At 33.1% G+C, this 57671-nt stretch carries 69 protein-coding genes and 1 pseudogene (2 of these 70 running past the window's edge); 29 read left to right on the forward strand and 41 right to left on the reverse strand.

Annotation, left to right across the window (positions count from 1 at the left end):
* The 8 genes from GKR88_16860 to GKR88_16895 all read left to right on the forward strand — a co-directional run.
* Positions 1–115, forward strand: the final stretch of a protein-coding gene (locus GKR88_16860; protein ID QMU65777.1) for a response regulator. 293 nt of this gene lie to the left of the window's left edge; the window shows 115 of its 408 coding nt (coding positions 294–408); the start codon falls outside the window, past its left edge; it ends in the stop codon at positions 113–115.
* A 2-nt stretch (positions 116–117) separates the two neighbouring features.
* Positions 118–672, forward strand: a complete 555-nt coding sequence (locus GKR88_16865; GenBank protein QMU65778.1) for a hypothetical protein — start codon at positions 118–120, stop codon at positions 670–672.
* A gap of 84 nt (positions 673–756) precedes the next feature.
* Entirely contained in the window at positions 757–2010 is a 1254-nt protein-coding gene (locus GKR88_16870; protein ID QMU65779.1) for a PAS domain S-box protein, read from the forward strand.
* A 44-nt stretch (positions 2011–2054) separates the two neighbouring features.
* Positions 2055–2831: a GHKL domain-containing protein gene (locus GKR88_16875; GenBank protein QMU65780.1), complete on the forward strand. Its 777-nt coding sequence runs from the start codon at positions 2055–2057 to the stop codon at positions 2829–2831.
* A 4-nt stretch (positions 2832–2835) separates the two neighbouring features.
* Positions 2836–3159 (forward strand): Hpt domain-containing protein, encoded by a 324-nt coding sequence (locus tag GKR88_16880; protein QMU65781.1) that lies wholly within the window; start codon positions 2836–2838, stop codon positions 3157–3159.
* Positions 3160–3162: 3 nt separating this feature from the next.
* A complete protein-coding gene (locus GKR88_16885) occupies positions 3163–3870 on the forward strand; it encodes a response regulator (GenBank protein QMU65782.1) in 708 nt (235 codons plus the stop codon).
* A gap of 270 nt (positions 3871–4140) precedes the next feature.
* A complete protein-coding gene (locus GKR88_16890) occupies positions 4141–4494 on the forward strand; it encodes a transposase (GenBank protein ID QMU65783.1) in 354 nt (117 codons plus the stop codon).
* A 19-nt stretch (positions 4495–4513) separates the two neighbouring features.
* Positions 4514–5467: a DDE transposase gene (locus tag GKR88_16895; protein ID QMU65784.1), complete on the forward strand. Its 954-nt coding sequence runs from the start codon at positions 4514–4516 to the stop codon at positions 5465–5467.
* A 664-nt stretch (positions 5468–6131) separates the two neighbouring features.
* Here the strand turns inward: GKR88_16895 and GKR88_16900 are convergent.
* A complete protein-coding gene (locus GKR88_16900) occupies positions 6132–7382 on the reverse strand; it encodes a hypothetical protein (protein QMU65785.1) in 1251 nt (416 codons plus the stop codon).
* A gap of 169 nt (positions 7383–7551) precedes the next feature.
* On the opposite strand from GKR88_16900, the pseudogene GKR88_16905 reads away from it, so the two are divergent.
* Positions 7552–8717 (forward strand): annotated as a pseudogene (locus tag GKR88_16905) (IS3 family transposase).
* 32 nt (positions 8718–8749) lie between these two features.
* The gene (locus tag GKR88_16910) at positions 8750–9010 is read left to right on the forward strand and encodes a helix-turn-helix domain-containing protein (GenBank protein ID QMU65786.1); all 261 of its coding nucleotides are present in this window, start codon (positions 8750–8752) and stop codon (positions 9008–9010) included.
* Positions 9011–9057: 47 nt separating this feature from the next.
* On the opposite strand, the gene GKR88_16915 is transcribed toward GKR88_16910, so the two are convergent.
* From GKR88_16915 to GKR88_16935, 5 genes are all read right to left on the reverse strand, one after another.
* The gene (locus GKR88_16915) at positions 9058–9363 is read right to left on the reverse strand and encodes a hypothetical protein (GenBank protein QMU65787.1); all 306 of its coding nucleotides are present in this window, start codon (positions 9361–9363) and stop codon (positions 9058–9060) included.
* 9 nt (positions 9364–9372) lie between these two features.
* Complete coding sequence (locus tag GKR88_16920) at positions 9373–10371, reverse strand: hypothetical protein (GenBank protein QMU65788.1); 999 nt, start codon at positions 10369–10371, stop codon at positions 9373–9375.
* A 261-nt stretch (positions 10372–10632) separates the two neighbouring features.
* On the reverse strand, positions 10633–10887 hold the full coding sequence (locus tag GKR88_16925) for a hypothetical protein (protein ID QMU65789.1): 255 nt from the start codon (positions 10885–10887) through the stop codon (positions 10633–10635).
* Positions 10884–11594, reverse strand: coding sequence for a hypothetical protein (locus tag GKR88_16930; GenBank protein ID QMU65790.1), 711 nt, complete (start codon positions 11592–11594; stop codon positions 10884–10886). The genes GKR88_16925 and GKR88_16930 overlap by 4 nt, the downstream gene beginning before the upstream one ends.
* Positions 11595–11884: 290 nt before the next feature.
* Positions 11885–12079: a hypothetical protein gene (locus GKR88_16935; GenBank protein ID QMU65791.1), complete on the reverse strand. Its 195-nt coding sequence runs from the start codon at positions 12077–12079 to the stop codon at positions 11885–11887.
* A 386-nt stretch (positions 12080–12465) separates the two neighbouring features.
* Here GKR88_16935 and GKR88_16940 point away from each other — a divergent pair, with 386 nt between their 5' ends.
* The 5 genes from GKR88_16940 (at position 12466) to GKR88_16960 (ending at position 17600) form a co-directional block, all read left to right on the forward strand.
* Positions 12466–14064 (forward strand): hypothetical protein, encoded by a 1599-nt coding sequence (locus tag GKR88_16940; GenBank protein ID QMU65792.1) that lies wholly within the window; start codon positions 12466–12468, stop codon positions 14062–14064.
* A gap of 42 nt (positions 14065–14106) precedes the next feature.
* Positions 14107–15045: a tyrosine-type recombinase/integrase gene (locus tag GKR88_16945; protein QMU65793.1), complete on the forward strand. Its 939-nt coding sequence runs from the start codon at positions 14107–14109 to the stop codon at positions 15043–15045.
* Complete coding sequence (locus GKR88_16950) at positions 15042–15947, forward strand: tyrosine-type recombinase/integrase (GenBank protein ID QMU65794.1); 906 nt, start codon at positions 15042–15044, stop codon at positions 15945–15947. The genes GKR88_16945 and GKR88_16950 overlap by 4 nt, the downstream gene beginning before the upstream one ends.
* Positions 15948–16013: 66 nt before the next feature.
* On the forward strand, positions 16014–17126 hold the full coding sequence (locus GKR88_16955; protein ID QMU65795.1) for a hypothetical protein: 1113 nt from the start codon (positions 16014–16016) through the stop codon (positions 17124–17126).
* Positions 17127–17600: a hypothetical protein gene (locus GKR88_16960; protein QMU65796.1), complete on the forward strand. Its 474-nt coding sequence runs from the start codon at positions 17127–17129 to the stop codon at positions 17598–17600.
* A 434-nt stretch (positions 17601–18034) separates the two neighbouring features.
* Here GKR88_16960 and GKR88_16965 read toward each other — a convergent pair whose 3' ends face one another.
* Positions 18035–19030, reverse strand: coding sequence for a transposase (locus GKR88_16965; GenBank protein ID QMU65797.1), 996 nt, complete (start codon positions 19028–19030; stop codon positions 18035–18037).
* Positions 19031–19489: 459 nt separating this feature from the next.
* Here GKR88_16965 and GKR88_16970 point away from each other — a divergent pair, with 459 nt between their 5' ends.
* Positions 19490–19825 (forward strand): hypothetical protein, encoded by a 336-nt coding sequence (locus GKR88_16970; GenBank protein ID QMU65798.1) that lies wholly within the window; start codon positions 19490–19492, stop codon positions 19823–19825.
* Between the two features lie 1414 nt (positions 19826–21239).
* Positions 21240–22235, forward strand: coding sequence for a transposase (locus GKR88_16975; GenBank protein QMU65799.1), 996 nt, complete (start codon positions 21240–21242; stop codon positions 22233–22235).
* Between the two features lie 434 nt (positions 22236–22669).
* On the opposite strand, the gene GKR88_16980 is transcribed toward GKR88_16975, so the two are convergent.
* The 9 genes from GKR88_16980 to GKR88_17020 form a co-directional block, all read right to left on the reverse strand.
* Positions 22670–23143 (reverse strand): hypothetical protein, encoded by a 474-nt coding sequence (locus GKR88_16980; GenBank protein QMU65800.1) that lies wholly within the window; start codon positions 23141–23143, stop codon positions 22670–22672.
* Positions 23144–24106, reverse strand: coding sequence for a hypothetical protein (locus GKR88_16985; GenBank protein QMU65801.1), 963 nt, complete (start codon positions 24104–24106; stop codon positions 23144–23146).
* Between the two features lie 406 nt (positions 24107–24512).
* Positions 24513–24833 carry a hypothetical protein gene (locus tag GKR88_16990; protein ID QMU65802.1) on the reverse strand — a complete coding sequence of 107 codons (321 nt, stop codon included), beginning with the start codon at positions 24831–24833 and terminating at the stop codon, positions 24513–24515.
* A gap of 54 nt (positions 24834–24887) precedes the next feature.
* The gene (locus GKR88_16995) at positions 24888–25208 is read right to left on the reverse strand and encodes a hypothetical protein (GenBank protein QMU65803.1); all 321 of its coding nucleotides are present in this window, start codon (positions 25206–25208) and stop codon (positions 24888–24890) included.
* A gap of 155 nt (positions 25209–25363) precedes the next feature.
* Complete coding sequence (locus GKR88_17000; GenBank protein QMU65804.1) at positions 25364–25891, reverse strand: ORF6N domain-containing protein; 528 nt, start codon at positions 25889–25891, stop codon at positions 25364–25366.
* Between the two features lie 97 nt (positions 25892–25988).
* Positions 25989–26642, reverse strand: coding sequence for a tyrosine-type recombinase/integrase (locus tag GKR88_17005; GenBank protein ID QMU65805.1), 654 nt, complete (start codon positions 26640–26642; stop codon positions 25989–25991).
* On the reverse strand, positions 26617–26874 hold the full coding sequence (locus GKR88_17010; GenBank protein QMU65806.1) for a hypothetical protein: 258 nt from the start codon (positions 26872–26874) through the stop codon (positions 26617–26619). Before GKR88_17010 ends, GKR88_17005 begins: the two co-directional genes overlap by 26 nt.
* A gap of 3 nt (positions 26875–26877) precedes the next feature.
* Positions 26878–27846, reverse strand: coding sequence for a tyrosine-type recombinase/integrase (locus tag GKR88_17015; protein QMU65807.1), 969 nt, complete (start codon positions 27844–27846; stop codon positions 26878–26880).
* 396 nt (positions 27847–28242) lie between these two features.
* Positions 28243–29526 (reverse strand): hypothetical protein, encoded by a 1284-nt coding sequence (locus GKR88_17020; GenBank protein QMU65808.1) that lies wholly within the window; start codon positions 29524–29526, stop codon positions 28243–28245.
* A gap of 140 nt (positions 29527–29666) precedes the next feature.
* Here GKR88_17020 and GKR88_17025 point away from each other — a divergent pair, with 140 nt between their 5' ends.
* Both GKR88_17025 and GKR88_17030 read left to right on the forward strand, forming a co-directional pair.
* Complete coding sequence (locus GKR88_17025; GenBank protein QMU65809.1) at positions 29667–29987, forward strand: helix-turn-helix domain-containing protein; 321 nt, start codon at positions 29667–29669, stop codon at positions 29985–29987.
* 55 nt (positions 29988–30042) lie between these two features.
* The gene (locus tag GKR88_17030) at positions 30043–30321 is read left to right on the forward strand and encodes a hypothetical protein (GenBank protein QMU65810.1); all 279 of its coding nucleotides are present in this window, start codon (positions 30043–30045) and stop codon (positions 30319–30321) included.
* Between the two features lie 4 nt (positions 30322–30325).
* Here the strand turns inward: GKR88_17030 and GKR88_17035 are convergent, their stop codons facing one another.
* A complete protein-coding gene (locus tag GKR88_17035) occupies positions 30326–30883 on the reverse strand; it encodes a transposase (protein ID QMU66768.1) in 558 nt (185 codons plus the stop codon).
* 154 nt (positions 30884–31037) lie between these two features.
* Between GKR88_17035 and GKR88_17040 the strand changes: the two genes are divergently transcribed.
* Positions 31038–31784, forward strand: a complete 747-nt coding sequence (locus GKR88_17040) for a hypothetical protein (protein ID QMU65811.1) — start codon at positions 31038–31040, stop codon at positions 31782–31784.
* A gap of 227 nt (positions 31785–32011) precedes the next feature.
* Here GKR88_17040 and GKR88_17045 read toward each other — a convergent pair whose 3' ends face one another.
* Both GKR88_17045 and GKR88_17050 read right to left on the reverse strand, forming a co-directional pair.
* Positions 32012–32506, reverse strand: coding sequence for a hypothetical protein (locus tag GKR88_17045; protein QMU65812.1), 495 nt, complete (start codon positions 32504–32506; stop codon positions 32012–32014).
* A gap of 2 nt (positions 32507–32508) precedes the next feature.
* Positions 32509–33471, reverse strand: coding sequence for a hypothetical protein (locus GKR88_17050; GenBank protein QMU65813.1), 963 nt, complete (start codon positions 33469–33471; stop codon positions 32509–32511).
* A 557-nt stretch (positions 33472–34028) separates the two neighbouring features.
* Here GKR88_17050 and GKR88_17055 point away from each other — a divergent pair.
* Together GKR88_17055 and GKR88_17060 are read left to right on the forward strand one after the other, a co-directional pair.
* Positions 34029–34415: a hypothetical protein gene (locus GKR88_17055; protein ID QMU65814.1), complete on the forward strand. Its 387-nt coding sequence runs from the start codon at positions 34029–34031 to the stop codon at positions 34413–34415.
* 58 nt (positions 34416–34473) lie between these two features.
* The gene (locus tag GKR88_17060) at positions 34474–35367 is read left to right on the forward strand and encodes a DDE transposase (protein ID QMU65815.1); all 894 of its coding nucleotides are present in this window, start codon (positions 34474–34476) and stop codon (positions 35365–35367) included.
* On the opposite strand, the gene GKR88_17065 is transcribed toward GKR88_17060, so the two are convergent.
* The gene (locus GKR88_17065; GenBank protein ID QMU65816.1) at positions 35364–35771 is read right to left on the reverse strand and encodes a hypothetical protein; all 408 of its coding nucleotides are present in this window, start codon (positions 35769–35771) and stop codon (positions 35364–35366) included. The genes GKR88_17060 and GKR88_17065 overlap by 4 nt on opposite strands.
* A gap of 422 nt (positions 35772–36193) precedes the next feature.
* Here GKR88_17065 and GKR88_17070 point away from each other — a divergent pair, with 422 nt between their 5' ends.
* The 3 genes from GKR88_17070 (at position 36194) to GKR88_17080 (ending at position 38510) form a co-directional block, all read left to right on the forward strand.
* Positions 36194–37189: a transposase gene (locus GKR88_17070; GenBank protein ID QMU65817.1), complete on the forward strand. Its 996-nt coding sequence runs from the start codon at positions 36194–36196 to the stop codon at positions 37187–37189.
* A 114-nt stretch (positions 37190–37303) separates the two neighbouring features.
* Positions 37304–37516 carry a hypothetical protein gene (locus tag GKR88_17075; GenBank protein QMU65818.1) on the forward strand — a complete coding sequence of 71 codons (213 nt, stop codon included), beginning with the start codon at positions 37304–37306 and terminating at the stop codon, positions 37514–37516.
* A gap of 52 nt (positions 37517–37568) precedes the next feature.
* Positions 37569–38510 carry a hypothetical protein gene (locus GKR88_17080; protein ID QMU65819.1) on the forward strand — a complete coding sequence of 314 codons (942 nt, stop codon included), beginning with the start codon at positions 37569–37571 and terminating at the stop codon, positions 38508–38510.
* On the opposite strand, the gene GKR88_17085 is transcribed toward GKR88_17080, so the two are convergent.
* Positions 38507–38728 carry a hypothetical protein gene (locus GKR88_17085; GenBank protein QMU65820.1) on the reverse strand — a complete coding sequence of 74 codons (222 nt, stop codon included), beginning with the start codon at positions 38726–38728 and terminating at the stop codon, positions 38507–38509. The genes GKR88_17080 and GKR88_17085 overlap by 4 nt on opposite strands.
* A gap of 134 nt (positions 38729–38862) precedes the next feature.
* Here GKR88_17085 and GKR88_17090 point away from each other — a divergent pair, with 134 nt between their 5' ends.
* Positions 38863–39228 (forward strand): helix-turn-helix domain-containing protein, encoded by a 366-nt coding sequence (locus tag GKR88_17090; protein ID QMU65821.1) that lies wholly within the window; start codon positions 38863–38865, stop codon positions 39226–39228.
* 102 nt (positions 39229–39330) lie between these two features.
* Here GKR88_17090 and GKR88_17095 read toward each other — a convergent pair whose 3' ends face one another.
* Positions 39331–39786, reverse strand: a complete 456-nt coding sequence (locus GKR88_17095; protein ID QMU65822.1) for a hypothetical protein — start codon at positions 39784–39786, stop codon at positions 39331–39333.
* A complete protein-coding gene (locus GKR88_17100) occupies positions 39786–40688 on the reverse strand; it encodes a hypothetical protein (GenBank protein ID QMU65823.1) in 903 nt (300 codons plus the stop codon). Before GKR88_17100 ends, GKR88_17095 begins: the two co-directional genes overlap by 1 nt.
* Before the next feature lie 1024 nt (positions 40689–41712).
* On the opposite strand from GKR88_17100, the gene GKR88_17105 reads away from it, so the two are divergent.
* Positions 41713–41895 carry a hypothetical protein gene (locus GKR88_17105; GenBank protein ID QMU65824.1) on the forward strand — a complete coding sequence of 61 codons (183 nt, stop codon included), beginning with the start codon at positions 41713–41715 and terminating at the stop codon, positions 41893–41895.
* Positions 41896–42007: 112 nt separating this feature from the next.
* Here the strand turns inward: GKR88_17105 and GKR88_17110 are convergent, their stop codons facing one another.
* From GKR88_17110 to GKR88_17135, 6 genes are all read right to left on the reverse strand, one after another.
* Positions 42008–42880, reverse strand: coding sequence for a tyrosine-type recombinase/integrase (locus tag GKR88_17110; protein QMU65825.1), 873 nt, complete (start codon positions 42878–42880; stop codon positions 42008–42010).
* On the reverse strand, positions 42877–43470 hold the full coding sequence (locus GKR88_17115) for a tyrosine-type recombinase/integrase (protein QMU65826.1): 594 nt from the start codon (positions 43468–43470) through the stop codon (positions 42877–42879). The genes GKR88_17110 and GKR88_17115 overlap by 4 nt, the downstream gene beginning before the upstream one ends.
* Positions 43425–43808 carry a hypothetical protein gene (locus tag GKR88_17120; protein QMU65827.1) on the reverse strand — a complete coding sequence of 128 codons (384 nt, stop codon included), beginning with the start codon at positions 43806–43808 and terminating at the stop codon, positions 43425–43427. Before GKR88_17120 ends, GKR88_17115 begins: the two co-directional genes overlap by 46 nt.
* A gap of 110 nt (positions 43809–43918) precedes the next feature.
* Positions 43919–44572 carry a winged helix-turn-helix transcriptional regulator gene (locus GKR88_17125; GenBank protein ID QMU65828.1) on the reverse strand — a complete coding sequence of 218 codons (654 nt, stop codon included), beginning with the start codon at positions 44570–44572 and terminating at the stop codon, positions 43919–43921.
* Positions 44573–44611: 39 nt separating this feature from the next.
* Entirely contained in the window at positions 44612–45277 is a 666-nt protein-coding gene (locus GKR88_17130) for a hypothetical protein (protein QMU65829.1), read from the reverse strand.
* Positions 45274–46602, reverse strand: coding sequence for a toprim domain-containing protein (locus tag GKR88_17135; GenBank protein ID QMU65830.1), 1329 nt, complete (start codon positions 46600–46602; stop codon positions 45274–45276). Before GKR88_17135 ends, GKR88_17130 begins: the two co-directional genes overlap by 4 nt.
* A 162-nt stretch (positions 46603–46764) precedes the next feature.
* On the opposite strand from GKR88_17135, the gene GKR88_17140 reads away from it, so the two are divergent.
* Positions 46765–47091 (forward strand): helix-turn-helix domain-containing protein, encoded by a 327-nt coding sequence (locus GKR88_17140; GenBank protein QMU65831.1) that lies wholly within the window; start codon positions 46765–46767, stop codon positions 47089–47091.
* Between the two features lie 34 nt (positions 47092–47125).
* Here the strand turns inward: GKR88_17140 and GKR88_17145 are convergent, their stop codons facing one another.
* The 9 genes from GKR88_17145 to GKR88_17185 form a co-directional block, all read right to left on the reverse strand.
* On the reverse strand, positions 47126–47581 hold the full coding sequence (locus tag GKR88_17145) for a hypothetical protein (GenBank protein ID QMU65832.1): 456 nt from the start codon (positions 47579–47581) through the stop codon (positions 47126–47128).
* A complete protein-coding gene (locus tag GKR88_17150) occupies positions 47550–48386 on the reverse strand; it encodes a hypothetical protein (protein ID QMU65833.1) in 837 nt (278 codons plus the stop codon). Before GKR88_17150 ends, GKR88_17145 begins: the two co-directional genes overlap by 32 nt.
* 1254 nt (positions 48387–49640) lie before the next feature.
* Entirely contained in the window at positions 49641–50513 is an 873-nt protein-coding gene (locus GKR88_17155) for a tyrosine-type recombinase/integrase (protein ID QMU65834.1), read from the reverse strand.
* Positions 50510–51103 (reverse strand): tyrosine-type recombinase/integrase, encoded by a 594-nt coding sequence (locus GKR88_17160; protein QMU65835.1) that lies wholly within the window; start codon positions 51101–51103, stop codon positions 50510–50512. Before GKR88_17160 ends, GKR88_17155 begins: the two co-directional genes overlap by 4 nt.
* Complete coding sequence (locus GKR88_17165; protein QMU65836.1) at positions 51058–51441, reverse strand: hypothetical protein; 384 nt, start codon at positions 51439–51441, stop codon at positions 51058–51060. The genes GKR88_17160 and GKR88_17165 overlap by 46 nt, the downstream gene beginning before the upstream one ends.
* Positions 51442–51551: 110 nt before the next feature.
* Positions 51552–52205 carry a winged helix-turn-helix transcriptional regulator gene (locus tag GKR88_17170; GenBank protein QMU65837.1) on the reverse strand — a complete coding sequence of 218 codons (654 nt, stop codon included), beginning with the start codon at positions 52203–52205 and terminating at the stop codon, positions 51552–51554.
* Between the two features lie 39 nt (positions 52206–52244).
* A complete protein-coding gene (locus GKR88_17175; GenBank protein QMU65838.1) occupies positions 52245–52910 on the reverse strand; it encodes a hypothetical protein in 666 nt (221 codons plus the stop codon).
* Positions 52907–54184: a toprim domain-containing protein gene (locus tag GKR88_17180; protein QMU65839.1), complete on the reverse strand. Its 1278-nt coding sequence runs from the start codon at positions 54182–54184 to the stop codon at positions 52907–52909. Before GKR88_17180 ends, GKR88_17175 begins: the two co-directional genes overlap by 4 nt.
* Positions 54181–54435 carry a type I addiction module toxin, SymE family gene (locus tag GKR88_17185; GenBank protein ID QMU65840.1) on the reverse strand — a complete coding sequence of 85 codons (255 nt, stop codon included), beginning with the start codon at positions 54433–54435 and terminating at the stop codon, positions 54181–54183. The genes GKR88_17180 and GKR88_17185 overlap by 4 nt, the downstream gene beginning before the upstream one ends.
* Before the next feature lie 152 nt (positions 54436–54587).
* Between GKR88_17185 and GKR88_17190 the strand changes: the two genes are divergently transcribed.
* Positions 54588–54953, forward strand: a complete 366-nt coding sequence (locus GKR88_17190) for a helix-turn-helix domain-containing protein (GenBank protein QMU65841.1) — start codon at positions 54588–54590, stop codon at positions 54951–54953.
* A gap of 56 nt (positions 54954–55009) precedes the next feature.
* On the opposite strand, the gene GKR88_17195 is transcribed toward GKR88_17190, so the two are convergent.
* The 3 genes from GKR88_17195 to GKR88_17205 all read right to left on the reverse strand — a co-directional run.
* Positions 55010–55288: a hypothetical protein gene (locus GKR88_17195; GenBank protein ID QMU65842.1), complete on the reverse strand. Its 279-nt coding sequence runs from the start codon at positions 55286–55288 to the stop codon at positions 55010–55012.
* A gap of 117 nt (positions 55289–55405) precedes the next feature.
* Positions 55406–56380 (reverse strand): hypothetical protein, encoded by a 975-nt coding sequence (locus GKR88_17200; protein QMU65843.1) that lies wholly within the window; start codon positions 56378–56380, stop codon positions 55406–55408.
* A gap of 504 nt (positions 56381–56884) precedes the next feature.
* Positions 56885–57671, reverse strand: the 3' portion of a protein-coding gene (locus tag GKR88_17205) for a DDE transposase (protein QMU65844.1). The gene runs 167 nt beyond the window's last position; the window shows 787 of its 954 coding nt (coding positions 168–954); the start codon falls outside the window, past its right edge; the stop codon is at positions 56885–56887.

Below are 57671 nucleotides of genomic sequence, written 5' to 3' on the forward strand. Positions count from 1 at the left end.
TTATGAAATCGGAGCATCCGGATATATGATCAAACCACTACATTTTGAAGATTACAAACAAAAAGTAATCTCATTACTTAACTATTGGGAAAATAATGAACTAATAGAAGAATAATTATGAAAGGTATTATCTTTACAGAGTTTTTAGATTTGGTAGAAACTAAATTCGGTCTGGAAATGGTCGATGAAATTATTGAAGCTTCCGACTTGGAATCCATGGGAGTTTATGCAGCGACCGGGACTTATAGTTTTTCCGAAATGTTATCGTTAATAACAAATCTTAGTGAGCGTACAAAAATTACTATTAATGATTTACTTACAGTATATGCACATCATTTTTTTGGAGTGATTGAAAGAAGCTATCGGCATATACTGCATTTATATAAAGACCCTATAGATATGCTTGCTTCTATTGAAAATCACATACATGTGGAGGTAAGAAAAATTTATCCTGATGCCGAATTACCCAGGTTTGTTGTTGTTGAGAAAACGAAAAATAGACTGGAATTAGAATATTTTTCTTCGAGGTCTATGTATGCTTTTGCATATGGTTTAATGGAAAAAACATTTCAACACTATAATCGTTCCGCAACCATTTCTTATGAGCTATTAAAAGAAGACGGGCGCCATGTAAAATTTGTAGTCTTGCAAAATGAATCTCCCCAAAGTTGATATATTTGAAAAAATAACCGTTAGTCAGATAAAAGTTGATTAGAAAAGAAGACAGGAGTTATGTAAAATTTGTAATTTTACGAGATGAACTCCCCTAAATCCGAAATACTTCAAAAAGCGCTGGCCAGAGAAAAACTGGCCAGAAAAGAAGCTGAAAAAATTCTGGAAGAAAAATCCTTAGAATTATTTAATAAAAGTAAGGAGCTTTTAGCTATTAACGAAAATTTAGCAAAAGTAATTGACCAAAAAACAATTGAATTTAAAGGTATTTTTGATAATATTATCGACTCTTATATTTTGATGGATTTGTACGGCAATGTTTTAAAAATGAACAAACCTGCCGTAAATTTTTTTGGTTTCGATATTAAAAATGAGCAGTTTAACGTATCTGAAATTCTCTATGAAGATGACTTTGAATATGCTCAAAAGTCTTTTAAAAAATTACTTATCGAAGGTTCTTTCAAGAATTATCAATCAAGAATATATACCAAATCAAAGGAAGTTAAATGGGTGCAAATCAATTCCAGTATTGTTACCGATACAACAGGGATCCCCGCTTTTGCACATGGTATTATCAGAGATATTACCAAAGCTAAACAACAACAACAAGATTTTGAAGAGCAAAAACAACAACTGGATGCTATTGTTGATAATTCTTTTTTAGGAATTGTTTTGAGCAATAAAGAGGGTAAGGTTTTAAAAACAAATACAGCTCTTGAAAATTTACTGAATTACCCTCAAGAAGAACTCTTAAATCTTAAAGTTGATGATATTACTTTGAAAGAAGATAATGATGTATTTCATAAATATATAAATGATTTGAATAACGGAAAAACAGATCATTTTACTCTTAAAAGAAGATATCAGTCAAAAAAAGGGGAAATTATTTGGGGGAAAACAAATGTGGCTGCCGTTAGAAAGACGAATAAATCGCTTCATTATCAGGTATTTTTAATAGAAGATATCACCGAAGAATTAAAAAAAGGAGCACTATTGGAAGCATTAAACAATTTGATGTCTTCTATTTTAGGGAAAACAAATATTTATGAAATATCCCTGGAAATAGCAGAAAAAATTATTGGACTACTTGATTTTGAAAATTGCGTAATCTATTTATTAGATAAAGAAAAACAAGTGCTACAGCAAATTGCCTCTTACGGAAAATCGTCAAATAAAATAGTTCCTCTAGGTGAAGGGGTTATTAGCACAGTGGCAGAAACCGGAATTCCGGAAATTATCTCTGATGTGAGTAAAGATCCCAGATATCTTATGGATACTGAACTTAATATTCGGAAATTGCTGTACCCATTATTTCAGGTGAAGAAATTATCGGAGTAATAGATTCGGAACACTCCCGTAAAAATTTTTATACCAAAGACCATTTGGAAACACTACAAACCATTGCAGGGTTAGCTGCTACTCAATTAAAAAATGCCATGAGTTTACAATTGAGAAAAGAAATGGAAAAACAAAAAGAAATCATTTTAAAAGATTTGACAAAAAGCAATCAGGAATTAAATGATTTTGCCCATGTAGTTTCACATGATTTAAAATCTCCCTTGCGGAGCATGAATGCTTTAGTGTCGTGGCTAAAAGAAGATTGTGCCGATTTTTCTAATGATGATATCAATGCTAACTTAGACTCATTATTAAAAAAAATAGATCGCATGGATTTATTGATCAATGGAATTTTGAGTTATGCCAGCATAGATAGAGTGAAAAAGAAAAGTCAACCTATAGACCTGAATGAATTAGTGAGAGACATATTAGATACTATTCACACCCCTCAGAATATAGAAATCCAAATCAAAACAAAATTGCCTATAGTAAAAGGAGATTCATTTAAAATGATTCAACTGTTTCAGAATTTGCTAAGTAATGCTATCAAATACTCTGATAAAGAAAAAGGGGTTGTAATTATCAATTGCATTTCAGAAAAAAATTACTGGCAATTTAGTATTCGGGATAATGGTATGGGTATTTCAGAAAAATACTTTGACAAAATATTTCAAGTATTTCAAGTATTAGAAAAATCAGAAGATTCTACAGGAGTGGGATTATCAATTGTACAAAAAATAATTGCTTTTTACAATGGAAAAATATGGTTAGAATCTAAATTAGAAAAAGGAACCACCTTCTTTTTTACATTACCAAAATAAACATATGGATACACCCAATTTAAATTACATAAAAGAGCTTTCGGATGGCGATAAAAAATTCGAAGAAAAGTTACTGTCCGTATTAAAAAAAGAGTTTCCTTTGGAATTAAATAGTTTCTTAAACAATTATCAAAAAAAAGATTATAAAAAAAGTGCTGAAGATGTACATAAACTAAAACATAAAATTAGTATCTTGGGACTTGTAAATGGGTACCGTGTTGCTACTGATTTTGAAAACGAGTTAAAATTAGAATCAGATAGTTTATATGAGTCTTTCATGCAGATCATAAATCAGATAAAATTGTTTTTAAAAATTAATCCTCTATAAATCATGAAATGTTTAATTATTGATGACGATGCTACCGCAAGGTTAATTATGCGGCAACTATGTGAAGGATTTGGCAATTTGACTATTGTTGATGAATTTTCAAATGCAATAGATGCAATAAAATTTTTGAACTCCAATTCAATTGATCTTATATTTTTGGATATTCATATGCCGACGTTTTCCGGATTTGATTTTATTCAAACATTGAAAACCCCTCCGAAAATAGTACTTACAACATCTGATAAAAACTTTGCTTTAGATGCTTTTGAGTACGATTGTGTGGTAGATTATTTAGTGAAGCCTATTAAAGAGAGGCTGGATAAAGCCATTCAGAAAGTCCAAAAATTTCAAATGCCCAATGATGATGATACAACAATCGTTTCCAAAGAAAAAGAAAGTATTGAAGAGTTGTATGTAAATGTAGACAGAAGGTTGGTGAAAATCAGTTTTTCAGATATCAATATCATTGAAGCAAAAGGAGATTATATCAAAATAAAAACAGATAATAAAAACCATATCGTACATTCTACATTAAAGAAAATAGAAGATAAGTTACCTACAGATTTATTTTTAAAAATACATAGGTCTTATATTATTAATTTATCAAAAATTATTGATATTGAAGATAATAGTGTTTTAATTAAACAAGATGTAATTCCGGTAAGCAGATCCAATCGAAGCGAGCTGATGAAAAGATTAAATCTTCTTTAAAATAATCACAATCGTATACCATTAATCGAAGTTCTCATATTTATTTATCCGCTTACATCTTGAATTAACCGAAAATAAAGAGAGCAAAAGCTACTAATTTAATTTCGGATCAGTCACAAAAGTTGTGTGTGAGTTCAGATGAAGATTAATTGTTAATTGAAGATTGAATGAAGTGTGTCTTTGCGAGTGAAACGAAGCAATTAGGGATCAGGGTCAAAAGTTTTGTGTGGATTGAATTAAAGTTTTGATCTTTGTAAAAAAAAACAGAGATTGGAATTATCCTTAGACCTTTTAAAATTCATCTTACCTGAGATGCTCGTAGAACATTTTGATTTGGTAAGACACACTCATCGAAATGAGGAACTTCATTTGTATTTTGAAGAGCGTAATGTTGTTCCTAAAGAAGTCATAAATCCTAATGTAATTGCTCATGGTTTCCACAAAGAGATTACTATTGAAGACTTTCCTTTGCGTGGAAACACTGTGTATCTTCACGTAAGGCGACGTAGATGGTTAGATAAAGAGACTAGGCAAATCATTCAAAGAGATTGGAATCTAGTAGCTCAGGGAACTCGCATGACAGGTGAGTTTGCTGCTTTTTTAAAAGAGATTAGTCGATACTGAGAAGAGTGATTGCAAAACCATTGCAAGAATCTATGGCGTGAATGGGAAGAAGTTCCAAAGGCAGTATCGAGATTATTTGAGTGAGTTTAAACAGTGGAAGGAAAAGTCTCATGCCAAAGAGTGGTTGATCTTCCCTGAGAATATAGGAACTCGATTATCTATCGACGAAGTAGCCTTATCAAAAGGAGAACTCTACACCATCGTTACCAATAAAAAAGCTAAAGGAAAGAAAGGAAGTATTGTGGCGATCATAGCTACTACCAAAGCAGAACCTATTATCAAACACCTATTTAAAATCTCATCTGCGAAAAGAAACAAGGTCAGAGAAATTACCCTAGATATGGCGAACTCCATGAAGCTGATTGCCAAACGGTGTTTCCCCAAAGCCATACAAGTAACCGATAGATTCCATGTACAGAAACTAGCTCTAGAAGCACTTCAAGAAATTAGGATCAAACATCGATGGGAAGCCATAGATACAGAAAATGAACGGATCAAACTTGCCAAAACCAATAACAAAGAATATTACCCTGAAATATTAGAAAATGGAGATACCATAAAGCAACTCTTGGCTAGAAGCAGATACTTACTCTACAAAGCACCAAGTAATTGGACAGAAGATCAAAGAGTAAGAGCTAACATCCTCTTTAAAAGATATCCTGATATCAAAACAGCTTTTAAGCTCGTACAAGGACTTAGAAATATCTTCAACACAGCAAACTCAATACAAGTCGCTTATACAAAACTAGCGCATTGGTATAAAGATGTAGAACAAACAGCATACAAGGCTTTTAATACCATAGCAAACTCTATCAGGCTTAACTATAGATCAATATTGAATTACTTCATTAATAGAAGTACTAATGCAGCGGCAGAATCTTTCAATGCCAAAATCAAAGCCTTTAGATTACAATTTAGAGGGGTCAAAAACACAGAATTCTTCCTCTATAGATTAACTACAATTTTTGCATAAACACAACAATTAGTCTTGATCCTTAATTTCTTTGTGCAATAAAATAACGAATATTAAAATTTGGGGAAATTTTATAGTTATTATTTTAGGAAAGAAGAGTGCTCTTTTGGGCACTCTTTTAATTTCTATCATTGTTCCGTCATTTGCACGCCCTTAAGCCCACAGGTAATACTATAGGCACGTTTAGATAAACCGCTTTCTTGCCACAAGCCTAAATGGGCCTCTTTTTATTCCTCACTATATCGGTTCATATCAATATCTATTTTATACAAACCAAAAATAGTACCTCTAACATGCCTATAAAATACCTACTTGCCCACGGGCATACAAAAAGAATATGAAAGTGATCTAAAGGTTGTGTGAGGAAAATTTGAAATTTTCATAGCAAGATTGGACTATTTTCATATTCTTTTGGGTATAAGATCTCAAATAACATTACTCTATCAAGTGTTATCCGCATTAAAAAGAATGGTTTTTATAATCTGCCACTTCCCGGAACGGTCACTACCTACACGTTCTGTAATTCCTTTTTCTTTAGGGGTAGCTATATTTTTATCTACAGTAGTAGTACTAATGCTTTCGGTCGTTTCTTTTTTGCTAATCGTTGGGTTTTCTACAATTAACTCAAGGATTTTTGCCTGACTATCGCCAGCCTTTCATTTTTTTAACTATTCTCTACGATCTCAATCTCCTCCTCAATCAACCCGTATAACTCATAGACCATTTGGTCTATTTCCTTATCAGTTGTATCAATTTGAGTTTTTAGAGCAAATGCTTTTTGTTGCTCTGCAATAAAGTAGTCTTCCCACTCGGCTTCTTCACTGAGACTGAGTGGTATCTTTTTCTTTTTGAGTTCTTTTATAAAGCCTGTAAAAGATAGCTCATACCAACTCGCTAGTTTTTTGGGTAGCTTTTCTAATGACTCCGGAAATTTGCGTTGTAGGGTGCGTTGGAATTTGGCAGATACCTCTTGCAACTTTTTATTTAAAACTAACATTTGATCTGCTTTTTCTATAAATAATTCTTCTGATATAGCTTTTATTAAAGGAAATTTCTCAAAAAAGGTATATTTCATCCTAACTCCTTTTTTGCCTAAACCACCACCTGCATAGAAATTCTTAATACACCAGAAAAAGAAATTTGTATTTACAATTGTCAATATGTATTTCAGATTTTTTCCTGTAATTATCCTTCCTGTATCAACACAAAACATCGTTCCTCTTTCGTGATATGCAAAAGAAGATTCTTGTACCATTTCTTGATAAATGATTTTTTCTCCATTAAATTTATCAATATATGCACAGTTCCTTAAATTATATGGTGTATCGCCTTTATCGTAACGTTTTTCTAATTTTTCATAATACTGGTCTAAATGACTTTTAATTATAGAATAGTTATCAATATTTATTTTTGAATTGTCTTTGTAGCCATTGTGGGTACTAATCAAATACAAATCATTAAAATCTATTGAATAACGTTTAATATCTCTACCTCTTAAAATCGGATGGATAATTTCTGCACTCTTAGGGTCTTTAGCTATCAGTTCATCCCTTTTTTCTTTGGTTATGATAAAAGCTTCATTATAGCCAGTTTTAATTCCATAGTTTATTTCAATATCCCAATCTTTGAGAGGTGTACCTTTTTTTTCAATTTTTTGTTTTATACTTTTTTCCAAAGGGCTGTCTATACTCCATATATCATCATTTTTATACGATACTTCGACTTGCATTTTTTCATATACTGAAAAGTCTATAAAATTAGTTTCTTTGCTTAGATCAACGGCAGTAAAAGGGTTGTTTGCTGTATTTTTTTCAAATAATAAAATATTAGAATCTACAGTAGCGCTTTCAAAAATGCCGGAGCCTAAATCAATTAATAAATAAGGTTTGGTAAATTCATTAAAATATCTTCTCAATTACTTTCCATAATTAGCACGCATCTATTTATTAGAAGTAATGAAGCCTAAAACTCCTTTTTTCTGAGAATATCATTACCTTTTTCGTAAAATAAGCAGTACAAATCTCCGGTACTTTCAAAGGTGTAATCTTCCCTAAAAACCGAACTGTTTAAAATTAGAAAGATTAATTTTAACTTTCAATAGACAAACAAAGCGAAAGAGTAAATTTTCACCTTCACATCTTGCAAAGATTTTGAAAGAGTTTGATCAAGGGAAAACAGTTGTAGAGATTAGCAGGGAACATGGGTTTATTTCAGCAACTTTTTACAAGTGGCGTTCTAAATATGCCGGGATGAGTTCCGGAGAGTTACGTTGCGTCAAAGAGCTTGAGGGTGAGAACCGGATGCTCAACCAGATGTATGCTTCTCTAGCCTTAGATCATCAAATGGCAAAAGAGGTTATTGCAAAAAAGCTTTAAAGCCTTGCCGTAAGAGAACGATAAGTAAAACACTTGCACATTATGGTATTAGCAGGGCGTGCCGAGTCTTAAATATGAGCAAGAGTGTTTATTATTATAAACCGTTACCCAAAGCCGATACTGAGATAGAGCTCGCTTTACAAGAAAAAGCAGTTCAACATTGAGAAGAAGGTTTTTGGAAGGCTTATAGTCGTTTACGTAATCAAGGCAAACCATGGAATCATAAACGATTGTATAGGGTTTACAAAGCATTAGGACTTCCTCTACGTGGTAAAGTAAAAAAACGATTACCATCTAGAGTGAAAGAACCATTAGAGGTTCCGGAAAATCTTAATGATACATGGAGTATGGATTTTGTTACCGATACCCTTGAGAACAAAAGACGTTTTAGAGCCTTTACTATTATCGATGACTGTAATAGAGAGGCATTACATATAGAAGTAGATTTTTCTTTACCAAGTAATCGTGTGTTTTGGGTACTTAACGATCTTGTTAATAGAAGAGGAAAGCCCAATAAGATACGTATGGATAATGGCCCGGAGTTCATTGCTAATATCACCGCTGTATGGAGCCAAATGCATGACATAGAGTTTACCTATATTCACCCTGTCAAACCAACTCAAAATGCATTTGTAGAGAGATTTAATGGAACTTATAGGCGAGGAGTTATTGATAAATATATTTTTGAGAACATTAACCAAGTAAGAGAACAAACCCAAGATTGGATGTATGATTATAATCATCATCGACCCCATGACGGGCTTGGTAGATTATCGCCAATAAAATACGCAGAAATTAATTCTCTTGGGGCTAGCTCCAAGAGAATTAAAACAATAAATTTATCAAATATTAGAAATTTAAACAGTTCTAATTAGGGGAAGCTTACACGTTAGCCAAAAATCTTGGTGTGCATCATTCCATTATTGGAAGATATGAGCGTGACGAAGTAAAACCGACTATTGACGTGGTTAAAAAATTAGCTGATAGTCTTGATACAACTGTTGGTTATTTACTTGGGGAAAGTGATGATAAAAACGTACTTAAAAGTTCTACAATGCTTAAAAGGTTAAATGATATTAGCGACCTTTCCGATAAAGACCGTGATTATATTCTTTACACACTTGATGCACTTATTAGAGACGCTAAAACTAAAAACGCTTATGCATAAAAAAACCACCCCGAAAGGTGGTTTAATTTCAATTAGATAACTATTAACTAATCTGCATCGTTATTTTCAAATAAATATGAATAGTATTTAGGGTCTTTAATATGATATAATATGTGCCTAAATTCTTCTCCAATATCTAAAAGAATGTCATCTATCTGACTCTCTGATATTTTGTTAGACATTAGTTTTGGTATCAGTTCTTTTGTTATTAAAGATGTTGATTCTGTTATATCCAAAAAAGCATGTGCTAAGGTAGATGACTCTCTATCATTTTTATTATCTAAAGAATTAACTTTTTCAGATTTACTTAAATTCTTAGATAGTTTATTTAATTTTTCAGTATAATCTTCCATATTCTAAAATTATTTTAAAACATCCTTTATCGCTTGTAATTGAGTTTTAAACGTTGTTATTTCTCTCTCAACAGAGCTAGTATGCCCTCCTGCTTTCTTAATTTCTTTCAATTTTTTAAGATGCTCTGTTAACCTACGTTGTATTTTCTTTTGAGATTTAACAACAGATTTTTTTCCATGCTGTTGTAATTGCTTTTGGAAAGCTTTATACATTGCTTTACTATAAAGCTTTTTACCTTTAAAAATACTTTTAAAAATATTCACTAAAGATTTCCATTTGAATATACCACCACCGCCAACATATTCTAACAATCCTAAGCCCCCTACTGGGGTTACTTTATTTTGGTCAGGACCATTTGGATTAATCGCAACATAAAATCCTTCAGGCAATTTTGCATCCGAAAAAATGTCTCCTCCATAAATTGTTTGTCCTACAATATACTGAGAACCTGCACTTTCTTGACCAATAATATTTTCCTCACTTCGTGTATTTAAATAAATATTATTGTCCCCATCATCTTTGTAGTCTATTATCTTTCCCGTATTATCTACAACAGTTGAAGCATTATATTCAGGAAGATAGTTTGATCTTGAATTATCAAAATTCTTTTCTTCATCCATATTATCAATACCAATAGGCATCATTCCATCAGGGTCGGTAAAATACATAGGATTATTAAAAGCATAATTATAGGGAGAGTGTCTACGCATTTCTTCAGCCAACGGATCTATGTTCATCCACTTTCCTAAACTAGCATCGTAATTCCTGGCAGTAATATCATACCAATTTAATCCTAACTCATCTTGTAATTCGTTACCACCAAACTTTCTCTTTTGAGCAACGCTATTTCCGTTGGAACTTACGACATTATTGTAACCTTTGTGTTCAAGTCCAAAGAGTAAATAACTACGTGCTTTTAAACTACTTTTCTTTGAGGTCAGTGCTTTTTTATTCCAAACTAATTTTAGTTCAGTACTTTGATGATATTTCAGTTTTAGACAGCTCAAATTTTTTAAAAACTTTTTGTAAAAAGAATTGTTTCAAAACTACAAAAAAAATATCGTAAGAGAAAAAAAAGGAAAAAGACAAAAAAACCGCTTTAAAAAGACCAAAAATAAACTAAAAAAACATCTGAAAAAAGCCCCACCGCAAAGCGGTAAAAAACCTGTATTGAGCTTGTCGAAATAAGCCCAATCGCCTTTGGCGGATAAGGCACAAAAAAACACGCCGTTAGGCGTGTTAAAAGCAATCCAAAGTAAAAGAGTGTTTTAATGATTAAATTCTTCGTTTAAACGGTAGATTTTCATTCCCCAGTGGTCTGTTCCTGTACAAAGAACGGCTTTGTGTTGTATGAGGCGGTGCAGTACCTTATTGATTAGTTTTTTGCTATGTACGGTATCATAAGCAACCTGCTCGGAAGTAAAACAATCTTGGTCGTAAAAATCCAACAAATCGCCGTAGAGTTCCCAAATGATTTGTTTGTTCTCAAAATCGTTAAAAGTATCTTGGTCTAGTGTTTTCATTTTACATCGGTTTTTACTATTTGATAGCGATAACAAGCCCCTATTTTGCGACAACGTTTTATCTTGTTTTCTTCTTTAAATTGGTTTAAAAACTGATTTACGGTACTACGGTCTATAGCTGTTTTCGCAAAAAGTTCTTTGGTTTCAAAAGGTTCGGTAGGAAAATATTTAAGTATCAAACTCCATATTTGCTCTTTTTGATTGATGCGTTGTTGTTTGGGCTGTTTATGTTGTAATTTAAAAAGTTTAAAAGTGGTTAAAAAATCTTCATCATCAGTTTGTAAAACATCGCTCATCAGTTCAGGTCTGTTGGTGCTTCGTATCATAGCAAAGGTTTTTACCCAATCTAAAAACAACAAAGCGTGTTTTTTGTGATAGGTGCTAAAAATAGCGTTTACGTAGTCCGTATTGTGAAAAACTACTTTTGTCTGTTGCAGTTCATCAAACAAAAGCGGAACGGTTTGTAAAAAATCATTTTCTACTACTTTGCGTAATTTAAAAATTGATTTTTCAGTAATTTTTGTAAAATCAAAATTGGCTTCACGTGTGCGTGTGTGCGTGCGAGGGTTTTGGTTTGGTTGTCGTCCTACTGTCAATCCCTTTGTTTTAGGGAATTTAAGGGTTGGAATAGGGGTTTTGACTAACTGTCCTACTGAATTTAAAAAAGGAACTGCGTTTTGTGAGGTTTTTGCATTAAAATTTTCCATAAAAAAGGGGTTAAAAAGATTAAAATAAAACGCTAAATAAGGCAAAATAAAAAGGCAAAAAAGCAAGAGATATACACAAAGGGCAAAAGAAGAAAAGCCCCATTCCGCCCTCATTTCAGGGGTTTTTGTGGGGCTTTTTTGTGTTTTTCGTTTGGGTTTTTAGGTTTTTTTGGTGGTGGTTTTTCTTGGGCTTTTTTTCGTTTCGTTTTTGGTCTTTTAAAACGTTTTTTATCTTAAATTTCATTTTTTTATTGCCGTAAGGCAAAAGGGCTTTTTTTTGACTGAAACAGTCATTTATTTGTTATTTTTTTGAGCCGATTATTCGGCTTCATCACGCCAAAGACAAACTGTTTTTTTGGGCTTTTTTTACCGCTTTGCGGTGGGGCTTTTTTTATTACTGCCGTAGGTAGTAAAGGATTTTTTATTTTTCTTTTTTTGCTCTGCTCCGCAGTGCAATTTTTGGGGCTTTTTTTTTGGGTTTTCAACCCATTTTTTTAGTTTTTAAACAAACTATTTTTGATATTTTGGCAAACTCAATACAAGTTTTAGGCGGTTCTTATTTGTTCACTTTTTTGTCAATTTAGTATTTGATTTTTAAAAGCAATTTTAAGCCTGTTTTTTGCTCTTTTTTAGCCGTTTTTCGGCTCTCAGATTTAGGGTTTTGTTTCTGTTCTTTTTTGTACTTTTTCTTCTCTTTTTTGCTTTGGTTTTGAGCTGTTTTTGGTTTCGTTTTTCTGTGTTTTTCGCCCCCACAAAAACCCCTGAAATGAGGGCGGAATGGGGCTTTTCTTCTTTTGCCCTTTGTGTATATCTATTCCTTTGTTTTTCGTAATTTCTTTAGAAATTTGAATTTAAATTTAAACCTATTACAATGGAAAACTTAACCCTACACAACACAAATTTTATCACTTTTAATGATGCTTTTTTAAGCATTGATATTTTGGGTGGCGTAGATTTGCAACAAGTAGAAAGAATGGTTTGCACTTTGCGAATTACCCACAAAAATTATCCGTCATTTAGAAGCACACTTGACCTGTACAACGACCACCAAACCGATAAATTAATCCGTACACTTTGCGACAAATGGGAACTTAAAATGTTGGAGGTTTCTAAAACTTTACACAGCCTTATTCTACAATTAGAGAATTACCTATTGCACTCTTTACGATATACAGGAAAAAAATCAAAAGAAAATTTTGAAGTATCCGCAGACGATAAAAAAGAAGCATTGAAAATACTAAAAAGTAAAAACTTGCTTTCACAACTTATAAAAGGTTTAAATACAACTGGTATCATTGGCGAGGATGAAAACGCCGTTATTTTGTTTCTTGCTTTGGCTTCCTATAAATATAGCAATCCATTTTCTGTTTTGTGTTTGGCAAAAAGTGGTATTGGTAAAAGCTATATTTTACAAAAATTAAGTGAATGTATGCCCAATAATTCTTTTAGTTTTCATACACAAATATCTGCAAACGCCTTGTATTATTTCAACTCTTACGAACTTCAAAACAAAGCCCTTTTAATTGAGGATTTAGAATGGACTACACAAATGTTATCGCCTTTGGCAACTCTGCAAACACAAGGAAAATTAGTAAAAACTAGAGCCACCAAAGACAAAGACGGAATGCTACACAGCACTACTTTTGAAGTTACTGGAAATCTTTGTTTACTGGCTTGTGCTTATTCTGATAAAAATTATGAAAGTTTGAGTTTGCCTTTTTTGATGCTCCATTTAAACCATAGCCAAAGCCAAGATATTGCTATTATGGAATATCAAAAAAAGTGCAAAGCAGGACTTATAAAAACGGATGAAATCAAAACCACACAAACAAAACTAAAAAACGTAATTGCAACACTTCAAAATGTATCAATTACAAACCCTTTTGCTACATTGATTGAACTTCCAAAAGACGTAAATCACCCAAGAAAATCATTATTGTTATTGCTCAATTTTATTGAAGTTATTACCTATTTTTTTCAGTTCCAAAGAGAGCAAACAGTTGATAAAACAACAGGAGAAATTTTTGTAAAGACCCACCCAAACGATATAGCATTAGCTTTTAAATATCTTAAAAATTCTTTGTTCCGTAGAGCGGATGAATTAAGCACAACAGCAAGAGGATTTTATCATTGGCTAACTGATTTTTTGGCAGAAGCCAAAACAACTCAATTTACAGCTTTGGATATTAGAAAAGCAAAACCAATTCATCCAAGAACTTTAAACCGATACCTGCAAGAACTCAAATTGTATGCTTATGTTCAAGTGGTTGGTGGAAACAAACACCGTGAGGGTTTTGTTTACAAAATTACACAATTTGGCAATCAAACAGATGTACAAAACCGCATTGAAAAAGACTTAAAATATACACTTGAAAAAATAAAAAAAGAGCATCAAAAAGAACACGAAAAGCAAAACAGTAAGCCAGTTAGTCAAAAGGAAGTGTCTAACTCTAAAACTCAACAATCATAAGCCTTTAGAAGTAAGACGACACTAAATTTTATTTTTTGAACAATGCAAGATTTTATTAACTATTTACAAACCAAAAACCACGCAGAAATCACGCAAAAAAAATACACCAAAAGCGTAGCTGATTTTTTAAAATGGTTTACAAAGGAAGACATTAATACTACTAAAAAAGATGTTTTGGAGTACTTGTCCTATCTTAAAAAAAATCTTCACCAAACCAACAGCAGACGTAAAGGAGATTTAACAGCTTTAAGGCATTATTTTACTTTTTTACAGCAAAATGATTTAATAGCGACCAACCCCACTAACTTTTTAAAAATAAGAGGAGCAAGAAAAAAAACACTTTACAATATCTATTCTTTTGCAGAACTGGAACAGCTAAACGATAATTTTTACCACAACTTTATTAGGAATTTCAACTACAATAAATACGTAGGAGAAAACGACCGAGAACGCTCTCTTTTATGCAGAGAAAGAAACTATTGTATGTTGGGGATGCTTGTGTATCAAGGTTTGCTAACCAAAGAATTAAAAAAAATAAAACTTACCGATTTAGACCTAAACAAAGCCACTTTAAAAATACAAAAAGCAAAAAAAAGTAATGGCAGAACCATTGTTTTAAATGCTACACAAATAGGTGTTTTAATCAATTATACACAGCAAATAAGACCTAAAATAGCAAACTTATATAATCAAGAAACTGAACAGCTTTTTTTGTCTTACCCTATTTCCAATGAAAAAAACAATATTCAAGATTTTCGAGGAGTGGTGCAATACCTTGCTAAACAGGTTAAGAAAATAGACAGTAATTTTTTAAATTTTAAGCAGTTACGAGCTTCGGTTATTACAAATTGGATAAAAAATGAGGGATTGCGAAAAGCACAATATTTAGCAGGACATCGCTACATATCTAGCACCGAAAGTTATAAGGTAAACGATTTGGAAAGCCTAACTGATGACATTGCAAAACATCATCCATTTTGAGCGAAAACCTAACAATTATTAACCAAGAATATAAAGAGTGGTTGGCTACTTTGGGCTTTTCACATTCCATTGTTTACAACTATAATTTTAGTGTAAGGGATTTTTTTAATTGGCTTGACACGCAGGGCGTGAGCCAAATAAACAAGCTGACTGCAAAGCACATTACTACTTATTTTAATTACTTACAAATACGCCCAAACAAGCGAAGAAAAGGCGGGTTGAGTACTGCACATCTCAACAAAACTTTTGATGCCATAGACAAGCTGATGGAGTTTATGCATCAAATAGGAATGCACACCGCACCCAACCCAACAAATTACAGAATTGAACAGGACAAGCAGGAAAGAGTAAACAATATACACCCTTTTACCAAAGAAGAAATAAAGGAATTGCAAAACAATATCTCAAAAACATACCCCAAATATCATTTTGAAAAAAGAGAGAAAAAGCAGGAACAATTAAAACTTATTTTTGCTTTGTTTTATGGTTGTGGCATACGCAGAACCGAGGGGATGAACCTTGAAGTAACGGACATTAATTTTGATACTAAAACGCTTTTTATAAGACAAGGAAAAAATTATAAAGACCGCATCATCCCATTAAGTACAGGGGTTTATAAAGTACTGGAAAACTACGTTTACAATTTTAGAAACCTGCAAAAAATAACACACCGAAAACTCTTTATTCATAGTTCTTGTGGGCTTACAAACAGTCTTAAAGATTTACAGAAAATCACGCCAAATAAAGTCATACAAAGCAAAAGATTAACCTTTCATATTTTACGCCATAGTATCGCTACACAACTACTTCAAAATGGTGTTAGTATTGAAAATATTGCACAGTTCTTGGGGCATTCTTCACTAGAAAGTACGCAGATTTATACACATATCGTAAACCGATAATCTTATCAATTAGCGAACTAAAAACCTAAAGGGTAGCAGAACCAAACTAATTTTACAGTATTTTTTATTATTATTAGCCATACTTTACTTATTTTTGAACTTCACTTTTTTATAAAAAATTTGGGCTGTTTAAAATTAAAATATCATCAAAGTACTGAACTAAAATTAGTTTGGAATAAAAAAACATTGACCTCAAAGAAAAGTGATTTAAAAAGACGTAGTTATTTCCTCTTTGGACTTGAACATAAAGGATACAATAATATTGTAACATCAACGAATCCAGCACAGAATTATACATACAACGGAAAAGAAAAACAAGAAGAGTTAGGTTTAAACTGGCTTGATTATGGTGCAAGAAATTATGACCCTGCGATAGGAAGATGGATGAACCTTGACCCTCTTGCTGAATTATATGACGATAACTCTCCATATAATTATGTGAAAAATAATCCAATCTATTTTGTTGACCCTGATGGAATGAAAATAGACCTTTCGGATATTTTTAAAGATAAAGAAAACTTTCAAAAAGGTGTAGAATTGTTACTTGATTTATCACAACAAACAGGCTTAAGCTTATCAGTAAATAAGAGTGATGGACTTTTAAATTATGGTAAAGACGAAAATGGTAAAGCAGAAGTAGAAGAAAGTGGTGGTCAACAACTTGGAAGTTCGGCAGCAAGAAGCAGTTTAGTTGGAGCTATTGACCACGAAGATACTGTTAATGTTTCTTTAGTTAGTCATAATTTAGGTAGTGCTACAGCTGGGAATGATATAAGATTAGACCCAACACAAATAGAAACTCAAATTGGAAATGTATCAGAAGGATTAAACTCTAAAACTTTAGGCTACGGTATGACTTTCTTGCACGAATTACATCATACAGATGTCGGAGGAGATTTACGAGATACTGATAAAGAGTTTTCTAAAGGTCCTGTAGTTGAGAAGATGAATGTAATAAGACAACAATTAGATGCAAACCCTTTAAATCAAATACTTGGAGAAGGTACACAATATGGTATTAGAAAATATTATATGAGTAGTGAAATCTCAAGGAAGACACACAAGAAAAGATATGATAAAATTTTATCTAAAGTTAGTTTTTCAATACTGAATGAAAAAGGTAGAAAGAAAGGAGCAAGTACAAAAACTCAAGTTGTTAAAAGAAAAAAAAGTAACTAAATGAAATATCTAATTTTAATAACAACATTTTTATTGCAATCTTGTGCAAGTGCTCAAGCCACAGATGTATATAGAAAAATAGTTGATGATATAAAAAACTCAAAAAAGTACGAGGATTTTACAAATCAGAGTAAACAGAAATGTAAAGGACTATTTGTGTCGAAGTATAAATATTCTGTCTGTAGTTTTGGTTCTTTTTTTAAAAATGAGGAGATAAAAGCATTTATTGATAATGAGTGTAGCGAAGAAGAAACCTTTAAAACAGAAAAAAGCAATGTTCTGAACAAACTTTCTGATAAGGGGGAAACGTGCTTTATAGCTGATTTTTCTTTTAAAGTCAAAGATAAGATAGCTGTAAAAATAATATCTAAAAGTGATGAGAATAAGATAGGTTACGAAAGTTTACACTTCTTATATGATGTAAGTAACAACCAAGCACAAAGGTTAGAAATCATAGAAGTCACAAATGATTAACAAGAAAAGACCACTTCATAACGAGGTGGTTTTTTTATGCTTTAAAGTGAAGCCATATTTTTAGAGAAGAAATCTTTAAACTTGGATTTAGTTAGCATACTATCAATAATACGCGGCACACACTATTAAAACCACGACAAAAAGGTTCCAACATTGGAACTTTCCAATAATGACAAGGGTTTTAAGGAAATGACATAAGTTGAAAATTTATAAAGACATAGGAATATTTAATAGTGGATATTTCTATGTTCTTTCATGACTATAAAGTGAATTTTATATAATCGTAACCATAGTTATCTAGGAAATGAGTTTATTTGAAGTATTTTAAGAATTACACCCTATAGGAATTACACAAGCATTAAATTCTTGATTGGTTCGTACCCCTGTATTCTATGATAAAAACAAGTAAAAGTTGAGATATTATTTTTACTAATTTATGCAGCAAATTTAAAAGTATCTACATAGGGTGTTTGTCGTTTGACAACGGCAAACACTCTTGCTATTAATTTGTTTCTAATAATGTTAACGGTACTCATTTTACTTTTGCCTTGTTTTATTCTTTTATGATAGTATAATTTCATTTCTGGGTTATGTTGTATAGCAGAAATAGCGCACATATTAATAATTGCTTTCAATTTTTTATTAGCCAAATGAGAGACTTTTGTACGTCCTTTAATACTAGTTCCAGATTGGTAAGGAAAAGGAGCAACACCACCATAAGAGGCAAACTTTCTCCAGTTTTCAAATTTTGAAAAATTGTCAGTAAACACAATCATCATTATAGCAGTTTGCATTCCTATACCTTTAACACTAGTAACAAGTTTATAGGTTTCTTTTAACATTATATTTTGGTCAATAATAGCTTGCATTTGAGTATTAATCTTGTGTATTTGTTTGGTTAGTTCTGCAATCATTTTTTGTTGAACGTCAAAGATTATTTTATACTCTTTTGCTTTATAAATTCTTTTTTGTTCTTTCAAAGTAACTTTAAAACCAGCTCTTTGTTTGTTAAGTTTTGTCCTTAAAGATAAGATACTTTTTAGTTGTAATATACTTCTTTTAGGTAGCTTACTGGGTTTAAGTTCTTCTTTTAATCGATACCCATATAGAGCAATGCGTTTGGCATCAATTTGGTCATCCTTTCCACGAGCAATACCAATAGATCTTTTAATTTCTAAACCAGAAGCTATGAAAAAAGATAATTTTTGTTCAGTTAAAGACACAGATAATAAATGAGAGTACATTCCTGTATGTTCAAATACAAACATGGTTTCTTCTTTAGAGAAAGACGAATTTTTAAAACTCCACTTTAGCATTAATTTAAATCCAGATTTACTGTTCTCAAACTGTTGAACAATTTGTTTAGAATAGATACAAACATCAATTAATAATTTACTGACATCGATTCCGATAATTTCATTTGTTTTCATAATTTTGTAATTAGATATTAATAATAGTTACTTAAACTAAGACCTTTAATAAGGGCAGAAACTGAAATTCTATATGGTTCTAAGTAACTTTTAAAAAGAACGGAGACTAATACGGGGGATGGCTCTAAAAAGCTAGCTGGCCGCTAAAGTTCACTCCGTTCTTTTGTGTTTTTGGTTATCAACAAAATAAGAGTTATTAACAAAGAAAAAAAGAAGCAAAAAAAGAAATTTCATCATAACTATTATGTTTTTATTTTAAGTAATTATTTCTATTTGCTAATCTAAAGGCTCGTCCTAGTATGTCACGCAACCGCTACCGCTAGCATTTGCTAGTGGCGTTTGTGAGTAAAACAACGAAAAAAAGGAGTTTAAGAAATTAAGATATTTTTTTCGTTGTTTTTAGCAAATTACAGTTTACAAAAACGCTTGCAATACCTGTTCTAAAGCGGTTATTTTATTTTGGTTTTAAAACCTGCTCCGTTCACACCCCAAAATTTACCGAAAACAAAAAAGTTATTAACATTCCTTTTTTTCTTCTCTACCCCTTTATACGCCTATCTTTCTTCCGTTTTTTCTTTGTTTTTGTTTTCCGCCCCATTCCGCCCTCATTTCAGGGGTTTTTGTGGGGGCGAAAAACACAGGAAAACGAAACCAAAAACAGCTCAAAACCAAAGCAAAAAAGAGAAGAAAAAGTACAAAAAAGAACAGAAACAAAACCCTAAATCTGAGAGCCGAAAAACGGCTAAAAAAGAGCAAAAAACAGGCTTAAAATTGCTTTTAAAAATCAAATACTAAATTGACAAAAAAGTGAACAAATAAGAACCGCCTAAAACTTGTATTGAGTTTGCCAAAATATCAAAAATAGTTTGTTTAAAAACTAAAAAAATGGGTTGAAAACCCAAAAAAAAAGCCCCACCGCCTTTGGCGGAAAAAAAGCCCAAAAAAATACTCCGATTTTCGGAGCATAAAAATCAATTTTGCTAATAAATTGACAAAAATCAGCTTATAAAATGGGTTGCAGAACCACAACCAACCAACACCGACAAAATGGCGTAATTGTTAATAACTCAAAGTCAAAAAACAGTCAATATTTAGAGAGAAATGAGAAGTAAAACGCCTAAAACCAAAAAATAATTCAGCCTTAAAATAAGAACAAAAATTTAGGTCATAAAATCTTAAATTAGGCGCAAGATTTGTCAAAATAATTGCGGAAAATCGCAAAAAAAACCTGTGTCGGCTCACTAAAAAAGTTCAAAAATTGCCCTGCAAAGCAGTGTAAAAGAAGAAGAAAAAACAAAAAAAATGTTTGTGGTTGATTACCACAAAAAGCCCCACCGCAAAGCGGTAAAAAAAGCCCAAAAAAACAGTTTGTCTTTGGCGTGATGAAGCCGAATAATCGGCTCAAAAAAATAACAAATAAATGACTGTTTCAGTCAAAAAAAAGCCCTTTTGCCTTACGGCAATAAAAAAATGAAATTTAAGATAAAAAACGTTTTAAAAGACCAAAAACGAAACGAAAAAAAGCCCAAGAAAAACCACCACCAAAAAAACCTAAAAACCCAAACGAAAAACACAAAAAAGCCCCACAAAAACCCCTGAAATGAGGACGGAATGGGGCGGAAAACAAAAACAAAGAAAAAACGGAAGAAAGATAGGCGTATAAAGGGGTAGAGAAGAAAAAAAGGAATGTTAATAACTTTTTTGTTTTCGGTAAATTTTGGGGTGTGAACGGAGCAGGTTTTAAAACCAAAATAAAATAACCGCTTTAGAACAGGTATTGCAAGCGTTTTTGTAAACTGTAATTTGCTAAAAACAACGAAAAAAATATCTTAATTTCTTAAACTCCTTTTTTTCGTTGTTTTACTCACAAACGCCACTAGCAAATGCTAGCGGTAGCGGTTGCGTGACATACTAGGACGAGCCTTTAGATTAGCAAATAGAAATAATTACTTAAAATAAAAACATAATAGTTATGATGAAATTTCTTTTTTTGCTTCTTTTTTTCTTTGTTAATAACTCTTATTTTGTTGATAACCAAAAACACAAAAGAACGGAGTGAACTTTAGCGGCCAGCTAGCTTTTTAGAGCCATCCCCCGTATTAGTCTCCGTTCTTTTTAAAAGTTACTTAGAACCATATAGAATTTCAGTTTCTGCCCTTATTAAAGGTCTTAGTTTAAGTAACTATTATTAATATCTAATTACAAAATTATGAAAACAAATGAAATTATCGGAATCGATGTCAGTAAATTATTAATTGATGTTTGTATCTATTCTAAACAAATTGTTCAACAGTTTGAGAACAGTAAATCTGGATTTAAATTAATGCTAAAGTGGAGTTTTAAAAATTCGTCTTTCTCTAAAGAAGAAACCATGTTTGTATTTGAACATACAGGAATGTACTCTCATTTATTATCTGTGTCTTTAACTGAACAAAAATTATCTTTTTTCATAGCTTCTGGTTTAGAAATTAAAAGATCTATTGGTATTGCTCGTGGAAAGGATGACCAAATTGATGCCAAACGCATTGCTCTATATGGGTATCGATTAAAAGAAGAACTTAAACCCAGTAAGCTACCTAAAAGAAGTATATTACAACTAAAAAGTCTCTTATCTTTAAGGACAAAACTTAACAAACAAAGAGCTGGTTTTAAAGTTACTTTGAAAGAACAAAAAAGAATTTATAAAGCAAAAGAGTATAAAATAATCTTTGACGTTCAACAAAAAATGATTGCAGAACTAACCAAACAAATACACAAGATTAATACTCAAATGCAAGCTATTATTGACCAAAATATAATGTTAAAAGAAACCTATAAACTTGTTACTAGTGTTAAAGGTATAGGAATGCAAACTGCTATAATGATGATTGTGTTTACTGACAATTTTTCAAAATTTGAAAACTGGAGAAAGTTTGCCTCTTATTGTGGTGTTGCTCCTTTTCCTTACCAATCTGGAACTAGTATTAAAGGACGTACAAAAGTCTCTCATTTGGCTAATAAAAAATTGAAAGCAATTATTAATATGTGCGCTATTTCTGCTATACAACATAACCCAGAAATGAAATTATACTATCATAAAAGAATAAAACAAGGCAAAAGTAAAATGAGTACCGTTAACATTATTAGAAACAAATTAATAGCAAGAGTGTTTGCCGTTGTCAAACGACAAACACCCTATGTAGATACTTTTAAATTTGCTGCATAAATTAGTAAAAATAATATCTCAACTTTTACTTGTTTTTATCATAGAATACAGGGGTACGAACCAATCAAGAATTTAATGCTTGTGTAATTCCTATAGGGTGTAATTCTTAAAATACTTCAAATAAACTCATTTCCTAGATAACTATGGTTACGATTATATAAAATTCACTTTATAGTCATGAAAGAACATAGAAATATCCACTATTAAATATTCCTATGTCTTTATAAATTTTCAACTTATGTCATTTCCTTAAAACCCTTGTCATTATTGGAAAGTTCCAATGTTGGAACCTTTTTGTCGTGGTTTTAATAGTGTGTGCCGCGTATTATTGATAGTATGCTAACTAAATCCAAGTTTAAAGATTTCTTCTCTAAAAATATGGCTTCACTTTAAAGCATAAAAAAACCACCTCGTTATGAAGTGGTCTTTTCTTGTTAATCATTTGTGACTTCTATGATTTCTAACCTTTGTGCTTGGTTGTTACTTACATCATATAAGAAGTGTAAACTTTCGTAACCTATCTTATTCTCATCACTTTTAGATATTATTTTTACAGCTATCTTATCTTTGACTTTAAAAGAAAAATCAGCTATAAAGCACGTTTCCCCCTTATCAGAAAGTTTGTTCAGAACATTGCTTTTTTCTGTTTTAAAGGTTTCTTCTTCGCTACACTCATTATCAATAAATGCTTTTATCTCCTCATTTTTAAAAAAAGAACCAAAACTACAGACAGAATATTTATACTTCGACACAAATAGTCCTTTACATTTCTGTTTACTCTGATTTGTAAAATCCTCGTACTTTTTTGAGTTTTTTATATCATCAACTATTTTTCTATATACATCTGTGGCTTGAGCACTTGCACAAGATTGCAATAAAAATGTTGTTATTAAAATTAGATATTTCATTTAGTTACTTTTTTTTCTTTTAACAACTTGAGTTTTTGTACTTGCTCCTTTCTTTCTACCTTTTTCATTCAGTATTGAAAAACTAACTTTAGATAAAATTTTATCATATCTTTTCTTGTGTGTCTTCCTTGAGATTTCACTACTCATATAATATTTTCTAATACCATATTGTGTACCTTCTCCAAGTATTTGATTTAAAGGGTTTGCATCTAATTGTTGTCTTATTACATTCATCTTCTCAACTACAGGACCTTTAGAAAACTCTTTATCAGTATCTCGTAAATCTCCTCCGACATCTGTATGATGTAATTCGTGCAAGAAAGTCATACCGTAGCCTAAAGTTTTAGAGTTTAATCCTTCTGATACATTTCCAATTTGAGTTTCTATTTGTGTTGGGTCTAATCTTATATCATTCCCAGCTGTAGCACTACCTAAATTATGACTAACTAAAGAAACATTAACAGTATCTTCGTGGTCAATAGCTCCAACTAAACTGCTTCTTGCTGCCGAACTTCCAAGTTGTTGACCACCACTTTCTTCTACTTCTGCTTTACCATTTTCGTCTTTACCATAATTTAAAAGTCCATCACTCTTATTTACTGATAAGCTTAAGCCTGTTTGTTGTGATAAATCAAGTAACAATTCTACACCTTTTTGAAAGTTTTCTTTATCTTTAAAAATATCCGAAAGGTCTATTTTCATTCCATCAGGGTCAACAAAATAGATTGGATTATTTTTCACATAATTATATGGAGAGTTATCGTCATATAATTCAGCAAGAGGGTCAAGGTTCATCCATCTTCCTATCGCAGGGTCATAATTTCTTGCACCATAATCAAGCCAGTTTAAACCTAACTCTTCTTGTTTTTCTTTTCCGTTGTATGTATAATTCTGTGCTGGATTCGTTGATGTTACAATATTATTGTATCCTTTATGTTCAAGTCCAAAGGGATATAACTTTATGCGTTTTTTTTAATAAAAGCCCATTTTTTATCGCTTATACCTGACAAAAACAGATTTTTTTAAGAACGTCCTCACTTCATGACCATTGTAAATATATGATTTTATGATTAAATCCGCACTCCAAAAACCCAGTATTTTCGTTCCTCAAAACCCCTGTGTTTTTTCCGTTTCCTTTCCCTCGATATTTGTACATAATTGGCATTATAATACAAATTCAGGAGTTTACTATTTGATCGGTTCTTCGCTTGTAAGTTATAATGTAAATTATGTAAAATACTCCAGGCTCATAGCTACCTGAGCGCACAGTGGAACTAAGATTGATGATAATAGCTTTGATTTTTAAGTAAAAAAGTCGTATTTTAGCTACGACGTCTTAGAGGACTAAAATCGTTTGCTAAGTAAGAAGTTATCTTTTAATTAGGTAGCTTCTTTTTTTATGCTCTTTGTGAAGACTAGCGCCCTTCGGTTGCTTCATTTTAATACTTGTCGATTTTTCCCCTGGCTTTTTTCCACCTCTAAAAAATCGCCAATTATTAAAACGGTTTACCTCCGTTTTAAAAAGATGAGGATTTATAGAAAGGGTTATAGCAGGGAGATAAATCGTCAGCTTTTTAAAACCGACAAGCGATAGTGCGTTCAGCATCGGAACTACATCGTTTATGGTAAGTTCTTCTCTCTGTGATATCTCAAGTGTTTTCCGTACTGATTTTAAAAACTGTAAACTCATTTTAGGATTGATTCCGGGTTGTAAATCTATTTTAGGATTTAGCTAAAAAAACGGTCAACTCATTTCAGGATAATAGCCCACTATGTATTTCCCTTTTTTTGATTTAACCGTACTGTTTATAGAGGCCAACGCCGATTGAGTGTTCTGCGTTGTACGCAAAACCAGCGCAGCGAAAGCGCAGCGCCAAAGCCGACGTGGACACATTGTCTGCGAACGATTAAGTGAGCAGCGTGGACGCGCCACAAGCATTTTTTTTCTCCTTATTATAAAAATAATAAATCGATTAAAAAAAAATGCGCAGTAGGCTTTGGCACCAGCGGCTGCGCCAGATAAGCAGCGGTGGATTTTTGTAGGCGACCCATAGGAGCCTAACAAAAATACAGAGGAGCTGCGAGTGAGCGGAGCAGAAGCAGGGAGGCAGCAGCTTTTTTTTGGACAAAAACGGCTGTAAGCCGATGTATTTTTTTTTGGCCAAAAAAAAGTGCTGCACAGAGGGGCGTAGCGAACACCTTATAACCCCCTGTTTAATACTATTTTTTAAAGCCTATTTGCTTTCGTGGAATTGAATTCTCTTTCTTTTCTGTTAATTCATCTAAATAATCAAATACCAATTCTATATTCTTACTATGATTCGTTAACTTCTTTTTGATTTGTTCAATATCAAGTTTTACACTTAAATTATCTGTTAATATGGTTCGTAACTTAGTAAAAACTCTAATGATTTTAATATTTACTATAATTGCTCTTTCGCTATTTAAAATGCATGATAACATTGTAACTCCTTGCTCAGTAAAACAAAATGGAGCATATCGTAATCCTTTCTTATCTTGATTAGAAGTAACAAATTGCGATCTCCAAATTTCTAATTCTTGCTTTGTCATTTCAAACATAAAATCTTCTGGAAAACGTTTCTCATTTCTTCTTACAGCTTGTTTTAAAACTCTAGTTTCTACTCCGTAAAGTTCTGCTAAGTCTCTATCTAACATTACTTTTTGATTTCTAATAAAGTAAATCTTATTAGAAATTATTTCATCTGGAATAGTAATTTCGTTGCTCATTTTTTATACTTTAATTTGTGTAAAAATAGTTTTTTTAAATTGGAGATCACAAATTGTGACCTCCAATTTAAGGTGTTAATTTGGCTCCTTAATTTTTTTAATTAATTGGATGAAAGTTATTTACAATCTCATGTAAAGATTCTAAATCGTTTTGTACATAACGTTCTGTAGAAGATATATAACGATGCCCTGCCATGACTTGCACTTGTCTTAAATTGTAGTGTTTCAACCAATTTGTAATTACTGAAGCTCGGATTTGATTGGAACTATTTACTTTATGATTTGTCTTTTTTAACTTCTTTAAAATATGATGGATTGTGATTCCTAATCGTTTGTTATTTGGTATAAATATTCTGTCAGTCTCTAGTTGTTTTCTAATCAATATTTCTTCTCTAACTTCTTTTATATATTCTAAAAATTCTATGACTTGCCAGGGTTTTAATTCTAATGTTCTTGAGTTACTTCTTGCTCCACTTTTTATATAAACTTTGCCTTTATAAAGTTGTAAATCTTCGAGTTCTAATTGTATGAGTTCTGTTGTATTTAATCCTTGATAGACTAGTAAACCAACGATTACTTTATTCCTCTTTGCACACAGTCTGTGGTACTTATCTGCGACATTGTCGCTTTGATAACTATAATATAAATCTTCCAATTCATCAGATTCTAAGATGTTGTAATTGACTGTTCTTTTGATGCCTTTAATGGTGGTAGTTTCTATCGGGTTATCTGGCCGCAAGGCGACAGCTATTAAATAGTTTAGATAGCTTCTTTATGATTCCAAGTTTATGATTTACCGTCTTTTTATTAGTATTCTTTCTTTGTAAGTGTTTAATATATTTCATACAAGTTTTGTAATCTATTTGATCTGGAGTTGTATGATTTCTGTTACACCATTTTATAAACTTACCTACCCCGTTTGTATAACTATCTATTGTTGTTGTTCTATAATTCTCTTTCTCTAAATATGTTTTATAGTTCATTATTTAAATTGTTTGGGTGTCATTTCGGCTTCGCTCAATACAGGCTTGCCTCTCGACTAAATGAGTATAAATTTGAGTGGATTCTAAAGAGCTATGGCCTAAAAAAGTTTTAATGCTTTCTAGCTTTACTTGTTGTTGTAATAAATGTGTTGCAATGCTATGTCTTAATGTATGTAGTGTAATTTTTTTTTCTACAATCTCCTTGTTATTACTTGCTTGTATAATTTTCTGCAATCGGTTTGATAAACTCATTCCACCCATTCTCTTGCCTTGTTTACTAATAAATAGTGCTTCTTCACTTCGACTTCGCTCAGTGCGAGTAAATTGTGGTCGTGATTCAAAGACATAGTCTTCTAGGATTTGTAAATTGTATCTATTGACGGGTATTACCCGTTCCTTGTAATTCTTTCCTTTTCTAACGTGTATGCGCTCTTTATCAAAGAATATATCTTTTATATCTAGGCTGACGGCCTCCGTCCTGCGTAATCCACAACTGTAAAAGATTACTAAGATGGCTTTATCTCTTAATCTATAATGCTCATAATTATGACTATACTCTGTTGCTTTAAAGAGTTCTTTAATTTCTAATTGTGTAAGTATATTGATTCGTTCTTCTGTTGGATTCTCTTCTGTTTTTAAATGTATATTGAAGTCTTTGTAGTTGTGTTGTTTTAAATATTCTCTAAATTTCTTAAGAGCTTGTTGGTGTTTGTTTAAGTAACTTTTACTTAAACTTCCATTTCTTGTTTGATTGGGCCTTTCTTGTAAATAACTATAATATTCTTTGACTGTCTTTGTACTAATATCATTGATACTTTTAATACTACTTTGCTCTAAATAATAAAAAAACTCCTGAAGATGTAAGGGTAAACTATACACTGTACTTTCTGCATAACCTAAGATGTCTAACCATTCTTTAAAGTTCTTCACAAAGATTTTATAAGGTTCGTTTTGTAGTATTAATTTTTTCATTCTTATCGTTTTTTATTTTTTACTCGGTATGTGTTTTTTGAAGCTTTGTTGCGAACCTTATTTAATAAACTGATTGTTAATTAAATAACTTCGCAAAAATGCTACTTGCGAAGTGGTTGCGAACTTGCGAGGGTGCGTGTCGTACAGACAAGTATTATTCTTTACCTTTTATTCTATCTATACAGTCTTGTAACGCTTTATTTATCTGCGCTTTAAGGTTTGTATATTCGTCTATATCAACAATTTCATAATGATACATTTTCCCTTTTTCTGCTTTTACGTATCTTATATAACCTTCTAATAAGAGTTGTTTAGTATAGTTTCTTAATGTACTTTCTTTGAGTCTTAATTTTCTTCTAATTTCAGAACTTGTAAACGTGGTTGTATTCTCTTCCTTTAAGTATGTTTTAGATTCTCTAAGTGATTTCTACAAGCTCCTGTTAATGTATCTGACTTTCTTAATAATACTTCTATAATTAATTCATTTGCTTCTTTAATGTCTTCTATTTCTGTTTCTATGTATTCTTCTCCAGTTTCTTTATTTACTTTGTGTTCGCGTTGGTATTGTTTGTAAAATGTGATGGCACTTATAAATCGTAAATAATGAGCATTGGTTCTTCTTGGTTTAAAAACGGATTGCGGAAGCTCTAAATATTCTGCATACGGATTAATCACTTTGATGGGTTTTAAAACTCTCTGTATATTCTGCAATAAGCTTTTGGCTGTATGCTGTAGGCTTTCATCTACTTTTCCTGCAATGACTAATCGCTGATAATCCATAATACGTTTGTCTTGTTTTTGGCTTTCATCTATGTATAATAAAAAAGAACGATTGGCATTGTCTTCGTAAATAGTCTCTTGGGTGGTAGCGCCTGCAAAACAAACAGGGCCTTGTACTTCTAAGGGAATGGTTTTACTCTCTCCGTTTTTATCTTTATGAACCACGCGTTTTTTAATCCATTTCTTACTAGCAAATTCTCTAATGGTATACAATACTTTTTGTACGCCGTCTAAATCTTCTATCATAATAATTCGATGAGAGAGCTCTGTTTTAGCAAAATAGTACAAAGCATTTGCAGATAAAGTAGTTACTTCTATAATATCTTCTTCTGGCATTAAAGCTGCTATAGAAGATTGCAGGTGTGTTTTACCTGTTCCAGAACTTCCCAAAGAAATACAGTGCAAAGGATTGTTGGTTTTTCTTGACGTAAAAATTAAATACATCAGCAATCTATTAACGTCTTCGCCAATAACTCCAGATTCACTGATGTATTTGTTGGTTCTCTCTAGCAAGTTTCCCTGTCTTAAAAATTCTTCTGATTCTGCAATTTCTTTAGCTGTTAACTCTTTTGTGTAGGGTTTATAGGCTTCTGCTTGTTTGTCTAATAATAAAAATCTATAATTCTGTAATTCGTGTGTGAGTTCTTGTAATACTTTTCTTACGACACTCGTCCCAATCTCTAAACGTTCTGCACATCTTCTTACAAACTTCTCTACTTGATTATCATTATACAAGTCTATACTTTGCCTTAAAACGTTATGCTGTTTGGGTTTCTGTATGCTTATTGTTACTCGTAGACTTTCTAATTTGTTGGTTCTAATTCCACCTAAAATATGGAGTTCTAAATGTTTTGTAGTGTACTTGTAGTTGTTGGTGTTACTTGTGTCTAAAATATTCATATATGGATACTTTTAAAGTGCATTGAAAAATCTAAGGTATCCACAAATGAGTAATAAAACAATATCCATATTTGGATACTTGCTCTTAATCCCTTATTTTTACAGAAAAATTGCACGAATCTTTTTTTAAAACACCTTTTATGAACTTAATTTTATCTGATTTTATCCAAAACCTAAAGCATTATAGAACTAAAAAAGAGCTTACTCAAAAACAATTGGCTAACCATTTAAGGATAGGTCATGGAAATATTGCACGGTATGAACGTGGTGAAGTGGTACCAAAACTAGATGTAGTATTGGCGATTGCTAAAAAACTAGAAGTCTCTTTAGATGCCTTATGTGGACTTGATAAAGAAAAGGATACTGAACTAACTCTTTTAATACAAAAGTCTCAGAAACTTGCTTTAAAAGACAAAGAACTACTAAAACAACTTATTGTAAAATTTGTGAACTTCAACTAATCTTTTTAAAAGCTATTTTGTAAATTAGTGCTATTATAAATACTAATTTTTAGCTATGAAGTTTCACATTAAAGATGAGCACGATTTTTTTAAGCATTTTGGCAAACAAACAAATGAAAGCTTAACATTACCTAATGACCAAAATTGCCCTTATAAATTTGAAGAAAATATACGTCTCTTAGCAGCGCATTATGACAATACCACAGAGGCTGACCAAGGTTTCTTTTTTGATTTTGAACAAACTCCTGAATATAAAATGGTTTTAGACTATTTGGTTACTTTCTACAATTGGAATCTTGAACAACCTTTTTTTATTAGAAAACCCAAAGAGTGAAAGCCTATTCAAAAAATCCTGTACTATCTATTTCTAAAATAGTAGTATCATCTGCATAATTCCTAGCACTTGAGTATTTCCAATCAATAGAATTTGTTACAAAACCACTCTCTACAGGATTGTTATGTATATAATCTATTTTCTGTTTGATAACTTTTTCACTCCATAACTCTACAGGTTTATTATGATGTTGCCAAAACTGATATTTAGAGATATTTCCCTGTTTCTTTCCTGCTCTTTTAAACATCCATAATAACCATTCTTTTCTACTTTCTTGTGGATTGTTTTCTATAGCTTCTATAGTTTTCTTTGAAGTATGTCGTTTAAAATCTCTTAATAATTCTGAAGGTTCGCTATTTGATGAACGAAAAATAAAATGTACATGACTTGGCATAAAACAATAACAATACAACTCCATTCCTTTTTCCTTTCTACAATAATTTATACTGTCTGCTAATACATCAAAATAGACTTGTCGTGTAAAAACATCTATCCAATTGATTGTTGCAAAACTCACAAAATATAAACCACTCTTATTATAAAATTTATAATTTCTACTCATAGCATTGCTAAAATACAAAAAGCTACGCTTTGCAGCATAGCTTTTTGTTGTTATCATCTTTGACGCCACTAGTTACAAACTAGCGGGGAAAGAGGTTTCTACGATTGAAAATCTAGTAACTGATTCTGCTAACTACGGAAAAACAAAAGTTACTTTGTATTATCATGCGCTTAGAAATGGTTTGGTGTTTTGTGGAAAATCTACCTTTAATAAATATGCATCTGCTTTAGGGTATATAAAACCAAAGCGTTTTAAGTCTGAAAGAAAAAAAGGATTGAAAGCCAATAGAATTTTTGAATGGTTACATGTGGATATTACTAACGTGAATACAGTAGAAGACGGAATACAAAAAGTAGCTTTTGTAAAAGACAATTTTTCTAAAGCGATATTACACAAAGCATCTACTAATGGAAAAGCTGGAAGCGAGTTTATTAAAAAACTTTTTCAAGAGACTTTTGAAAAGTACGGTTTATACAATGCTGTAAAACCCATTAATATTTTATCTGATGGTGGAAGTGAGAATAAAGGAGAATTCTTAACGTGGATAGATAGCATAAAAGCACCTCCAGTAGTTACCAAAATAACAGCACAAACCAAAGACTTTCCTTTTTCGAATTCTATGTCTGAGAGTACACACAGTATTTATAAAACTGAATTTCTACATGGAAAATATTCTCTTAATGAAAAATCACATCTTAAAGATTTAGAACGTTTTGTTGAATATTATAATTACCATAGATTTCCCACAGAATTATATGGATTAGCTCCTATGGAAGTCATCCTTGGCAAAATTCCCAACAAACATTTCTTCAGAGAAAAAATACAGGATGCTAGAAAAAATAGAGTACGAACCAATCAAGAATTTAATGCTTGTGTAATTCCTATAGGGTGTAATTCTTAAAATACTTCAAATAAACTCATTTCCTAGATAACTCTGGTTACGATTATATAAAATTCACTTTATAGTCATGAAAGAACATAGAAATATCCACTATTAAATATTCCTATGTCTTTATAAATTTTCAACTTATGTCATTTCCTTAAAACCCTTGTCATTATTGGAAAGTTCCAATGTTGGAACCTTTTTGTCGTGGTTTTAATAGTGTGTGCCCTGAAAAAGTGAATTTACTAATCTGATTTTAACAATGGATTGTAGTAAACAATTTTTAAATAATCTTTGCCCTCTTCTTTATATACATTGCATAAGAATAAGTTATTATTTTTACCTACAACAGGAAAAGAATAAGGCTCTTTTTTTTCAGTACATCTTTCAAAGTCTTTGAGAGCCAAAACACCATTATTATATAAGATTTCATTTATGGCATTATTCAAATTTGAACTATTTAAGGTAATATACCAAGTTTTATATAAAATTGCTTCATCAGTAAACTGTAATTGAACTAAAGTGTCTTTTACTTTTTTCTCATAGATTAAAACATCAGCCACTTCTCTTTTATAACCTTGATTATTTAAGTTTTCATCTTCAAAAGAATCAACATAAATATTTTTAATATTATCAATATTAAAAAGAGCTTCTGAAACTACCCTTTCTTCTTGGTTGGTACACTTAACAAGAAGCAAAATTAACAAGGTAGCACAAAAAATTAAACCTATCTTTTTCATAATTATTTTTGATTTTTAATTTTATTATTTATTCGCCTTCCTCGTCCGTGGTCTTTTCCAGTTTTTATATTATAATAACTTCTTAAAACATTAGCTCCTTCATTTAAATTCTTATTAGGGCTAATGTGAAATAATAGTTCGTGTAAGGCTACACCCCCTATAGTCCATTGACTGGAATTTGAAGAACTATAAATACTAAGAGCATTGGATAATGATATTCTATTTTTACTATCTGTACTACCACCTCCAAAATCTGAAAGATGCCCTCTTCCTGTAGAATATTTCATTCTATTATATATTTTTCCTTTATCTCCAATTATATCAACTGTTATGTCTTCTGTGGAGTTTATTATTTCATATAAAGCTTTAGTATACTTGTCTTTATCCCAATCAAAGCCTATGCTACCTTTTAAAACGTATACTTCATATTCTTCTTCTTTATATTCATCGTCTCCAAACCAACCTCCATCTTTGACTTTGACTTTTCTCTTTCTAGTTTGTTTTTCAACTGAGAAAGGAGATTTACCATATTTATTTTTATAAATACCATTCAAATCATTAGCGATAGTCTCTAATTCTTTTTTGCTAGGGTTAGTAATATGATCTTCATCTTCAGCAGTTGCTCCATTTGAACCTGAAAAAGTTCCATCATTATTGTTAGTCCAAGTTGTTTTTCCCGAACCTGAATTATTCCAAATATCATTAATTAAACTTTCTGCATCCGCACCAGATGGGTCTGCCCAATAAATGGGATTGTTATCAAAAGCAACACTTGTTCCTTGTGAATGATGAGTAACAGGGTCAATACCGTTAAACCTACCAATTGCAGGGTCATAATTTCTAAATTCCATTTCATACAGATTCAGTCCTAATGATTCTTCTAATTCAACACCGTTATACTTAAATTTCTGTGCGGTACTGTTTCCGTTAGAACTTACTACATTATTATACCCTTTATGTTTCAGCCCAAAAGGGTAAACGTTAACACGTTTTTTTTAACTCAGGGTCAGATTTCAGGCTGTTTCCTCTCAAAAAATTTTAAAGAACGTATTTGTTTATGCTTGTAAATATACGCAATTGATATTTAATTCCTCGCCCGCAAAACCCAGTTTTTTGTATCCAAAAATCCTCTGTCTTTTGCGGGCTCCCTTAGCCTCCTATTTATACATAATTTGCATCATAATACGGCCGCTACGTCCGGGCTTAACCCAAGCCGTATTTATAATGTAAACTAAAATACTCCCAGGCTCATAGCAGTCTGATCGCACAGTGGAACTAAGATTGATGATAGTAGCTTTGATTTAAAACAGGATGAAGACTACCGCCACCTTTCGCCGGCTGGCTCGTTCGCTAAAAAGGTACACTGTACCTTTTCTTAACGCTCCGCTCTGATTCATTTTAATACTTGTCGATTTTTTCCCTGGCTTTTTCCATCCCTAAAAAATCGCCAAGTATTAAAACGGTTTACCGGGTCAACGACAATTTATGGGGATTGATTATTTTAGATGCATAAAAAAAGACGATGCATTTAGAATTATTAGCATCTATCTTCCCTCAAGATTTATTACTTCATTTTGATATTGTATTTTTTGAAGAATTAGGAGATATTTCAGTTAAAAAGGATGCTTTTCACATTTATTTAGAAGAGAAGAATATTCTACCAGAGGGTTACTCAAAGGGTAATTATGAGTCCAAAGGTTTTATTAGCAGTAAACAGATTCAAGATTTTCCCATACGCGGTAAAGCAGTTTATCTACATATAAAAACAAGACGATGGCGAGATAAGAAGACTAAAAAGGGAGCGATTAAAAATGATTATTCATTCATTGCAGAAGGTTCTAAATTAACGTCAGAACTTTCTGATTTTTTAAAAGCTACAGGTAGAGGCCCGAGAAGATACGATCAGTAATATAGCGAGTTATTACGGTATTTACCCACGAACTTTACAACGCCATTATAAGAAACAGATAAGTGGGTTTGATAGTTGGAATCAAAAGCCCCATTGTGAAGATTATCTTATTTATCCGAAGAATATAGGAGAGTATTTAAGTCTTGATGAAGTAAGTCTATCTAAAGGTGAACTTTATACCTATTTGACCAACAAGAACGCACGAAGTAAACAAGGAACTTTAGTGGCTTGTGTAAAAGGAATTAAAAGTGATGATATTATTACTGCTATTGAAAGAATACCCTTAGAACAACGCAAACAAGTCAAAGAAGTAACTTTAGATATGGCAAATAATATGAATTTAACAGCTAAGATTTGTTTTCCAAATGCTAAAATTGTTACCGATAGATTTCATGTGGTAAAACTGGTAACAGAAGCTTTACAGCATGTTAGAGTACAGCATCGGTGGAAAGCAATAGAAGATGAAAACAAAGCCATTGAAGCTGCTAAAAAAGCAAGGAAGAAACACAAACCCATAGTGCTATCTAATGGTGATACAAAAAAGCAACTTTTGGCTAGAAGTAGATATATTTTAGCTAAAAAGACAAACGATTGGACACCTAATCAAAAACAAAGAGCAGAATTATTATGTAATCTTTATCCAAACATCCAACAAGCCTATAAACACACTTTAGAATTTAGAAGCATTTATCAAGAAAAATGTAAAGTAAAAGCCAAACAACGATTTGAACATTGGTTTGAGGATACAGAAAAATTGGAATTTAAAAATTTCAATACAGCAATGAACAGTATTAAACATCATTTTAATACCATCTTAAACTTTTTTTACAATAGGAATACAAATGCAAATGCAGAGTCTTTTAATTCAAAAATAAAACTCTTTAGAGCCAATCAAAGAGGCGTAAGAGATACACAATTTTTCCTCTTTAGACTTGAAAAATTATTCGCTTAATACCCATAAAATTTACTTGAGCCGTTTTTATCAAATGCAATGTGAGCTATTGATTTTGGTACGAAATCACTCAATGCTTTCAAGTCCAGAATTGAGGTGCCTTCTGAATGTTTCAGTTTGAATCCTTTTGGCTTCTTGGCTTCACGTAGGAATTCGAGTACCTCCGTCTCAAGAATAAAGTCAGGTTCGTCAACAACAATGAGTTCTTTCGATTGAATTTCAGTGTCTTTCGTTTTATTATTATGGACAACTACTTTATTATATTTCTTAATGTCTGTATTGGTATAGTTGGAACATTTATCGAATAGCTCATTAAGATGATTCAGAGCTTCAATGTATTTTTTCTTTTTTATTGCGGTGTCAGCGAGTTTGCGGTAAGTTCGCAGTAAGTAAGTATAATACATGTGGTCTCGGTGATACCAATCGTAAATACTCAACCATTCCTCTTTAGCTTTCGCATACCATTGTCGGTTGTAATGAGAGTGAGCTTTTTGTGTAACGGAGTAGTATTTGTCCCAATTCTGCTTTACACTGTCAGCCTTTAGATTAGCAAATAGAAATAATTACTTAAAATAAAAACATAATAGTTATGATGAAATTTCTTTTTTTGCTTCTTTTTTTCTTTGTTAATAACTCTTATTTTGTTGATAACCAAAAACACAAAAGAACGGAGTGAACTTTAGCGGCCAGCTAGCTTTTTAGAGCCATCCCCCGTATTAGTCTCCGTTCTTTTTAAAAGTTACTTAGAACCATATAGAATTTCAGTTTCTGCCCTTATTAAAGGTCTTAGTTTAAGTAACTATTATTAATATCTAATTACAAAATTATGAAAACAAATGAAATTATCGGAATCGATGTCAGTAAATTATTAATTGATGTTTGTATCTATTCTAAACAAATTGTTCAACAGTTTGAGAACAGTAAATCTGGATTTAAATTAATGCTAAAGTGGAGTTTTAAAAATTCGTCTTTCTCTAAAGAAGAAACCATGTTTGTATTTGAACATACAGGAATGTACTCTCATTTATTATCTGTGTCTTTAACTGAACAAAAATTATCTTTTTTCATAGCTTCTGGTTTAGAAATTAAAAGATCTATTGGTATTGCTCGTGGAAAGGATGACCAAATTGATGCCAAACGCATTGCTCTATATGGGTATCGATTAAAAGAAGAACTTAAACCCAGTAAGCTACCTAAAAGAAGTATATTACAACTAAAAAGTCTCTTATCTTTAAGGACAAAACTTAACAAACAAAGAGCTGGTTTTAAAGTTACTTTGAAAGAACAAAAAAGAATTTATAAAGCAAAAGAGTATAAAATAATCTTTGACGTTCAACAAAAAATGATTGCAGAACTAACCAAACAAATACACAAGATTAATACTCAAATGCAAGCTATTATTGACCAAAATATAATGTTAAAAGAAACCTATAAACTTGTTACTAGTGTTAAAGGTATAGGAATGCAAACTGCTATAATGATGATTGTGTTTACTGACAATTTTTCAAAATTTGAAAACTGGAGAAAGTTTGCCTCTTATTGTGGTGTTGCTCCTTTTCCTTACCAATCTGGAACTAGTATTAAAGGACGTACAAAAGTCTCTCATTTGGCTAATAAAAAATTGAAAGCAATTATTAATATGTGCGCTATTTCTGCTATACAACATAACCCAGAAATGAAATTATACTATCATAAAAGAATAAAACAAGGCAAAAGTAAAATGAGTACCGTTAACATTATTAGAAACAAATTAATAGCAAGAGTGTTTGCCGTTGTCAAACGACAAACACCCTATGTAGATACTTTTAAATTTGCTGCATAAATTAGTAAAAATAATATCTCAACTTTTACTTGTTTTTATCATAGAATACGGGTGCATAACATTTTGTCGCGAAATAGTTATTTTTAAGGATTAACTTTTAAAAGCGACACCATTATGATTAGCGAAGAGGAATTTTTAGCCCAAGCCAAGAAGCGTTATCAAGCGATAGCAAAATTATCAAACATAAAGAGTTACTATGATTACGAAAAGACTTTTGATCAAATATGGACGGACTATGGTCGAGAGGTTTTAGAGAGAAGTATAAGCGAACCATCTAAAGACAGGCGTAAAAAAAAACTTATCACGTTACGGAAAGATAGAGATTAACAACACTCATCCCTTTAGTGAAAAAGTCAATGGATTTAAGATAAGTCCCTATATGCAAGACAAAATGATTTATATTGGTCAAAACGATTGTTATGGAGATGGTCATGAAGTTTTATCGAATCTTCTAGGTGTTTCAGTCAATGCGATGCAGCTTTACAGAGTCACAGACTTTTATGGTGGTTTATTAGAGCAAGAAAAAGTATTGGAGGTTGATGCCGTTGAACCTGATATTCTTAAGGTAGATAACCAAGAGTGCATATATGCTATGGTCGATGGGTCGATGCTTTTCACTCGGGAAGAGGCTTGGAAAGAAGTAAAATTAGGCAGAATTTTTAAACAGAGTAGCTGTATGGACATATCAAATAAACGTGGATGGATACGCCATTCGTTGTATGAAGCATATTTAGGCAAAGCTGATAAGTTTACAGATAGAATGGATAGATACTTAGGCTGTTACAGGAGTATTGATAAGCGACTGATTTTTGTTGGTGATGGTGCTAGATGGATATGGAAATGGGTAGATCAACATTACCCTTTTGCCACACAAATATTGGATTGGTATCATGCTTTAGAACATTTACACGATTTTGCTAAGGTTTGTCTCTCTAATCAAGAGTCATATAACAGTTGGGTTGGTCAACAGGAGCAACTACTAAAAAACAGTCAAGTAAATCAAGTCATTGAGAATATCAAAAACTTAGAATTGACAAAGCAAAATCAACGTAAACAACAAAGCCAACTTATCACATATTATACCGAAAATAGGTCGCGTATGGACTATCAGCAATATCAAAATACAGGAGCAGGTATTATAGGATCTGGAGCCATAGAAGCAGCTAACAGGGAGGTTGTTCAAAAAAGAATGAAACTCTCTGGACAACGTTGGTCTAAAATTGGAGCTCAAAATATGCTCACATTAAGAACAACTAAACTGAGTGATAAATGGAACAAAGTAGTTAACCTAATCTGTACTGAGAAAAATAAAGCTGCTTAAAACGACAAAATGTTATGCACCCCATCCATACTTTTACCGTGTGTTCTGCAGTTACTGCTAAAGCAATAGGCGGTTTGGGTTTTGTAATAGACTTGGAAACTCGGGGTTTTGTCCTGGTGGAATGGACAGTTTAAGCGGTTGTTCTTGTCGGCTTTTAATCCGTAATAATGCAATACGGTTGCCATGGTAAGTTGTTGTTTTATCTCGGGAATTTCCATTTGAAATTATTTTTTGTCTTTTATTACAATGAAACAAAACTAAGTATTATTGTGTTAATATACAAGTTCATTAATGTAATACTTGTATTAAAAAGCCACTTTAACTAACTTTGCTGTATTAAAAGTCAGCAATTATGAAGATAGGAGAGAATATTAAACGAATAAGGACAGCTAAAAAACTTTCTCAAAAAGAAGTTATTACCGTAGCTCATTTGGATTCTGCTCAATACAGCCGTATTGAAAACAGTAAAACTGACCCTACTGTAACCACTTTAGAAAAAATTGCCAAAGCTCTTGGGGTTTCTCTTTCTGATTTATTCGCTTCTACTGATGAACTTAAAGAGATAAACTCTTACGATAAGTCTATTATGGAAAAAGTAGCTTTACTGGAAGCTCTAAATGAAAACGAAAAGCAAACTATTTATACTATGCTTGATGCTTTTATTGGTAAGAAAAAATTGAAAGATGCCCTTTCAGGCGTACTTAAAGATGTTGAATAAAAAAAACTACCCGCTAAATTAACTTTAGGGGTAGTTTCGGGGTTTCTTTCATAAGCATCCGTTTGGGAGATTACCTTACTAACCTACCTCTTTATATTAAATCTACCAATTTTGTTTTATTATTTTTCCATTATCGTCAAACTCTATTTTATAAGCACGATCATATATAACACTCTGAGATTTTCTAAGTAAAAATGGATCAGACTTTTCATCATTAAGTCTTTTTAGAATTTCTGGCAAACTTTCCATAGTTGCAAAAGAAAAATCAATTTCAAAAAAAAGAGGATATAAAACATCTTTTATTAAAACTTTTCTATTAGTTTTTCCTTTCCAATATACATCTAAATTACTCACGTGTACTATATAGTTTTTTTCTTTCTTTCTGAAATCAAAATAAACATTATTAGATTGTTTGAATTTTAATAATAGAAGATTGTTTAAATTTTCCTCAATATTTTTAGGTAAAATATAAATAATATCTTGGTCTCGCTGGTTTTCAGTAAGTCTTGGGCTACAGCTTACAAAAAAAATTACTAAAAATAAAAATACTGTTCTCATTATTTATTAGGGGCTAATTTACGTGCTACAAATTTACTTAAAGCATTTTTTCCAAAGTTAAAACTGTTTGATGTACCTACATTATTTGTTTGTTTTCCATCTGCTGTTCTATGAACACTTACATTAGATTTACCTGTATACGAGTCCAAAGCATAAACTGATATATTTAAGGTACTAGCTGTAGGCTTATCATAATCAGGTGATGTCCCAGGTATATTTTTTAGATTAGAATCTTGAGTTTTATTATGAGTATGAACCTGACCAATTAAAACTTCTCCGTTTTCTGCCATCGAGACTCCTGTACTTCTTTTTCCACTATTTATAGTTGTTTGACCATCGACACCGTCAGCTCCTCTCATACTACTTACTGTTGCAGTCGGAACGTCATCTCCTTTAGTAATACCCATTGTAATAAGTGTCTGCCTTTCTTTAGTTTGGTCTACAAGTGTTTCTTCGTGAATATCGTTTACATCAGATTGAATATCTTTAGTATCAATTTGCACTACGCTACTTTTTCCTTGTAATTGTTTTGTCGCTTCTGATGAAGTTGATGAGCCTCCATTTTCGCTAACAATATCTTCATATTCATCTTTATAAATTACTCTTACATCATTAGTTTCAGCACCGTCTTCACCTAAATAATGTCCATTTTCATCTAAATAAACATCAGTAGGAGCCATTCCATCAGGGTCAATCCAATAAATAGGATTATTAAAAGCATAATTAAATGGACTGTGTCTACGCATTTGTTCAGCCAGTGGGTCAATGTTCATCCACCTTCCTAAAGCAGCAGCATAATTCCTAGCTCCAAAATCTAACCATTGTAATCCAAGTTCATCATTGAGTTCTTTTCCTCCAAAACCAAATTTCTGCGCGGTGCTATTCCCATTCGAAGAAATCACGTTATTATAGCCTTTGTGTTTGAGTCCAAATGGATAGACGTTTACACGTTTTTTTTAACTACGGGTCAGTTTTTCGGGCATTTCTACTCAAAAATTTTATAAGAACGTCCTTTCTGCATCATCATTCAGTCCATAAATATACATTAATTTGATAAAGCCCTCGCAAGTAAAAGCCAGTATTTTCGTTCCTCAAAAACCTCTGTCTTTCACTTGCTCCCACGTCCTCGGTATGTTACATAAAACGGGTTATAATACATTCCCTAAAAGTCCAACGCTTCGCCACCTGTAGTTATAACCAGTTTTATGTAAAATACTCCCATTCGCCATACTTCCAACGCTCTGGGCGGAACTCGGATTGATGTTTTTAGTTATTATTCAGAAGATTATAAATACTAACGCCTTTCAGTTGTTTCATTTTAAAAGCTTGCGGAACTCATCCGCATCAGCCAACAGCTTCCGCAACCTTTTAAAACGTAAAATCGTTTTCAGAAGAGCAAAAACGTTTTTAAAAGATGAAGATTTAGGCGGTGGATTTTTGAGCGCAAAGGCAATCTTCAGCTTTTAAAAATGATAGCCTAAGTGGCTACGGAACGTCACGCAAAGATTGGCGGAACGAGTTGTGTAAAAAAACAAGCAAAGAAGTAAAGCAAGCTTTTCCGCTTGATGTCTTTTTATGAAGCTTTTTTTATGCAAATTCGGTGCGTTGGCTTACGAAGTAAATATTTCCGTTTTCCTAGTGCGATGGAAGAAGTGGCTGGATTTCAGCGGTGGATTAGCGGATATTTTACATAATAGCAATTATAACGACGATTTTTTATCTTCTAAAATAACAACACTAAAAATTGTGCGAAGCGAACTTATAATGTAAGGCGTTTTATGTTAAATAGCTTACCCCATTTTTTTTCTGGCGTAAGCCGTAGTGGTGGTGGCGGTTGGAACGTAGGCGACTTTTTGTTTTGTTTTTTTGCGTTGGCAACAGCTCTTTTATTTTTTCATTTGACCTTTAAAATCAATAGTATTTCAATTGAAAAATAAATGTGCTGTGGTGCGGTTGGCAAAAAACAACACAAAAAGTATGACAGAAAAAAATAGGGGCACAGTAAACTTGTTTGTAATAGCTTTTGCGTTGGCGGGTGGGTCATTATCTCATCCTTTTGTTTTGGGGGATTTTGGTTTTACCGCTTCTTTTTCTCTTGGTCTTTCTTAAACATCTTCTGTAATTTCAATACCTTTTCCGCTGTATCTTTCGGGATGTCGAACCAAAACTTTGAACCGTCTTTTTTGATGATATATGCTTTTCGTGTTTTCATAATTTCCTTTTATTGTAATGGATGCAGTCTTTCAATAGCTGATTTCAGTTCCTCTAATCCTGTTTGTTTGTAGGCTTCTGTGCTTGCTGTTCTTCTGTGTCCTGCAAATTCCTGAACTAGCCGAAGGTCGGCACCCGATTTTAGTAAATGAGCAATTACACTTTGTCTAATCTTTAAAGGAATGAGTTTATTTTGTTTGTCTTTTCCTTTGTTTATCATTCTATTTATTCCGCCTTGCCAAAGTTGTAAACCTTGTTCGTTCATCAAAAAATAATCGGTTCGTTTACTTGGTTTTTGCTTTCTCCAGTAACGTTTCCAGTCTTGTTTTTGGTAGTTATGGAACAGTAATATTTGATTGGGTTTTAGACTTAATTTTCTTCCTTTGTTCTTGGTGTTTCCCTTAATGTTTATCGTTCCATTTTCAAGGTTTATATCGCTTACTTTTAGTTGTGATATTTCCAGAACGGTCAGAGCTTGGTAAATCAAAAGGCTGATGATTATCTTATCTCTTTGTTGATGTTCCCCATTTTTACTTTTCCAGTTGTCGTACAGCTCTTGTAGTATTTCTTTTGGGTAAAGGCTTTCTACTTGGATTTGTCTATTAATTTGGTCTTTTAAATACAGGTATTGGCAAGGATGGTCTTGTCGCTTTCCGGTGGCGACTAAATACCGGTAATATATTTTGATGGCAAACAGGTTGTTCCGAAGTGATTTGGGATGTAAATTTTGTTCTCTTAATAATCCAATATAATCCAGAACGTCCGTGTAATTTGCTTTTTCTACTCTGTTTCCAACTGCCAATAAATACCGATTGATGATATTTTTATAGCTGTTTACAGATGTTTTACTGTATTCGTTTTGTAGATATTGTTCAAGTGTCATTGCATCAAGTTTTCTATTTGTTTTCTGCTGATATGCGTATAAATTTGGGTGGTTTCCAACTGTGAGTGTCCTAAAAATAATCTCACTTGCTCTACTGGTATGCCTTGTTCTAAAAGATGTGTTGCGATTGAGTGCCTTAAATTGTGTATGGTTATTTCTTTGTCTTTTATCTCTTGGTTTTCGGTTCTTTCTACCAATATTTTTAAATGCTTGTTGTACGTTCCTTTCTGCATTCTTCCACCTCTTGAGTGCAACATAAAAGCACTTTCCTTTGGATTGTAATCTCGTCCTTTGGTTAGGCTTTCCCTTTCATTGTAATAGTAATCCGCTAAGTCTTTAACTACTCCGTTTGATAGTGGTACAACTCTTCTTTTATTGCCTTTTCCTTTTGGGATAATGATTATTTTTTCTCGTAGTCTGATGTCCTCAATATTGCAGTTTACAAGCTCTCCAACTCGCAGACCACATCCGTATGCTAAACTTAAAATTGCTCGTTCCTGGGCGGTTTCTGATGCTTTGTAAAGTTGTTTGATTTCTTCCTGGTCTAATACGGTTCTTTCTTCTCTTGCTTTTGGGTATGGGAACTGCAAGGATTGGTTTTTACTTTGCCCTCATTCTGCAACATTATAAAAAGGTCTCGGATAATTCGCATATGGCTATGCGTTGTTTTTTGGCTTAATATTCCGCCTGTTGTCTTGTTGGGTCTTTCGCTGATGTACTGATAGTAATTTGTAATTTCTAAAGCTGTGATTTTGGTAATATTCAATAATCCTTTTTGCTCTAACCAGTTTAAGAACTCACATAAATAATTGTATCTTGATTTGCATCCTTTGGCATTGTAGCCCAATCTTAAAAGGTATCTGTAAAAGCTTTCTGCCAGTTTTTGGTAATCTTCGTTTATGACTATGATGTTTTTCGGTCTGCCCATACACACTTACTTTTTGGAACAAGGAACAATCCACCTAAAACACACCTTTACTTATTGATTAATAGTTATTTGTATTGTTCCATTATTGTTTCCTATTGTTCCCTTTTCCTTTATAGTTCATTTATTTGGTTGGTTAAATCATCCTTTATATTGGCTCTGATTTTTGCGTAATTATCCCAATAATCTACTTTGTAACTTACTCTCCTTAAATTATTTGAGTATTTACTCGTGATATATTCCATTGCTCTTAACCGTCCAATATTTCTACTGCATTGGGCTTTACTGATGTTTAGCTCCTGCCGTATTTCTCTTTGGGTAAAGTCTTGGTTTTGTTCTTTTAAATAGCTTTTTAATCGCTCAAAAAATTGCCTTAAACTTCCGTCCAGCTCGTCCACTTTTAAAACGATACTTTCAAAAAGGATATCACAAGCCGTTTGTAAATCTGCTTTTTCCGTTATTAACCTGCCTTGTTTGTCTCGCTTTCTTTGGTACTGGTTGAGTAATGTTATTTGCCGTACAAAACTTTGGTAGAGTTCGTTTAATCGTCTTATTTTATGTGCCGTTTCGGGTAGTTTTATTTTGGTGGCATACGGATTGACTACATCATACGGCTGTAATAATCGGATGCAATTTTGGGTAAATGCAACTATCTTTTTAGCTTCTTCTTTATCTATAATTCCCGATGCTTTTTGGTTTTGGTACTGGATTACTTTTAAGGTCTGTTCTCGGCTTTCATCTACTGCGATTAAAAAACTCCTGCTGATATTATCCTCATAGGTTTCGCCTTTGGTGGTACACGATAGCTAAGCTATTGGACCTCTTACAATACGTTCGCCTCCTGTAATGCTTCCGTTTTTATCTTTTAAACTGGTGGATGTCCTTAGTATTTCATTGCTCTGTAATTCCCTTACTGCCAGTTGTGAATCTTCTTTTAAGCCGTCTAAATCTTCAAAACATACGAGCTTGTTTACAAAAAAATATTCGTCTTGATTGTAAAAACTGTTGTCCGTTACTCTGGTGTATTTCTTTACATCTTCCGTTGGCATTAAATCGCTGATGATTTTGAGTAGTCGTGTCTTTCCACTTCCCGAACTGCCTTGTATTAAAGCGTGTAAGGTGTCAGGCATTTTGTAACTTGATACAATCACGAACAATAATATTCGGTTGTTTTCTTCTCCAACGATACCGCATTTCCCGATGAGCTTATTGAACTTTTGGATTAGGTTTTCAGATTTTAGGAACTCGATACATTTTGTTGCCGAAGCTGTGGGAACTTCTATTTTATTACTGCTATGGCTTTGCTTTTGGTGGATTTTCTTTTCTCGGTAAAACTCCAGTAATTCGGTAAGCTGTGATAAATCCTTTTCGATTAAGTCCTTTCTAAGCCCTAATTTTTCAGCTACTGTTTTGCAGGTTTTTTCCACTTGATTAAACTCGTACAAGTCTAGTTTTAAAGTTATTCGGTTCATTTCATTTCGATTTGTAGGGTTATCTTTAAGCTGTCCATTTGATTGATGTTAAAGCCTTTTATTTGGTACTTGGCTTCATTGCCTTGGTATTTCAAGTTGTAAGGGTTGTTGGTATCAAGCCCTGTTTGCTTTGGCTGTTTTCCTTGGCTTTCTTGAACCAGTCTTTTTACTGCTTGGTTTTGTTCTTCTTCAGTAGGGATAAATAATTTAGGTGTAGGATATTGCTCTTTTTTCTTTTCAATTGATTTTTCATTTGAAAATAAAAAATCGTATTCCTTTCGAGTGTTTACCAAGTGATTTAAAATATCTCCGCTATGTCCTTGCAATAGGCTGTTTACATCTTCATTTTCGGGAACTTGTACGTTTGATATGGTAATGCTTGGATAATCTGCTTTGAGCATTGGTGCATACTTTTCTACTGCTTTTGTTCCTGCTTGGTCGCCATTTAAAAAGAAGATGATTTCCTGTAATTCCTTTAGTTCTGCTATGGCTTTGGTGTGTTCCTCTCTTAGTCCGTTTGTGCCAAAAAGTGATAGTACTTCATAATGAGTTTTGATTTTATCCTGTTCTAAAAGCGTAGCGGTATCGATGATGCTTTCCGTTAAAATCAGTCGTCTTGTGGTGGGTTTTGGGTAGTTGGGATATAAACCTTGTCTTTCTCTTAAATAAAAGTGCCGTTGCTTTTTCTCGGATAGTGCACTTCTAAAATAGAGTGATACGATTTGATTTTGTTTGTTCTTTAATGCGAACACAATACCCCATTTTCCAAAAGGTTTGTAAGCTGGGTTTCCTGTTCTTCCTTTTGTTCCCAAGTCCAGTAATAAACCGTATTTGATACAGCTTTTTATCAGTGCTTCATCCTTTCTTGTGCCGTGATGGAACTGACCAGAGTTGTAACCAACTTCCGTTTTTGTAAAATCCAAACACCTACTTTCTATATATTCCCTTGCTGGTTTTGAGTTGTGTATCGCATTCTTGAAGTAGGTAAACATTTTCGTGAGTACTGTTATTCGGGTTAGTTCTGCCGTTGGTTGCTTATGGGTTTCTGTATTTCCACTAATTAAAGATTGAGCTTTTAGTATGGCTTCCCTTTTGGTTAGACTTTCTTTGTGCATTATAAAATCAATGACATCTAAACTTTTTCCGTGGGTTTTGCAGTTGCTACTAAAACAATACGCAGTATGCGTTTTGTAATACACTTGCAGGCTTGGGGTTTTGTCGTTATGGAACGGACAGTTTAAACGAAGCTGTTTATCGGGTTTTAAATGGTAGTAGTGCAGTACCGTTGCTAATGTGAGCTTGTTTTTGATTTCCGTTATTTCCATTGAGAAAAAAGTTTAAAAATAATTTTGACAACTGTTTAGGTGCAAAGATACCCTTTTAGTTTTATTTTACAAACTTTTCTGTTTTTGAATAACTGATTTAGTTTCTATATCTTTGTGTTTTAGTAATAGAATAGGTTTTAAACCCTTATACAGTTTCTTTTTATGGATTTTGGAAGTATAGTAGTAGAGCTTAGAAAAAAGCAAGGCATTTCTCAAACAGACTTAGCCAGTCAGTTGGGTATTCATAAAAATGTACTCGGAAGATACGAACGTAACGAAGTGTTGCCCTCTGTTGAGATTGCTCGTAAAATTGCGGATTTACTGGATGTAAGCCTTGATTATCTTACAGGAAAGGCAGACGTACAAATGGATAAAACCACTCGGGAACGCATTTTGGAAGTCTCTAAATTTACCGAGGATGATAAACTACATATTTTTTCTGTCATTGATGCGTTTATCGCTAAAAGGAAAATACAGAGTATTTTGTAAATGAAAAAAGCCACTCAATGAGTGACTTTTTAAATTATTTGAGCTTATAAAATCGGACTATATTATCATCTTCATTTATTAAGTAATCTCCAATAGCAGTTACATCTATTCTATCATTTTCATCCTTTGTTATGACCCCATCCGAATAGCTTAACTTTTGATGAAACGGAAGCCCGTAATATTCCAATAAACTTATGTCTTCAATTAGCTTTGACCTGTCATAATTTAAATTCCCTTCTGACTTATAAATTTCAAGTTCTTGGATGTCTCCGTTTGTGTCGTAAATAGCTTTGCTTCTCAATAAGTACTCCACATTCCCAAGTTTGAGAATTGACTCATCAGAATAATTGTAATCATCACTCTCGATTTCTATTCCAGTCAATATCTCCACAACTGTTGTTTTGTTTTGAACCTTACAGCTTGTAGAAATAAGTATTGCAACAAAAAAGAACAACACTTTAGTTAATTTTTTTGGTCGTTGGAAATTCATTGCCTTCTCTTTTTTCAATTACTACTCTTATATGTCCTGGATTCGTTTGACTCTTATTGGCTTGACCTTGGATAGTATTCAAAATATTATTTGAGTACGTATTAGACTGATTAGAGCTTGAGTTACCTGGGTTACAAACTCCAAAACAACCTTCCGAAGCTGCAACTCTATTCTTTCCATTTTTGTCATAATTTCCACCTACGTGTATCATAACACCAGCAGCTACATCTGCCTTATTTCTATACCCCATATTTACAGATGTTTGGTTTGGTTCTGCGTGAACCACCTCTGAACCGTATTGGGTAAGTTTTAAAGCTTCTGTTCCATTACCTTGTGGATATCCATTCGGCATCACTTTACCCGTGAAATGATTTACGTCTCCGTCTTTAGGTTCAAATGCTACATTAGAAGCTGTTGAATTTCCTTGCTCTACTGTCCAAGCATCCCTTGTAATTGAAAATTCCATCTTAAAATTAGCGTCTTCTGTGTCTGTAACTACAACTTTATATAAATCTGCCTGAGTTGTCGCTCCACCACTATAACCTAATACTCTTTGTTCTGCGGTTTGACCAGTTTTTTGTTTCGTTATGGTAACAATTGGGTAATCTAATGCCCCATCTGGGTCAATACGATTAATTGGGTTGTTCTGTACAAAATTATATGGTGATACCCAACTTCTCTCCTCCGCTAATGGGTCAACACTTAAAAACCTCTGTGCGTTATTTTTATCAAAACTAAGGTTTCTATACACGACTTTTAAGCCTGTAAATTCATTTTGTAATATGTCCAGTTTGATACAACCCATTGATTTACAAAGATACTTTTTTTCTTTCAACTGACCTTTTTTTCAATTGAAGAAGTAAAGCAAACAGGGGATCAAGCAAAAAAGTTGTGGGGAAGACTTGAATAAAAATTTTATCATTTCAGATTTTTTTTAAATGAATATCCATTAAATAACTGTTTATTAAGTTTTTAAACTCTATTGAATGATGCTTTTGCGATTGACTCAACTTAAATGTTTTCAATAATATCTTTAAAATCCCACAAGTTTTCGGATTGATCCCAAACAGGCTCCCATCCCAAGGCTCACGCACTGCCCATAATTCTGTATATACGTCATTTAAAAACGAACGCATATACACGCTTCCATTATGGGCAATGCTCCCGAACCATTCCAACCTGTTTGCTTTACTTCCAAACTCATTTATTTTCAGTTGAAAGAAAAAAACACATCAGATTTAAGGCTCGATTTTTTGTAATTATTGCCTTTCCCAAAGCTTCATTTTTTACTATAAATTTTCTTGGCAATGATTATAAAAAATGAGCAAACAACCGCAGGGCGTTAGTTTTCAATAAAAATTTGCGAAGCTCCTTACTGCCAGTCGGCTCTACCATTGTCTGACCGCAGGAAGTGGTATGAAAAAACTTAAAACCAAAATCCCCCAAAACAAAAGGATACCTTATTTCGGGTGGGAAGCGTTGGAAAAAGTTATTACAGGCTGGTTTACTGTGGATATTTGGGCTTGTTCCCTTGAACATAAAATGAATTATAGGACAAAAACAATACCTTTTAAAATTAATCAACTCATTGTTTTTGTACTATAATGGAAGCGATTTTATGTTAAATAGCTTACCCCATTTTTTTCTGGCATAAGCCGAAGTGGTGGTGGCGGTTGGAACGTAGGCGACTTTTTGTTTTGTTTTTTTGCGTTGGCAACAGCTCTTTTATTTTTTCATTTGACCTTTAAAATCAATAGTATTTCAATTGAAAAATAAATGTGCTGTGGTGCGGTTGGCAAAAACAACACAAAAAGTATGACAGAAAAAAATAGGGGCACAGTAAACTTGTTTGTAATAGCTTTTGCGTTGGCGGGTGGGTCATTATCTCATCCTTTTGTTTTGGGGGATTTTGGTTTTACCGCTTCTTTTTCTCTTGGTCTTTCTTAAACATCTTCTGTAATTTCAATACCTTTTCCGCTGTATCTTTCGGGATGTCGAACCAAAACTTTGAACCGTCTTTTTTGATGATATATGCTTTTCGTGTTTTCATAATTTCCTTTTATTGTAATGGATGCAGTCTTTCAATAGCTGATTTCAGTTCCTCTAATCCTGTTTGTTTGTAGGCTTCTGTGCTTGCTGTTCTTCTGTGTCCTGCAAATTCCTGAACTAGCCGAAGGTCGGCACCCGATTTTAGTAAATGAGCAATTACACTTTGTCTAATCTTTAAAGGAATGAGTTTATTTTGTTTGTCTTTTCCTTTGTTTATCATTCTATTTATTCCGCCTTGCCAAAGTTGTAAACCTTGTTCGTTCATCAAAAAATAATCGGTTCGTTTACTTGGTTTTTGCTTTCTCCAGTAACGTTTCCAGTCTTGTTTTTGGTAGTTATGGAACAGTAATATTTGATTGGGTTTTAGACTTAATTTTCTTCCTTTGTTCTTGGTGTTTCCCTTAATGTTTATCGTTCCATTTTCAAGGTTTATATCGCTTACTTTTAGTTGTGATATTTCCAGAACGGTCAGAGCTTGGTAAATCAAAAGGCTGATGATTATCTTATCTCTTTGTTGATGTTCCCCATTTTTACTTTTCCAGTTGTCGTACAGCTCTTGTAGTATTTCTTTTGGGTAAAGGCTTTCTACTTGGATTTGTCTATTAATTTGGTCTTTTAAATACAGGTATTGGCAAGGATGGTCTTGTCGCTTTCCGGTGGCGACTAAATACCGGTAATATATTTTGATGGCAAACAGGTTGTTCCGAAGTGATTTGGGATGTAAATTTTGTTCTCTTAATAATCCAATATAATCCAGAACGTCCGTGTAATTTGCTTTTTCTACTCTGTTTCCAACTGCCAATAAATACCGATTGATGATATTTTTATAGCTGTTTACAGATGTTTTACTGTATTCGTTTTGTAGATATTGTTCAAGTGTCATTGCATCAAGTTTTCTATTTGTTTTCTGCTGATATGCGTATAAATTTGGGTGGTTTCCAACTGTGAGTGTCCTAAAAATAATCTCACTTGCTCTACTGGTATGCCTTGTTCTAAAAGATGTGTTGCGATTGAGTGCCTTAAATTGTGTATGGTTATTTCTTTGTCTTTTATCTCTTGGTTTTCGGTTCTTTCTACCAATATTTTTAAATGCTTGTTGTACGTTCCTTTCTGCATTCTTCCACCTCTTGAGTGCAACATAAAAGCACTTTCCTTTGGATTGTAATCTCGTCCTTTGGTTAGGCTTTCCCTTTCATTGTAATAGTAATCCGCTAAGTCTTTGACTACTCCGTTTGATAGTGGCACAACTCTTCTTTTATTGCCTTTTCCTTTTGGGATAATGATTATTTTTTCTCGTAGTCTGATGTCCTCAATATTGCAGTTTACAAGCTCTCCAACTCGCAGACCACATCCGTATGCTAAACTTAAAATTGCTCGTTCCTGGGCGGTTTCTGATGCTTTGTAAAGTTGTTTGATTTCTTCCTGGTCTAATACGGTTCTTTCTTCTCTTGCTTTTGGGTATGGGAACTGCAAGGATTGGTTTTTACTTTGCCCTCATTCTGCAACATTATAAAAAGGTCTCGGATAATTCGCATATGGCTATGCGTTGTTTTTTGGCTTAATATTCCGCCTGTTGTCTTGTTGGGTCTTTCGCTGATGTACTGATAGTAATTTGTAATTTCTAAAGCTGTGATTTTGGTAATATTCAATAATCCTTTTTGCTCTAACCAGTTTAAGAACTCACATAAATAATTGTATCTTGATTTGCATCCTTTGGCATTGTAGCCCAATCTTAAAAGGTATCTGTAAAAGCTTTCTGCCAGTTTTTGGTAATCTTCGTTTATGACTATGATGTTTTTCGGTCTGCCCATACACACTTACTTTTTGGAACAAGGAACAATCCACCTAAAACACACCTTTACTTATTGATTAATAGTTATTTGTATTGTTCCATTATTGTTTCCTATTGTTCCCTTTTCCTTTATAGTTCATTTATTTGGTTGGTTAAATCATCCTTTATATTGGCTCTGATTTTTGCGTAATTATCCCAATAATCTACTTTGTAACTTACTCTCCTTAAATTATTTGAGTATTTACTCGTGATATATTCCATTGCTCTTAACCGTCCAATATTTCTACTGCATTGGGCTTTACTGATGTTTAGCTCCTGCCGTATTTCTCTTTGGGTAAAGTCTTGGTTTTGTTCTTTTAAATAGCTTTTTAATCGCTCAAAAAATTGCCTTAAACTTCCGTCCAGCTCGTCCACTTTTAAAACGATACTTTCAAAAAGGATATCACAAGCCGTTTGTAAATCTGCTTTTTCCGTTATTAACCTGCCTTGTTTGTCTCGCTTTCTTTGGTACTGGTTGAGTAATGTTATTTGCCGTACAAAACTTTGGTAGAGTTCGTTTAATCGTCTTATTTTATGTGCCGTTTCGGGTAGTTTTATTTTGGTGGCATACGGATTGACTACATCATACGGCTGTAATAATCGGATGCAATTTTGGGTAAATGCAACTATCTTTTTAGCTTCTTCTTTATCTATAATTCCCGATGCTTTTTGGTTTTGGTACTGGATTACTTTTAAGGTCTGTTCTCGGCTTTCATCTACTGCGATTAAAAAACTCCTGCTGATATTATCCTCATAGGTTTCGCCTTTGGTGGTACACGATAGCTAAGCTATTGGACCTCTTACAATACGTTCGCCTCCTGTAATGCTTCCGTTTTTATCTTTTAAACTGGTGGATGTCCTTAGTATTTCATTGCTCTGTAATTCCCTTACTGCCAGTTGTGAATCTTCTTTTAAGCCGTCTAAATCTTCAAAACATACGAGCTTGTTTACAAAAAAATATTCGTCCTGATTGTAAAAACTGTTGTCGGTTACACGGGTGTATTTCTTCACATCTTCTGCCGGCATTAAATCGCTGATAATCTTTAACAGCCTTGTTTTTCCGCTTCCCGAACTGCCTTGTATCAGAGCGTGTAAGGTGTCAGGCATTTTGTAACTGCTGGCAATCACGAACAATAAAATACGGTTGGTTTCTTCTCCGATTATTCCCGATTTTCCAATGAGCTTGTTAAACTTATGGGTCAGGTTTTCTCCCTTCAGGAACTCAATACATTTTGTAGCTGAAGCTGTCGGAACTGTAACCGCCTTTTTATTATCGCCTTGTTTTTGGTCAAGCTGCTTATCTCGATAGAACTCTAATAAATGGGTAAGCTGTGATAAATCCTGCTCGATTAAGTCCTTTCTAAGCCCTAACTTTTCAGCTACTGTTTTACTGACCTTTTCAACCTGGTTAAATTCGTACAGGTCTAATTTTAGCGTAATCGTGTTCATTTGATTTGTATTTGTAAGGTGATTTTTAAGCTGTCCAGTTGGTTGATATTGAAGCCTTTTATTTGGTAGTTGGCTTCATTGCCCTGGTATTTCAAGTTGTAAGGATTGTTGGTATCTAAGCCTGTTTGTTCTTCCTGTATTGGCTTTGGCTCTTGGACTGCTCTGGCTTGTTTAGCTTCTTTTTTTTCAACTGAAAATAAAAAGCTGTATTCCTTTCGGGTCTCGATTAGATGGGTCAATATTTCGGAGCTATGTCCTTGTAACAAGCTGTTTACATCTTCATTTTCGGGTACTTCTACATTACTAATCGTAACATTTGGATATTCCCCTTTCAGCATTGGGGCGTATTTCTCAACTGCTTTTATCCCTGCTGCATCTCCGTTTAAAAAGAAGATAATTTCTTCCAACTCTCGCAGATCCTTGATTGCGTTTTGATGTTCCCCTGTTAATCCATTCGTGCCGAACAATGCCAATACTTCATAGTTGCTCTTGATTTCCTCCTGTTCTAAAAGTGTGGCTGCATCAATGATGCTTTCGGTTAAGATTAGTCTTTTGGTTTCCTTGCTTGGGTATTTCGGATAAAGTCCTTGCCTGTCCCGTAGGTAAAAATGCCGTTGCTTCTTATCTGATAAAGTGCTTCTAAAATAGAGTGATACAATTTGATGCTGCTTGTTCTTCAATGCGAACACTAAGCCCCATTTACCAAAGGGTTTGTACGCTGGATTTCCTGTTCTGCTCTTTGTCCCCAAGTCCAAGAGTAAACCATATTTGATACAGCTATTTATGAGAGCTTCATCCTTTCTTGTGCCGTGGTGGAACTGCCCACTATTGTAGCCTACTTCTGTTTTGGTAAAGTCTAACCCTCTTTGTTGTAAATATTCCTGTGCTGGCTTGCTGTTGTGGATGGCATTCTTGAAGTAGGTAAACATCTTGGTAATTACTGCTTCCCGATGGCTATCGGGACTGGTCAGTTCGCTTGTTGGCTTATGATTTCCTGAACTTCCGTTTATCATTTCTTGGCATTTTAATATCGCTTCTCTTTTGGTGCAGTTTTCTTTGTGTAGGATAAAATCTATCACGTCCAAGCTCTTGCCGTGGGTTTTGCAATTGCTACTAAAACAATACGCTGTATGCGTTTTGTAATACACTTGCATACTTGGTGTTTTATCGTTGTGGAACGGACAGTTCAACTGTAATTGCTTGTTGGGTTTTAAATGATAATAGTGTAGCACTTGTGCTAAGGTGAGCTGCTGTTTTATTTCTTGGATGGTCATTGGCTCAACTTTTTAAGGGTTTGTTTTACTTCTTTCAAGGCTGATTTATAATCTTTTTTCTCTTGGTCTTCCGCTTCCATTGGCTCTATGATTAATAGCTTATCTCGCATTGTAATGTTGACCAAATCACCAATCTTAAATCCAAGCTGCTCTATCCATACTCCTGCCAAACGTAACTCTGGCACTTCTTTGCTACTTGCCGACCTGTTGAGTCCGTACACTTTCAGTTGTCTCGATGCTTGTTTTCCCATTCCTGATTATTTTTTGCCTTATGTGTTAATTAGACAAAACTACATATTATTACCTAATTAAGCAACTTTTAATCCTCATCATAGCTAAATAATTGCCTAAAACGTTATAATTAGATACCTTTGTTGCTATTAATGGTAATAAATCAAACGTAATGGACATAGGAAAGCGGATAAAGAGTATCAGAGAAGCCAAAGGAATGACAGCTAAAGAAGTGATTTCTTCTGTAGGGATGGGCGCACCGATGTACAGCCGTATTGAAAATGGTGTTAATGAACCTTCTCTTACTACTTTAGAAAAGATTGCCAAAGCTCTTGGGGTAAAGCTTTCCGATATTTTTGATACCGATGATAAGCTGGCAGATGTAAATTCTTACGATGCTTCCCTGATGGAAAAAATCAAACTGGTGGAGACGCTAAATGAGGAAGAAAAGAAAATGGTCTTTTCCTTTGTAGATGCCCTTGTCGGTAAGAAAAAATTGAAAGATGCCCTTTCAGGTGTACTTAACGATGCTAAATGAAAAAGCCCTGCATTGCTGCAAGGCTTCTGTAAGCAATTAACTTTTAATTCGGTTTTTTACTTGAATATCAACTTGATTGACTGAAAGAAAAACAGGAATAAGAATAAGATACCGGTAATTCCATTATACACTCCATTCATTAAGCTTGCCTGAGAGGCAAGATAAGTATAAGCAAAATATTCTGCCACCAATACTGCTCCTATAATCAGCATAAAGTAACGTTCATTACTCACCTTAAACGAAAAGTAAAGAGGAGCAGAAAACACCAAAATACTAACTATTGGCAAAAATAAAATCAACCACAAGTAGTAAAACCAATCTTCTCCATTTTTCAATGTATCAACTTTCAATAATTGGTAGTTGCCATTTTTGAACATCAGAAATACATAAAAAGCGATATACTTTACAAACAAGTAAAGCAAGATATTTATAAAGGAAGGTTTTGCCATAACTTATTTTTTATATCGATTGTAAAAATTAGGAGCTGGTCTACGTTTAATAGTCTCTGTAGTAAAGCTTCCGCCCCTTCCATTATCTCCTATGACTGTTCTCGTATCTCTTCCGTGAGTAGCTCTAAATGAGGGTTGATTATATTGAAAAAGTTGTGTTCCATTTACACCAAGAGTAGCCGATGGGAAAACATCTGTACCCGCTGAAATCGACAACTGACTGCCTGACGTACTAATATTCAGCTTTTGTGCAACATTTACAATATCAAAACCCATCAAGTTTAACCCAAATCCTTCAATTGGAGATACACTTGCGTGTTGTTCAAAATTCAAACTAAAATTAGATAGGGTTCCATTCGCATTCGTAGATTGACTGGTTGTAAATTGGTTTTGGTTATCTCCAAGTCCTGGAAAATAATCCCTTGCCGTTCCAATAGGTGTTGTACCAACTTGTATATCTTTTGCAGCTGAAATCCCTGTTAATTGACCACTACTATTTTCACTTGCTGAAAGAGTTATAGTTGAAGTTAGTTTATCCCCAACTGGTGCGCTTCCACCTGGTCCATCCCACAAACCACCATCAATGTTACTGTTAAAAGTGAACGTAAGGTCTTTCCCTAAATAAGTTTCTCCTGCTTGAGTAATAGCTTGTGAGTTCGCATTATCATCCCAATATATTTCATTCTCACCATTTAAAACCCAGTCTAAAGCACCATCAGGGTCAATGCGATTAATAGGATTGTTCTGTACAAAATTATAGGGTGATACCCATGTACGTTGATCTGCTAAAGGGTCAACATTCATAAACCTACCTAAACTAGCATCATAATTTCTTGCTCCGTAATCGTGCCAATCTAAACCAAGCTCTTCGCTTAATTCTTTTCCATTATACCCAAACTTCTGCGCGGTACTATTTCCTAGGGAGTTAACGACATTATTATACCCTTTTTGTTGCAGACCAAAGGGATAGACGTTTATGCGTTTTTTTTAATAATAGCCCATTTTTTATCGCTTATACCTGACAAAAACAGATTTTTTTAAGAACGTCCTCACTTCATGACCATTGTAAATATATGATTTTATGATTAAATCCGCACTCCAAAAACCCAGTATTTTCGTTCCTCAAAACCCCTGTGTTTTTTCCGTTTCCTTTCCCTCGATATTTGTACATAATTGGCATTATAATACAAATTCAGGAGTTTACTATTTGATCGGTTCTTCGCTTGTAAGTTATAATGTAAATTATGTAAAATACTCCAGGCTCATAGCTACCTGAGCGCACAGTGGAACTAAGATTGATGATAATAGCTTTGATTTTTAAGTAAAAAAGTCGTATTTTAGCTACGACGTCTTAGAGGACTAAAATCGTTTGCTAAGTAAGAAGTTATCTTTTAATTAGGTAGCTTCTTTTTTTATGCTCTTTGTGAAGACTAGTGCCCTTCGGTTGCTTCATTTTAATAGGATCAAGACTAATTGTTGTGTTTATGCAAAAATTGTAGTTAATCTATAGAGGAAGAATTCTGTGTTTTTGACCCCTCTAAATTGTAATCTAAAGGCTTTGATTTTGGCATTGAAAGATTCTGCCGCTGCATTAGTACTTCTATTAATGAAGTAATTCAATATTGATCTATAGTTAAGCCTGATAGAGTTTGCTATGGTATTAAAAGCCTTGTATGCTGTTTGTTCTACATCTTTATACCAATGCGCTAGTTTTGTATAAGCGACTTGTATTGAGTTTGCTGTGTTGAAGATATTTCTAAGTCCTTGTACGAGCTTAAAAGCTGTTTTGATATCAGGATATCTTTTAAAGAGGATGTTAGCTCTTACTCTTTGATCTTCTGTCCAATTACTTGGTGCTTTGTAGAGTAAGTATCTGCTTCTAGCCAAGAGTTGCTTTATGGTATCTCCATTTTCTAATATTTCAGGGTAATATTCTTTGTTATTGGTTTTGGCAAGTTTGATCCGTTCATTTTCTGTATCTATGGCTTCCCATCGATGTTTGATCCTAATTTCTTGAAGTGCTTCTAGAGCTAGTTTCTGTACATGGAATCTATCGGTTACTTGTATGGCTTTGGGGAAACACCGTTTGGCAATCAGCTTCATGGAGTTCGCCATATCTAGGGTAATTTCTCTGACCTTGTTTCTTTTCGCAGATGAGATTTTAAATAGGTGTTTGATAATAGGTTCTGCTTTGGTAGTAGCTATGATCGCCACAATACTTCCTTTCTTTCCTTTAGCTTTTTTATTGGTAACGATGGTGTAGAGTTCT

Source organism: Flavobacteriaceae bacterium, from assembly GCA_014075215.1.
GTDB lineage: Bacteria > Bacteroidota > Bacteroidia > Flavobacteriales > Flavobacteriaceae > Polaribacter.

Excerpts from the sequence above, each read along its gene's own strand:
- GKR88_17030 (QMU65810.1), top strand. The coding sequence starts at position 30,043 with ATGAAGTTTCACATTAAAGATGAGCACGATTTTTTTAAGCATTTTGGC.
- GKR88_17120 (QMU65827.1), bottom strand. The coding sequence starts at position 43,808 with ATGGGCAGACCGAAAAACATCATAGTCATAAACGAAGATTACCAAAAA.
- GKR88_17035 (QMU66768.1), bottom strand. The coding sequence starts at position 30,883 with ATGAGTAGAAATTATAAATTTTATAATAAGAGTGGTTTATATTTTGTG.
- GKR88_16925 (QMU65789.1), bottom strand. The coding sequence starts at position 10,887 with ATGAAAACACTAGACCAAGATACTTTTAACGATTTTGAGAACAAACAA.
- GKR88_16960 (QMU65796.1), top strand. The coding sequence starts at position 17,127 with ATGAAATATCTAATTTTAATAACAACATTTTTATTGCAATCTTGTGCA.
- GKR88_16930 (QMU65790.1), bottom strand. The coding sequence starts at position 11,594 with ATGGAAAATTTTAATGCAAAAACCTCACAAAACGCAGTTCCTTTTTTA.
- GKR88_16880 (QMU65781.1), top strand. The coding sequence starts at position 2,836 with ATGGATACACCCAATTTAAATTACATAAAAGAGCTTTCGGATGGCGAT.
- GKR88_17085 (QMU65820.1), bottom strand. The coding sequence starts at position 38,728 with ATGGAAATTCCCGAGATAAAACAACAACTTACCATGGCAACCGTATTG.
- GKR88_17140 (QMU65831.1), top strand. The coding sequence starts at position 46,765 with ATGGATTTTGGAAGTATAGTAGTAGAGCTTAGAAAAAAGCAAGGCATT.
- GKR88_16865 (QMU65778.1), top strand. The coding sequence starts at position 118 with ATGAAAGGTATTATCTTTACAGAGTTTTTAGATTTGGTAGAAACTAAA.
- GKR88_17000 (QMU65804.1), bottom strand. The coding sequence starts at position 25,891 with ATGAGCAACGAAATTACTATTCCAGATGAAATAATTTCTAATAAGATT.
- GKR88_17020 (QMU65808.1), bottom strand. The coding sequence starts at position 29,526 with ATGAATATTTTAGACACAAGTAACACCAACAACTACAAGTACACTACA.
- GKR88_17075 (QMU65818.1), top strand. The coding sequence starts at position 37,304 with ATGATTAGCGAAGAGGAATTTTTAGCCCAAGCCAAGAAGCGTTATCAA.
- GKR88_17130 (QMU65829.1), bottom strand. The coding sequence starts at position 45,277 with ATGAACCGAATAACTTTAAAACTAGACTTGTACGAGTTTAATCAAGTG.
- GKR88_17135 (QMU65830.1), bottom strand. The coding sequence starts at position 46,602 with ATGGAAATAACGGAAATCAAAAACAAGCTCACATTAGCAACGGTACTG.
- GKR88_16870 (QMU65779.1), top strand. The coding sequence starts at position 757 with ATGAACTCCCCTAAATCCGAAATACTTCAAAAAGCGCTGGCCAGAGAA.
- GKR88_16945 (QMU65793.1), top strand. The coding sequence starts at position 14,107 with ATGCAAGATTTTATTAACTATTTACAAACCAAAAACCACGCAGAAATC.
- GKR88_17175 (QMU65838.1), bottom strand. The coding sequence starts at position 52,910 with ATGAACACGATTACGCTAAAATTAGACCTGTACGAATTTAACCAGGTT.
- GKR88_17045 (QMU65812.1), bottom strand. The coding sequence starts at position 32,506 with ATGAAAAAGATAGGTTTAATTTTTTGTGCTACCTTGTTAATTTTGCTT.
- GKR88_16990 (QMU65802.1), bottom strand. The coding sequence starts at position 24,833 with ATGAGTTTACAGTTTTTAAAATCAGTACGGAAAACACTTGAGATATCA.
- GKR88_17155 (QMU65834.1), bottom strand. The coding sequence starts at position 50,513 with ATGACACTTGAACAATATCTACAAAACGAATACAGTAAAACATCTGTA.
- GKR88_17010 (QMU65806.1), bottom strand. The coding sequence starts at position 26,874 with ATGAACTATAAAACATATTTAGAGAAAGAGAATTATAGAACAACAACA.
- GKR88_17055 (QMU65814.1), top strand. The coding sequence starts at position 34,029 with ATGCATTTAGAATTATTAGCATCTATCTTCCCTCAAGATTTATTACTT.
- GKR88_17150 (QMU65833.1), bottom strand. The coding sequence starts at position 48,386 with ATGGGTTGTATCAAACTGGACATATTACAAAATGAATTTACAGGCTTA.
- GKR88_17090 (QMU65821.1), top strand. The coding sequence starts at position 38,863 with ATGAAGATAGGAGAGAATATTAAACGAATAAGGACAGCTAAAAAACTT.
- GKR88_17095 (QMU65822.1), bottom strand. The coding sequence starts at position 39,786 with ATGAGAACAGTATTTTTATTTTTAGTAATTTTTTTTGTAAGCTGTAGC.
- GKR88_16885 (QMU65782.1), top strand. The coding sequence starts at position 3,163 with ATGAAATGTTTAATTATTGATGACGATGCTACCGCAAGGTTAATTATG.
- GKR88_17190 (QMU65841.1), top strand. The coding sequence starts at position 54,588 with ATGGACATAGGAAAGCGGATAAAGAGTATCAGAGAAGCCAAAGGAATG.
- GKR88_17025 (QMU65809.1), top strand. The coding sequence starts at position 29,667 with ATGAACTTAATTTTATCTGATTTTATCCAAAACCTAAAGCATTATAGA.
- GKR88_16980 (QMU65800.1), bottom strand. The coding sequence starts at position 23,143 with ATGAAATATCTAATTTTAATAACAACATTTTTATTGCAATCTTGTGCA.
- GKR88_17065 (QMU65816.1), bottom strand. The coding sequence starts at position 35,771 with ATGTATTATACTTACTTACTGCGAACTTACCGCAAACTCGCTGACACC.
- GKR88_17180 (QMU65839.1), bottom strand. The coding sequence starts at position 54,184 with ATGACCATCCAAGAAATAAAACAGCAGCTCACCTTAGCACAAGTGCTA.
- GKR88_16915 (QMU65787.1), bottom strand. The coding sequence starts at position 9,363 with ATGGAAGATTATACTGAAAAATTAAATAAACTATCTAAGAATTTAAGT.
- GKR88_17080 (QMU65819.1), top strand. The coding sequence starts at position 37,569 with ATGCAAGACAAAATGATTTATATTGGTCAAAACGATTGTTATGGAGAT.
- GKR88_17165 (QMU65836.1), bottom strand. The coding sequence starts at position 51,441 with ATGGGCAGACCGAAAAACATCATAGTCATAAACGAAGATTACCAAAAA.
- GKR88_16965 (QMU65797.1), bottom strand. The coding sequence starts at position 19,030 with ATGAAAACAAATGAAATTATCGGAATCGATGTCAGTAAATTATTAATT.
- GKR88_16940 (QMU65792.1), top strand. The coding sequence starts at position 12,466 with ATGGAAAACTTAACCCTACACAACACAAATTTTATCACTTTTAATGAT.
- GKR88_17070 (QMU65817.1), top strand. The coding sequence starts at position 36,194 with ATGAAAACAAATGAAATTATCGGAATCGATGTCAGTAAATTATTAATT.
- GKR88_16975 (QMU65799.1), top strand. The coding sequence starts at position 21,240 with ATGAAAACAAATGAAATTATCGGAATCGATGTCAGTAAATTATTAATT.
- GKR88_17015 (QMU65807.1), bottom strand. The coding sequence starts at position 27,846 with ATGAAAAAATTAATACTACAAAACGAACCTTATAAAATCTTTGTGAAG.
- GKR88_17185 (QMU65840.1), bottom strand. The coding sequence starts at position 54,435 with ATGGGAAAACAAGCATCGAGACAACTGAAAGTGTACGGACTCAACAGG.
- GKR88_17145 (QMU65832.1), bottom strand. The coding sequence starts at position 47,581 with ATGAATTTCCAACGACCAAAAAAATTAACTAAAGTGTTGTTCTTTTTT.
- GKR88_17110 (QMU65825.1), bottom strand. The coding sequence starts at position 42,880 with ATGACACTTGAACAATATCTACAAAACGAATACAGTAAAACATCTGTA.